Consider the following 56,036-nt stretch of genomic DNA (forward strand, 5'->3'; position numbering starts at 1 on the left):
CAGTCAAGCTAGACATGCACATATTCCTTTTGATTCATCGGTCGCTGGATTGACCGTTCATACAACATAACGCTTATTAAAAGTAGTAAACCGTGCGCGCCGACTTAGTGTCCTGCGCGCTTGTCCATATTGCGTAACATCAAGCGCGAGATACTCAGCACCACGAAAGTAATCATAAATAGAATCAAGCCAAGGTGTAGCAGTGACGCCAAGTGCAGTGGGTCAGAGGCTTCGGCAAATTCGTTGGCCAGCGCCGAGGTAATCGACACGCCAGAGGCGAACATACTTGGGTTGATGTTAAAGGTATTACCAATCAAGAAGGTCACCGCCATGGTCTCGCCAAGCGCCCGGCCAAGACCTAAGATTACGCCACCAACCACCCCTGTTTTGGTATAAGGCAAGATGATTTTAAACATCACTTCCCATGTGGTCGCGCCCATACCGTAGGCTGATTCTTTGAGCAAATTGGGCACCACTGAGAACACATCACGCATGGTCGCGGCGATAAAGGGAATAATCATAATCGCCAAAACAAGCGCGGCGGTAAACAGACCAATACCCATCGGCGCACCGACGAACAGCTTGCCAATCACAGGCAAATCGCCCAAATGCTCGGTCAGCCACGGCTGGATGTTATTACCAAAAAACGGCGCAAATACGAACAGACCCCACATGCCATAGATGATAGAGGGAATACCCGCGAGCAGCTCAATAGCGATGCCCAAAGGCTTCTTTAAAAAGGTTGGGCACAGCTCAGTCAAAAAGATGGCAATACCAAAGCTGATAGGCACTGCAATCACAATCGCCATAATCGAGGTCATCACCGTACCGTAAATCGGTGCCAGCGCCCCGTACTCGCCTGCGACAGGATCCCAGTTGTTGCTGGTATAAAAGTCAAAGCCAAAGGTTTGCATACTTGGCCATGCACCAACAATCAAAGAGACCAAAATTGCCCCTAAGCTCAGCAGCACAAACACCGCCGCTGCTTTGGTGGTATTTACAAAGACAGCATCCCAGCGCTTTTGTTTTGCCAATTGTGTTTGCAGATTGTGCCCTACCATAGTCACCTCAACGTTACTCTCATTACTCGAATAGATGCGCTAAATACAAGCGATGCAACGACGCCTGCGATCCGCCCCTCGGCTTGGTTACAGACGTCATGCGTTAACGGTTCTTACTGTGGGGTATAGACAGGGTTGCCATCTTTATCAACCACTTGTTTCCAGCTGTCTTTAAACAGTGCCACAGCAGTATCTGAGAATGGCACGTAGTCCAAATCTGTAGCTGCCGCGTCGCCTTGGTCGTACGCCCAGTTAAAGAAGTTCAGCACGCCTGCCACTTGTTTTGGATCTTGTGGCTGCTTGTGAACCAAGATAAAGGTCGCCGCAGCGATTGGCCATGCTTGGTCAGTTTCTGAGTTGGTAATGACTTTATAGAAGCCTTCTTGCTGAGACCAATCGATGTCGCCTGCAGCAGCAAAGCTGTCGATTGACGGCTGTACAAAGTTACCCGCTGCGTTTTTCAAGGTCGCGTGTGACATGTTGTTTTGCTTCGCGTACGCGTATTCCACATAGCCGATAGAGTTTTGCATACGGTTCACGTAGCTTGCCACACCTTCATTGCCTTTACCTGCCGCGCCGCGGTCAGAGGTTGGCCACTTAACGGTTTTGTCCACACCGACACTGCTTTGCCACTCTGGTGATACTTTTGCCAAGTAGTCCGTGAAGTTAAAGGTCGTGCCTGAGCCGTCTGAACGGAATACAGTAGTGATTGGGCTGTCTGGTAGCGTCAAGTCTGGGTTTAGCGCTTTGATTGCCGCGTCATTCCACTTGCTGATGTTGCCAAGATAGATGTCTGCCAATACTTTACCGTCAAGCTTTAGTGCGCCAGGCTCGATGCCTTCGATGTTCACGACAGGAACCACGCCACCGATAACGGTTGGGAACTGAATCAAGCCTTCTTTTTCTAGCTCTTCTGGCGTCATTGGCGCATCCGATGCCCCAAAATCAACCGTACCTGCAGTGATTTGCTTGATGCCGCCTGATGAGCCGATAGACTGATAGTTCACTTGGCCTTTGGTCGCTGCATTGTAGTCCGCTGACCACTTAGCGTAGATAGGCTGCGGAAAAGAAGCACCTGCGCCGGTGATATTCATCGACACGTTTTCAGCTGATGCGGTATTAGCGCTCTGAGTAGAGGCCGCGCTCGATTGGGCTGAAGCAGTTGATTCAGTGCTTGAGTTACTATCGGCAGATCTATTGCAAGCGGTTAAACTTAGAGTGCTTATGATGGCGACAGCCATAAATGAATAACGCATTGTTTCTCCTAAAGTTCACTATTTGTCATTATTGAGCAGTTATAATTAGCACTTCCGCTACTGCGGTATTGCTACTTGTGTTTTTCGACAACCTGTCTTGGCGGTTGATGAGCACATTGTGCCGAGCAAATATGACAGTTTGATGACATAGAGTGTTTTTTATAAATTAAGATCGCCTCAAAAAAATACGTCACGCTTCATTCTTATGAGGTTGGCAGGGATAGATTTATTTAAGAGCGGTTTGGCGATAGGATTACTGTCATTAAACTGTCATAATTATTGTGTTTAATGGACAGACGCTAATCAGTACTTATCGACTTTTCATTTCCTATTAGTATGTTAAAAAACAAGGCTGTAGTATGCACAACGAGCAAATTTTGATTGTTGATGATGAACCTGCAATTCGTGAGATGGTGATGATGACGCTAGAGATGGCAGGCTTTGAGAGTTTGCAGGCGGCCGATATCTCAGAGGCTCATCAGCAAGTCGTTGATCACAGGCCTGCGCTAATTTTGCTAGATTGGATGTTGCCAGGAGATAAGAGCGGCGTTGATTTTTGCCGTATGCTAAAAAATGATGAGATGCTCGCTGAGATACCCGTCATTATGCTGACTGCCAAAAGCGAAGAGGATAGCAAAGTACACGGGCTCGATGCTGGCGCTGATGACTATATGACCAAACCTTTCTCCACCCGAGAATTGATCTCTAGGATCAAGGCGGTACTACGTCGTAGTAGTGCACTCAGTAGTGATAGACCTATCGAAATAGGTGCACTGAGCCTAAACCCCAAAAGCCAGCGAGTGACAGCGAATGATCAGGTTATCGATTTAGGTCCTACAGAGTATCGTTTATTGGCGTTTTTTATGAGCCATCCGGAGCGTGCCTACACGCGCCCGCAGCTGTTAGATCAGGTCTGGGGCGGCAATGTCTATATTGAGGATCGAACGATTGATGTGCACATTCGCCGGCTACGTAAGTTACTAAAGCCCTTTGGCTGCCATACGTTTATTCAAACGGTGCGCGGTACAGGGTATCGGTTTTCTGGTCTGATTGAATAACGAGAGTACTATTTAAAACCGTATCGATTGTAATGTAGCCAATATTAAGGATAGTCAATAAACATGCTAACGCCGAAGGTCAGTGTAGAGACAAAACCTATGCAAAAAGACAATGTGCAAAAAAACAGTCAGGAGCAAGTATCTACTCAGAACAGTACCAAGCAACTCAAAAAGATCAGTAGCGCCTTGGGAGCTCTGCGAGATGCAGTGATTTTGCTCAATGACGATGATGGGTTGGAGTGGTGGAATCAGGCGGCGCAGGATCTATTACTATTGCAGTCAGTAGATCAAGGCAAAAGCATTTTTGACTTTATTGACGTTCCTGAGTTCCGGCAATATTATCAGACTATGACGATACCCAATGATGGTGTCCATATAGCGTCATGGCGCGATCCCAATCGATATTTGAAATGTGAGCTTACGCCTTTTGGCGACGAGAAGTTACTTATCATTTATGATGTAACTCGTTTACACCACTTAGAACAAATGCGCCGCGACTTCGTGGCTAATGTCTCTCATGAGCTGCGAACGCCATTAACCGTATTGATGGGCTATCTAGAAAACTTCTCAGATCAACCTGATATGCCGCCGCAATGGCGACGCGGTTTTGAGCTTATGACGCAGCAGACTGCGCGGATGAATAGAGTCGTTAACGATCTATTATTGCTGTCTCGGATTGAGATTGAAGAGACCCATGAGCTACATTATATCGATATGACTAAGCTGCTCACCCACGTCTACGACGACGCGCAAGCATATAACCAAGAGTATGGTCATACGCTGCATTTGCAGATAGACACCTATGATGGTCTTTATGGCTCAGAGATGTATTTAAACAGCGCCTTATCCAATCTCGTTATTAATGCTATCAAATATACCCCAAAAGCTGGCAACATCGTCATCAGTTGGACTAAGACATCAGATGGCTGCCAGTTTGCAGTCACCGATGATGGGCTTGGTATTGCTCCAGAGCATGTCGCCCGATTGACTGAGCGCTTCTATCGAGTGGATAGCGGGCGCAGTCGCGCTACGGGCGGCACGGGATTGGGACTGGCGATTGTCAAGCACGTGCTCTATCAGTACGACACCACTTTGCAGATTGAGTCGGTAGAAGGGCAGGGCTCAACCTTTAGCGCCAACTTCCCAGCTGATCATGTCAGGGCGGCTCCTGTTGCTAGATAGTAGCAGTCCAATGAACTCCTTTTACCTTTTGTACCTGATAGTCCGTAGCGTTAACGCTGGCTCAGTGCTTGACACTGTTATACTGAGTAGCCATAAGTTAGCAGCCGTAAGCTAGTTGCCCTGTTGTACTTGGGCGCCGAGTACAAGCTGAGGTGATGGGTTTACGTGCTTTTGCTCAGCGTGATGTAGATAGTATAGCGGTGCATGCATCAGCTGAGGATATGGCAACCTCTATAGAAAGTTTGCGAAATAATGCACTTGCTCATTAAGCTGTGCTATTTATCTGTAATATTAAGGAAAAAATATGCGTATCACTGCCAATTTTGATGCCGGTAACATCGAGGTTATAAGTTTAGAGAACAAACAAGATATCCAACTGTCCATACGACCGGACGCTGGTCGCGAGTTTTTTCAGTGGTTTAACTTTCGCCTGTCAGGTGAGATTGGCGACCATTATGTTCTTAATATCATGAATGCAGGAGAGGCGTCTTATGTTAAGGGCTGGGAGAATTACCAAGCGGTCGCTTCCTACGATCGCGAAGATTGGTTTCGTCTGCCCACTACCTACAAAGACGGCAAGTTGAGCATAACTGTGGATATGGCTTATGACAATATACAAATTGCTTATTTTGCGCCATACAGCTATGAGCGCCATCAAGATTTATTAGCGACGGTACAAATGCACCCGTTAGCAACTTTAGAGCATTTGGGTGAAACGCTTGATAAGCGCGACTTGACCTTAGTAAAAATAGGTAATGGCGATAGCAGTAGTGATGTAAATAAACGCAGCATTTGGATCATTGCGCGCCAGCATCCGGGCGAAACGATGGCCGAATGGCTAATTGAAGGACTGCTGTACAGCCTACTCGATGAGGACAATGCCACGGCTAAACAGCTGTTAGAAAAAGCGAATGTCTATATCGTGCCAAATATGAACCCAGATGGCAGTGTGCGCGGACATCTACGTACTAACGCTGCAGGGGCTAATCTAAACCGTGAGTGGTCAAATCCAAGTCTGGAGAGAAGCCCTGAGGTCTTTCACGTCATCAACAAAATGGAGGCCACAGGTGTAGATTTGTTTTATGATGTGCATGGTGATGAAGCGCTACCTTATGTGTTTTTGGCAGGCTCTCAAGGGGCACCAAGTTATAGTGAGCGCCTCGCACATTTGCGTGATAGATTCACCGAGGTATTGAAACTCGCTAGCGCTGACTTTCAGTCGGAATATGGTTATGAGATTGATGCACCGGGCACAGCGAACATGACAGTTGCCACTAATTGGGTAGCGGAGCATTTTGACTGTCTGGCCAATACTTTAGAGATGCCGTTTAAAGATAATGATAATGTGCCTGATGCCGATACAGGTTGGTCGCCTGAGCGTTCTATGAAACTGGGAGAAGCCTCATTACTTGCTATGTTAGCGGTCGTTGATGATTTACGGTAGCTTGATGGCTAATGTCTAAAACCTTTTTCAATGCTTAAAAGGATGTGGTTTTACGGCACTGGATGATAAAAAATCGTTAAGTAGATACGGGTAATACTATCTCAACCACGAGCCCTGTGACACCATCTTCACGATTGCGCGCGCTAATCTGTCCTTTATGCGCGGCAATAATCGCCTGGGCAATAGCCAGTCCAAGCCCGTAACCGTCTTCTTTTTTACGGGTTTTATTAGCAATGCTGTTAGCAGTAGGGCTTGTTGGGCGTTGTCTGGACGCATCTAGGCGTACAAAAGGCTGAAATATACGCTCTAGGTTATCATTATCTATGCCTGCTCCTTGATCTATAATGCTTATTTTTATTGTCGATGTTTGATGTGTAAGCTTAATAGTTTCAATCTTAGATGAGACGATAGAATGTGAGTTTGAATGGATAAAGGCATTACGAATCACATTTTCAAAAGCGCTATGCAGTTGCTCTCGATTACCGATTATAAGGTATGAAAGCTCATCATCACTACTATTGTCCTTATTTCTCAAACATTGCCATTCAACGTGCTTGTCATAAAACTCAAAACTCACGTCCTGACCAATCTCATCAAGGAGCATTGCTATATCTATCGACTCGCAGTCCTCAGGGCGCGCCACATAGCGCTGCATTTGCAGTGATTGAATATGAATAATTTGCCCAATCAGCTCATTCATTCGAGTGGACTCTTTTTGAATACGGTCAAGATAATGCGTCGCATTGGGTGCATAATCCCGAGTCAGCTCAGTCGCCACTTCAAGACGCGCTAGTGGCGAGCGTAACTCATGAGAGATGTCGCTGAGCATCTGCTTACGAGACATCTCGCTATCAGCCAGTCTATTAGACAAACCTGCAACATCTTTTGCGAGTATGCCAAGCTCATCATCCCCTAACTGTGATAAGTCATCCCCAACTAGATAATCTCCTTCGCTCATACGGTGTACTTTAAGTTGAACGAGGCGAATCCGTTTGGACAAAGTGCGACTAAACCAATAACACGCCAAAACACTAAAGAGTAAAATAATGCTGATGCGCATAGGTAGGTGTGTTCTTTGTAACGCGACAAGCTCATGTAAAGGCAGACGAGGTTGTAGCTGTACTTTATAAGTATAATTATCTGGAGTCACAACAGAGATATCCTGTAACTCAGGGTAGTAACTGGTATCTGGTATGACGTGTTGAATCATGCGCTCAGTTGGAGAGGCTTGTTGATTGGCAGTCTTGGGCTCCCTATTATTTTCTGAAAACTCTTTAACCCAATCAGGTTTGAATCGATAATGAAAGGGTAGTCCCTGTTCATCAATAATAAGCAGCTGGTTTGTAAGACCACGTGTACTACGATAAATCTGTCGCACCTTTTTATAATCGCCTGATTCCAAGGCTTGGACAACCTCCTGTCTAACCGTCACTAAGTGCGCAACTTGCAACGCCATTCGTGATTCTAATGCTTGCGCATTTATCCACCTCTCTATACCAATAGATATAGTAGACATCACCAATAGCATCAGTAATAAACTTATGAATAGTCGCCAAAACAAAGAAGGGGCTAGATTTAGTAAGCGCATATATGACTTAAAATTATTCATCAAAGTACCAATTGATAACCCTTGCCACGTATGGCTTTGATAGGATCGTCATGAAAAGGCCGAAGTTTTTTTCTAAGGCGAGACACATGAACATCAAGGCTACGATCAAAAGGTTGTAGCTCACGCTGAAGGACAGTTTGTGACAGCCATTCTTTACTGACCACTTCACCTTGCTGCTTTAATAAGGCGACTAATAAGTCAAACTCAGTACCTGTTACTTGCAGCTCAAGTCCATCTATTTTACAAATGCGGTGGCCTTGATCCAGTAGCAATCGATCATGATTGAGCGGTGCTATATCGGTTGATATTAGGGTCGAGCGCTTAATAACGGCGTTAATACGAGCCAATAGCTCTCTTGGATTGCAGGGTTTAGCAATATAATCATCAGCGCCAAGCTCAAGCCCAATAATACGATCAATCTCATCGCCTTTTGCTGTTAGCATAATCACTGGAATTTGACTGGTCGTAGGAAGCTGACGCAGGACGCTCAGACCATCGATTTTTGGCATCATAATATCCAGCACTAACAGATCGTATTGATACCCCGGATCCTGTAGTCGCTTCAGTACTTGCTCGCCATCGTATACACAATCGCAGCTGACGTCATGATTATGCAGATACTCTTGTAGTAATTGGGTCAGCTCGTCGTCGTCAGCAAGCAAAATATGAGTCATAAAAAATCCTAAATTTAAAAAAAAATCGATGATATTGGTTTCAATGATATCTATAAAATCCAGATATAAGTTAATGCTTTATGAGTCATAGTTGTTTAGCCGCTCAGCTAATGCAGTGCATAAGTTTACAAGAGACAAAGGCCTAGTAGTGACAATCTTTACCTTTCTTAAAGTTTTATAAATCTATGCAACATCACAATCGCTTATGATTTGTCTTGTCAACAGAACACTGTTTTCTCAAAGGGTTCATAACGATTTGCAAGACTGTAAATTGAAAAAACCCTAGTATTTCTAATATTCATTCCAAAAGGAAAACATAATGAAAAACCTAACCCTCGCAACCTTAGTATCAGCGTCAACTTTATTGGGAATGGCTGGCATTGCCAGTGCCGCTCCAGACAATCAACCTCAGCGCGCAACCCAGATGCAACATCACAAAAGCGGTATGTCTACAGATAGGGGGCCATTATCTCAGCTTAATTTGACAGCCACGCAGCAAGCTCAAATCAAAGCTATCAAAGAAGCCGACAGAACGGAGCGCAACACTACTCGCGAACAAAACAAAGCTCAACGCGAACAAATGCGTGAACAGCTTCGAGCCTTAACTAATGCCAGTACGCTTGATACGACAACCTTGAATCGCTTAGCGAATCAACATGCCGCACAATCAAAACAGCGGTTCATCGATAACGTTCAAAGCCAACACGCGATCGCTAAAGTTTTAACTGCTGAGCAGCGTGCTCAGCTGCAACAAATGAAGGCAGAACGCGGTGAGCAAGGTGATCGTAGAGGTAGATGGTAGAACGCGTAACCGTAGCGTTTCTGAGTAGGGCTCGCTTGTAAGACGCTTACGCCATTTGATGATGCGCGAGCGGGCTTAAACCCTAATACCTACTGTCATTATACTAAGGATTACTATTATGAAATCTAGTTTTAATCGTAGCGTCTTTTTAGCACGTTTATATGGTTTAGGATTGATGTTGGCGATTGTTCCAGCCACCTCCACATTGGCTATTTTGCCAATGTTGGCAGAGATGTATCAGTATAACTCTCAAATAGAGACACCTGTTAATGAAAAACAATGGAATACTGATGTTGATGACTTAGGTTTTAACGACTTAGATTTCGATGACTTAGATTTCAAGGACTTAGATTTTGATGAGGGTAAGGTCATTGTTAGGAGTAATCGAGGCGTAGCCAAAAGCTATCGAATAAAGATTTTGGAATATGATATGCGGCATCTCCCTAGCACTCAGGTTCAAGAACGAACGGTTATTAGCCCCTCTTATCAGTAATAATGGGTAGTTTAAACACCCTGTCAGCATAGCTGACAGGGTGTTTAGGTGTTATATCATCCGATTGATGTAGATAAGGGCTGATAGGCTAAGCAATCATAATAAAACTTAACTAGACTATAGTAGTGAAGCAAGATAAAATTGAGTAATCACTCAAACCATGCGATTTGACTTCTTCAGCGACTTAGTAGTCAGCGCATGAACTACCCCCTACTTAAAGAGATAGGGGGTTTTTGTACTGAAATTTTAAAAACTGGAAGATTTGATGTCACGTACTACACTATATAATCGTCAAGAGGCACTAGATCGCGCTGTAAAGCTGTTTTGGCATAAAGGCTTTCATGCGACTTCCTTAAAAGATATTGAACAGGCTCTTGATATGCGCCCGGGTAGCATTTACGCCGCCTTTGGTAATAAAGATGGCCTGTTTCAAGAGGCGCTAGATCATTATGCTAAGGCTTCATTAACTGAGCTTGAGCGAATACTGGCTCATCATCAATCGCCTTTATCAGGACTGGCCGCTTTTATACGTCAGCTTGGTGGCATCCGCGATAAAGATTTGCCCAGTCGCGCTTGTATGTTGGTCAAAAGCTTGCTTGAGCTTGGCGCTCGCGAGCAGGCGGCATTACAGAAAGTCGAGAAACTATTGGCTGGCATGGAGTCGCGTTTTGCTGAATGTTTTGTAGAGGCACAGCGTTTAAGGGAGCTTGATGCTGAGCTTGATCCGCTAAGGTTAGCACGTCGATTGCAGGCAGAAGTCATGGGTTTGCGAGCCTTCGCGCAGCGTGATGTTGATAGTGCCGCGGTACGTGCACTGGCTGAAGATATGGCTTTCTCAATAGAGGGGCTACGTAACGATAAGTCTGCAGGCTAGTTCACTATCGTTCGTTCAGTAATAAGGTCGACTCAAAGCTTATATTTTGAGTCGACCTTCTATTGTACTTATTAGCATTCACGATTTAGCTTCTAAACGTTTGAGAGTATGGTAACCGCCGTAGATACGAGTCACGATAGTGATAGCACAGGCTGCAGCAAAGATACTGGCTAAGAGCACAAAGTGCTGTGGCCAAATACAAAAGGCAATAAATAAAGCTATGGTTTCAGTACCTTCGGTGAGTCCATTTAAATAATAAAAGCTCTTGTATTTAAACTGCGGCTTGTCGAGTTCAAACTTCTCAGCGGCTATGGCAAAGGCCAAAAAGCTAGAGCCAGTACCGATAAAGGCAGCAAGCAATAGCGCTCCGGCAATAGCGTTTTGTTCAGGATCAGCGAAGATCAAGCCAAGCGGAATAGCGGCATAAAATAAAAAGTCGAGGGTAATATCTAAGTAGCCACCAGCGCTTGTGCTTTGGTTGGCATAACGAGCAAGAGCGCCATCTAAGCCATCAAAAACACGGTTGAGTATAATCGCAACCAGTGCGGCAAACCATAGCTGATAAGCCAGTAGTGGTAGCGCTACTATGCCAATAAGAAACCCAGCTAGCGTCAATTGGTCAGCCGTGATGCCGCGCTTATGTAAGGTGGCGGCTATCGGCGTTAGTATTGGTTTTATGATAGGCGTTAGGTATTTATCTTCAACGACGTCTGCCGCCCACTGAATATAAGCATTTACCTGCGGATCACCGCCCCAAGCATGAAAATAAACGTCTTGGTTTTTGCCGCGCTCGTACAGTTGCTCCCAAGACGACTGTACGTTACGACCTGCTGCGCTGCTAGTCGTCGAGACGCTACTAGCAGAGATACCTAGACAAAAGCTAAGCGCGATAGCGTAACTGCTATAGCGACTATATTGACGGAGTGTCTTAAAGGTCGGTGAAGCTAGCAAAGCGTTCATTACGTGCATTTGAGGTTCCGTTATCGTTTTATATTTTTAGCGGGTCTATATTTTTAGCGGGGCTATATTTTTAGCGGGGCTGCTCATATAAATCACTAACCTCGGCGCCACGTATGGTACTTCTCAAGTAAGTTTAATACTTTTTCGGGCGCATGATTGCGTTTCCATTCACCTGCGGCATATTTATTAGCTTCCGCCCAAGTAGGGTACATATGAATGGTGCCAAGTATTTTATTTAACCCTAAACCATGCTTCATAGCCAGTATAAACTCAGGCATGATGTCTCCGGCATGTTCAGCCACAATAGTGACGCCTAATATCTTATCTTTGCCTGCTGGGGTGATAACTTTGATAAAGCCTTGGTTCGCGCTTTCTGTTAGCGCACGATCTAAGTCTGCAAAGTCATAGCGAGTCACTTCAAAGTCGATACCTTTATCGATTGCCTCTTGCTCGTTTAGACCGACTCGCGCCACTTCTGGATCAATAAAGGTCGTCCAAGGAATAACGCGGTAATCTACTTTAAATCTCTTAAACTTTCCAAACAAGCCATTGACTGCTGCATACCACGCTTGATGAGAGGCAACATGGGTGAATTGATAAGGGCCTGCGACATCGCCTGCCGCATAGATGTTAGGGTAGAGGGTTTCTAGGTAGTCGTCAGTGCTTATGGTGCGTTCGCTCTCGATACCCAAAGCTTCAAGTCCATAACCCTCTAAGCGGGCGCTACGACCTACAGCGCAGATTAATTGGTCATATTCAATAGCGGTTTCTTGCTGATCTGTATGATCACCATGAGGCTCAACGATGATATATTTTTTACCATTACGTATCTCACAGCGTGTCGCTTGCCTTGAAGTTAAGACCGTGACACCACTGTTAATGAGCGCTTGCTGGGCAAATTCTGAAACTTCACTATCTTCTTTTTTCATCAGGCGTTCGCCTCGCTCTATCTGCGTCACATTAGAGCCTAAGCGCGCAAAGGCTTGTGCCAGCTCTGAGCCAATAGGGCCGCCGCCAAGGACGACCAACTTTTTGGGAGTTTCCTCAAGCTCAGAAAATGTATTCCAAAGCGTGTCGCTCGTCACATAACCCGTTTCCTCTAAACCTGGTAAGTCTGGTATAAAGGGGCGAGCGCCAGTTGCGATAACAATGGAGCGTGCGGTGAGTCTTTGAGTGCCACCCTCATTCAGCGTAATCTCCACCGTCCATGGATCGATGAGTTTGGCATAGCCTTTGAGGACTTCGACACCCAGTTCAGTATAACGCTCGACACTATCGTTTGGGGCGATATCTGCGATGATCTTATGCACACGGCTCATGACATTATTGAATGAGAAGGTTGGCTGGGTATTATCGAGGCCGTAGCGCTCACCATTGCGCATTTGCTCGGCAACTTTGGCACTTTTGATTAAAGCTTTACTGGGTACACAGCCATAGTTCAGGCAGTCGCCGCCCATCTCACCTGCTTCGATGAGGGTGACTTTGGCCTTAACTGTGGCCGCAATATAGCTGGTCACGAGTCCACTAGCCCCAGCGCCAATCACAATCATATTACGATCGAACGTTCTGGGCTTAGTATAGTTTTTATAGACGCGGCGTTTTTTTAGTAGATTGAGTATGCCCTTAGCGATCAATGGAAAAAACCCAAGTAGCGCAAATGAGGCTATTAAGTTGAACGATAAAATGCCAGATAAGCTCGTAATTTGCGCCAATTGGGTACCGGCATTTACGAATACAAAGGTCCCTGCGAGCATACCGAGTTGACTGACCCAATAAAAAGTTCGAGCCTTGATCGCAGTGACACCCATTAACAGATTGATCAAGAAGAAGGGGAATATCGGCACTAAGCGTAGAGTAAATAAATAAAATCCCCCTTCTTTTTCCACACCAGCATCAATAGCGGCCAAGCGTTCGGGAAAGCGCTGTTTGATAGAGTCTCGTAATAAATAACGCGAGGTCAAAAAAGCCAATGTCGCCCCGATACTGGAGGCAAAAGAGGCAATAAGCAGACCTTGCATCAACCCAAATAATGCACCAGCCGCCAAAGTCATAATCGCCGCGCCAGGTAAGGATAAGGCGGTAACAACGATATAAGCTAAAAAAAAGCCACCAATGACCAACCAAGGCGTCTGTGCTTGGTATTGATTGAACTGAGCCATTGAGCCCTTTAGACCTTCAAGCGTCAACAACTCATTGAGGTCAAAGTAAAAAAAGCCGAGGGCTAACACCAATACGGCTACTATTAAAACTATCTTTTTGATCATGGGTTATCCAGCTAAATAATAAGGCAAAAGGGGTCTGTAAGTAACAGTGCAAATAGCAGGTTCTGTTCTTTTATTTATGGTTATCGGTTACCGCTTCAATATGAGCGGGCAAGCCTTTTTTATCTAAACTAAAAGTATCCCAATCGCTGAGTAAGAAAGTGAACGCTCAAATATAGCTATATTTACTTTTTGGGAGCGCCACTTTTTTTCCAGAATGGTGAATACTTCAAAGTGTTTAATAAAGACTGCCGCTTAGTCATGATAGGGGGGTCGGAGGGTTTTAGGTAATGCGAGGTTGGCTCTAAATACAGTGATTGGTGCGCCCACAGGGACTCGAACCCCGATCGATCGCTTAGGAGGCAACTGCTCTATCCTGTTGAGCTATAGGCGCATTTCAAAGCATTATTGTAAAAAAGTGGCGTGATAAAATCAATCTTAACCTTCTAGTGAATAGAAAGAGAGATTTATTAAAAACAGCGACTGGTCATTAGCTATTGGTTATAGAATCAGTGACGATCTCAGTGTCTTCTACTGCCGTTTTACCATTTGAAGTCGGGTTGAATAAGTCGTCTACACTATTTTGATAGCCATCAATATTGTCGAATTCATGCTGTCTTAGAATGTCTTGCCCAGTGCTTGAAATAAGGAAGTTGCGGAAGTTGATAGCGAGTGGTTTATCACTGAGTATGACGCCTTCTACGGTTTGCGACTCTCTCATTGCATAACCGAACGGGTTGAGCGTTCGGGCCTCCTTGTTCTCGGTTGTTGTTTGAGACTCTGGGTTTTTGACATCAGTCACTGAGCTGTTTTTTGTTGATGATGGTGCATTAACGATGTTATTTTTTACCTTACTATTAAGCTCATCTTCTAATAACGCTAATAACGAATCAGATAACTTATCATCGGCAATGACTAAGTCAGTAGGATGAGTATTGTCCAAAATTAACAGGTCAGTAGCTGGCACGTAATTGGTTAACACTTGCATATGCGGATAACGCGCCTCGAAGCTAACGATTACATCGTCTAAAGGTACTTGCAGAGGCTGCTGCGCTTGAATATATAGCGTATTGGCAGCGGCATCGTTTTTGACAGCGTCGCTATCTTCTTCTGATTCGCCCTGTAATGATTTGACGTCTTCACGGCTCAAAATCGGTAAGGGATCGATATTTTTACTATTGTTCAGCCATAACCATGATATAACCCCGACAATAATAAGAAGCAATAACAGTATTATCCCTGCAAGTAGTAGCTTGTAGTCTCTCATAAAATATGGCTCTTATAATAAGGTGTTTTATCGCACTTACGACACTAGTTGTCGCAAGCTATGTTGGATTTGACTCATTTTGAAATACTATACTGGTAAATCAGAGATATCAGTGGCACACTTAAGCGTTACCTCACTCATAAGACAACTATTAAGGTAACAAGGTCGCCACCTAAAGCGGCTGTGCGCCATATCTTAACAGAAATAAAAAGCGGCCACGACTACAATACTTATCTTTTATCTCGCTATTACCTCATCTTGTCTTTTACTCGGATCAGATCGCTATCTATGTTTAAAATTATTCAATCGCACCGCACTGAGCATTTAGTTGCAGAGCTACTCACCGATTATCAATCGAAAAACCAGCCAGTCTTTGCTGAGTTTATCGTTATCGTGCCTTCAATGGTATTAGGCGACTGGCTCGATAAATCTATTGCTAGCCAAGCGGGTATTAGTACGTTAGTGACGACGACCTTTTGGGGCCAGTATCAGTGGACTTTGATGCAAAAGGTGTTAGCGCGTCATAATGAGTATCTGCTCGCGCATAATCCTGAAGCGTCAACCTTGAATGTGCCTGAAGTGGCGGTATTGTCGCCCACAGTAATGCAGTGGCGTCTGTTTGGGTATTTGACGTACTATCAAGAGCTGATTGTCAAAGATGACAAGCATCCAGTGCACTCGCTGCTAGCACCGCTAATCGAGAAGCCGCAAGACGGCAGCATCCCTGATAAAGCGCAGCAAGACGTGCGTATTTGGCAGCTGGCAAGTGATTTGGCGCGAGTGTTTAATCGCTACTTAACCCACCGTGAGGACTGGCTAGCGCTTTGGTCCCAGAACAAGCTATTAGATGTCGATAAGCTGATAGCTGACAAAGATGCTTTGTCGCTGCGTTTTGATCAGTATGCTCGCGCCACCCCTGATTGGCTAGTAGCACATTATGTTGAGTTAGAAGTCGCTCAGCGTTTTTTATGGTTACACTTGTTTGCTGATGTGCACCAGCACCGCGTTGAGATTGAAAATACCTTTTGGTCAGCTCTTGAGCATAATAAGGCGAATGAGCGTGAACAGTTACCTGCTGTGCTACGCATATTTACCATTCAGCAACTGCCGCAGACGGAGCTTGACTTCTTGCAACGCTTGTCGAAATACATGGATATCACCCTGCTGCACTACAATCCATCAAAGCTATTTTGGGCGGATATCGTCGATAAGTCTTGGCTGCAGCGCCAGCAGATTATTAACCCCGAAAGTGTGTTCTTACGCGATTATGGTCATAGTTTGCTGTCGCGTTTGGGTAAGCAGTCGCGTGATACTTTCGCTATGCTGGCGAATTTATCAGGCAATGAGCAATATGAAGAAGACTTAGTAGAATGGCACGATAATTTCGATACGAGCGCTGAGGGTCTCATGGATCATGCTTATAGCAGTGAGGAATGGACTGTTGAAGCAGATAGTGCACAAAATAATTCGAGTTTACTCAGGCGTTTGCAAAATGATGTATTGATGCTCGATGAGCAAGCGACCCAGCAAGCAACCGCTGTGCAAGTCTCGCAAGCAGTCAATGAGCAAATAGAGCTAAGTTTTGAGCAAGAAGTGCAGTGGTTTGATGATGAGGCATTAGAGAACAAGCGCTTTGACAAACAGCGATACTGGGAGATGTCGGCTCAAGATAATAGCCTAAGCATTCATTCTTGCCATAATTTGCAGCGCCAGTTAGAAGTGCTACGTATTATGATTGGGCGCTGGCTTAACGAGCCGATCAGAGCGGGCGAAAAAAAACGCCATATCTCAGAGATTGTCGTGCTGATGCCTGATGTTGAGCGCCATCATGAACTGATCAGCTCTATTTTTGTCAGTGGCAAAGGGCAAGATGGTTTGACTTTGCCAGCCAAAGTGACTGGCGTGGTCGATACCGATATTCGCCAACTGTGGGAAGCTATTATCGGTTTTTATAAGCTCCTTGGTAGTCATAGCGCGCGTTTTGAGGCCGCTGAGGTTCTTGATTGGTTCATGTTACCACCTTTGTATGAGAGTTTTGGACTGACGCATGAGCAGATGAGCCGCGGCTGTGATTTATTAGTAGAGGCGGGGTTTATCCGCGGCTTTGATGAGCAGCACCTCAAGCAGACTCTAGACACCAACGACTATGACTACCGCTTCAGCTTCGCTCAAGCATTAGATAGATTGGCTCTTGGCTTAATTATGCCTGAGGCAAGCGCGAGTGATTGTTTGTATCCTCTTGCAGAGGCAGACTGGCCGAGTACAGCTATGCCTGAGATGAGCCTGCCATTACCGCAGATGAGTTTGGATGATGGCATGATCGTTGAGGCACTTTGCCGTATCTATGCAGGCTTGACTGAGCGCCGTCATGACCATACTCAAAAGAAAAAAGCTGAAGAGTGGCTGTCCCAAATCGAGACGCAAGTGATCCATCGCTACTTTGGTGAGGTCGATCAGACGCGTACGATGCGCGCGATCTACAACGCGATGAATGGCTTTAAATCCAGCCTTCGTGCCAATCGTCATTACCGGCAGTACGCGAGTGACGATACTGACAATCACGAGGTAGAACAACGGCTTGCGGGCGTTGAGCAATTACCGCTTAAGCTAAGCTTTATGCTTGATAGTATCGAAGCTGAACTTGAGAGTCAGCAAGTCAGTGCCGAGCCGACGGGAGTGATTACCTTTGGTCGCTTTGGCGCTCTTAGAAACGTACCGTTTGAGCTGGTTGTCATGCTCAATATGAATCTCTCCGAGTTCCCGGACCGCGATCGTAACAACCGCTATGACTTGATGAAAACTACTATGGCTCGCCGCGGAGATAGAGTCAGCGAGGATGACGATAATGGTGCGTTTTTAGATGCGCTATTATGTGCGCGAAGTGCCTGCTGGATATTTTATAACGGTCAAAGTCTCACCGATACTCATGAGCATCTACCCGCCAATCCTGTCAGTGAGTTGTTACAGTTTTTGCAAGGTGAAGTACAATGGCAAGTCAGCTCGCTTGAAGCATTAGAGGCATTGCCTGAGAGTGTTGACGCGACTACTGAGCAGCTAAAGCGCTATCTGCCTAAGCTCATCAAGCAGTGGCTAGTCACTGAGCATCCAGCTCTACCTTTCCACGAGAGTCTGTTTGAATCTATGATTGAAGAAGACGGGGCTCTTAATACAACAAACAGTGTTGATGCTCATAATCAAAGCGAAGTGGCGGATACTGCCAACCTTGACGCCCATGCGTCCACTGACGCTAGCGATGAGTTAGATGCACTCTTAGATCAAGCTATGCAAAAAACTAAGCTGGCACAAAAAAAGCAATTTCCACCTGCACCGATTTGGCAAGCTGTTTTTGATACCCTAAAGAGCCGCGTGCCAAGCAAACGCTTACAATTCGTTGGTTTGCCCACAAAATCGCAATATGAAGCGATCGCTCAAGTACTTGGACGCAGTTTAGGTGAGCTTGGACAAGTCGATCATAAAGATTTGCAAGCATTGATCGAACTGCTGGCGCTCGATATAAAAACCAATACACACGACACAAATAATGCAGACTTAACGACTATGCTCAGTCAAACCCTATTTGATATTCATGAGATAGACGTAGAAGGCGTGCTGGCCTATCAAGTCCGTCATCCTGCCAAGGCCTTTTTGCGCGCTCAAGAGGTGTATGTCATGCAAGGTGAGCAAGCAAGGGTGCAGCAAGAGCCACTATTTTTGGACGGCTTAACCAATTATCAGATTACAGATCATCTCATTAATGAGCTCGCTACTAGTACCGTTTATACCAATCCAGATAGCTATTCTGCTAACTCTGAACACAACTCTGCTAACTTTGAACTTGATGTTCAAGCGAGTTATTCAACTTTAATGTACCAAAAGATCATGCCGGCAGGTATCGCACGGCAAACCACCTTAGTAAATGAGCGGCAAAAGCTCCAACAGCAGTGTCTAGAGTTTCAAGAGCAGCTGATGGCCAACGGTTTTGCTAACACAGATGTGTTACTAGCAAGAGTAGAGGGCAAGTCTAGTGTCTTACGACTGATAACCCCAACCACTGAGCATCCTGTGCGGGTAGAGTTAGCAACCATTTTTAATAGCGATCTAAATAACGCTGACAAAGAGCCCGGCAGTCAGCATGAGTCCCTACTGCGATTATTACCTAAAGTTATTAAATTAAAAGGGCAGGTACCGATAGCGGCTCATGGCGAGGATATTCATTTGCACTCCAATACTGCTTATAGCGAGCAATCGCCTAAGCAGTGGCTCAATGTATTGCCTAATGCGGCTAGTCCCAAACATTTACTCAAGTTCTGGTTATCGCATTTATACTGGCAAGTCGCAAGGCGTACCACGGCCGCGCAAGTCACCTTGAATGATGGTGTGAGCATATGGCGCTTTAACAAGTCTAGATCAGGGGTGAAGAAGTTTGAGAAGTCAGTTGCCTTTAAGATCGCTCCTATCGTCTATGAAGACGCCATACTAGAGCTGATAAAGTGGGCAATCTTTGCCCAGCTCGTTGGTCAAGTGCCTGTTACGATACTGCCAGAGTATGCGCTCAGTTATCTAGAAAAACAGCAAAAATCGCAGGACAGTGATAGTGGCAACTATTGGCCAAAACGCGCAGATTTCTCAGACTGGCTAAGGCCGAGTTATCAGGCAGATATGATTTATGATACTTGTTCGCAGCATGCTATATGGCAATACGTCTTGCGCGATCAAGATACTTTTAGGGCTTTAGCTACAGCATTGACGACTATCGCACAGCCTTTATATGAGCCAATGTTTGACGCTTTGGAAGGGTTAGACGGTTAGTCCTTTATACCGCTTAAGACAGCTAATTTTGTAATCCAAATTAAATTGATAATAGGGCGTGTTGAACATTCGACCGCGGCACTGACAGAGACTATTTTTTAGACGATTTGCAGATAAAAATTGTAAGTATAGTCATTCTATACGTCAGTTTTTATCAATAAAGCGGCAAAAAAGAGTCCTGTCCCTGTTGTTAGAGTGAGGGCTGATGCTAAAATCGCCCTAGTCGTTGTAAAAATTTAGCTAAGGCATCTGCATTACCTGCAATTTTCCCTTAGACTAGAACGATTTTAGCAATCAGCAGTGCCTTCTTGTGAATGTTCAACACGCCCTAATTTATAGTGTACGCCAATATGACAGAGTTTACCGATACGCCTGATTTTGCGGAGAGCTCGCAACAGCTGCCTTTCGCTGATGAGCATTTATACGAGTCGCAAAGCGCCGTGAGAAGTGCTGATATGCCAAATAATAATAAAGCAGACAAAGCATCTGAAAAATTATCTGTAAAATCATCCGAAAAGGTACCGGCGGTTGAGGTTGAGCTCAGCGGTCAACACCTGATTGAAGCCTCAGCGGGTACCGGTAAGACATGGACGCTAACGGGCATCGTCCTGCGTTTGTTGATTGAGGCAAGACGGGCCCCTGAACAAATCATCGCCACTACGTTCACTCGTGCCGCAGCCGCCGAGATGCGTCAGCGTATCCACGAGCGTTTAGTTGAGTTTTATCAGTTATTACAATGGGTAAATAGCCTAAGCAATGATATTAATAATAAAGATATGCTCTATCCAAAATCCTTACAGGTAAACCCTGAACAAATCAATTCAAAAAGTCAGTCCAAAGAGAACCCCAGTCAGAAGAGCGAGGAGCTAAACCAAGATCTTGACTATGAACAACAAAACAGTCAAACCACTACTCGCGAAAACCGCGCTAAAGCCAAAGAGGAGCGCGATACTTGGCTCATACAGCAAGCCAGTTATGCGCGCTTAGATAGCCTAATGCAAGATCCAATCAACTTACATTTAATCAGCTATCTACTCGATCATGTCTATAGCTACCCGATGACCGAGGCTATTCGGCGCACGGCATTGGTGCTCACGACGCTTGATAATCTATTTGTGGGTACGCTTGATAGTTTAGCGCAGAAGTGGCTGACGGAATACAGTAGCGAGACCGGTCATCAGCAGGGCATGGGTATCATCGAAGACAGCAGTATCGAGCAAGTCACTGATAGCATCATTCATGATGAGCTACGCCAATTTCAAAGTCGCCTCTATCATGAGCAGCCGAAACTCTATACGTTACTAGAGCAGCAAGGCAAACTTACTGATACCGGAGATCATAAGGGTTTTGTCACGCGCTCGCTGAATTTTATCTCAGCGCCTATTGATGAGGTGAAACTAGATCAAGACTTTGACTTTAGTGCGTACGAGAAGATGCTTTATGAATTTGCTCAATTAGATTTAGCAGATATTCAGCCATATTTAAATTCTGACTATAGGAAGTCACAAGGGTTTCGTGGTAACTCTAATTTAATCAATCATTTTGACGCCTTAGTTGATGTACATCATAAAATAGCAGAACATCAGCTAGCCTTTACTAGCTATTTAGACGAGCGTGAAAACAAAATTCTGACTTCGTTACAGGACTCTAGATATCCCAATGAAGAAGGCAAGATTAAAAATTTCAATAAAGACAGAGAAAAGGAACATCAGGCTCTTTTTGGGTTAGATACAATAGTCAAGTTAATGGCCATTTTAGATATGGTCGAAAAATTAGACCAACATATTATTTCATTGTTGGCCAACCTAAACCGTCATATTGTTCTCGCGGTTCGGGATAGGCTGCCAGTGATCTTAGAGGAGCGCGGTGAGACGACTTTTGGTCTACAGATGGTGCGTCTAAATCAGGCACTAACAGGCAAACAAGGGCCCAAGCTGGCGCGTTATATTCGCCATCATTATCCCATTGCGCTTATTGATGAGTCGCAAGATATCAATGGCGAGCAAGCATTGATGATTAAAAGTATTTATTTAGCCAATAAAAAGACCGCAGCTTCGGCCAACGATAAGCAATCTAGCGCGAAAAAAACCAGTCATGAGTTTTTGTTATTAGTTGGCGATCCAAAGCAAGCGATTTATGGCTTTCGCGGTGGCGATGTGGCCAACTATAACGACATGAAATCTCAGTTTGATAAGCAAAGCTTTTGGACGCTAGATGTCAATCGCCGCTCAAATGCAGGCGTCATCCATGCGCTCAATTGCTGGTTTGGTATGGCAACGCCTAGCACGGGTGATAATAAGCTGTCGCAGTTAGGTGCAGGGATTTATTATCAGCATATCAAAGCGGCAAAACCAGATAGCCAGTTGTCTTGGTCTAATATGGCAGCTTCTGAAACCCATGATTTAGTGACTGATTTAGTGACGGAGGTGCTCTCAGCTCAGCCAGTGAGCTTATTACACTTACCATATGACAACGAGCTTGAGTACGATGAGTATGAGATTACCGCGCGTCATATTGCGACCTTATTAAGCAGCAATCAGACCTTAAAAGGCGTGCCTATTCAACCAAGTGATATCGGTGTGCTGGCACGTACCAAAAAAGACTTAAAGCAGGTTGAAGATGAGCTGGTGAAGCTAAAAGTGCCTACGCTGACGACTAGTGATGTCAGTATCTTTGAGACCATCATGGCAGAGGATGTGGCCGCGCTACTGAGCGCTATGCTCTATCCCTATCGTCATGACATGATCAATCGCGTGTTAACCAGTCATCTGTATGGTCTAAATATCAAGACCGTTAGAGCAATGATGACAGATCATGAGTCAGGCGCTGTTAACCGTAGTGATAGCGCTCACAAACAAAGCTACCAAGACTTTATTGCTTATATAAAAGAAGGCGCGCAGCGTTGGCAGCATTTTGGGATTTTGTCAGCGCTACATTATTTGTTAGATAAGAGCCCGGTCCAGTCGCAAGGCGTTTGGCAGGCACTTGCGAATCATCCAGAAGGCGATCGTCATATTATGGACTTGCGTCATGTGCTAGATGTTATGGCGCAGTACGGCAGCGGCATGGGCGAGCATGAGCTTTTGGCGTGGTTTCGGCAAAACATTGACGCTGCTCCTAACAGCGATTGGGCGAAGCAATATCCGCTCCCGACGGAGTCAGGAGTGCAGCTGATGACCATTCATAAGTCTAAAGGGCTTGAGTTCCCGATTGTCTATGTACTGGGTATGGGCGATGCCAGTAGAAGATCCGGTAATAAAGAGCAGTATGGTTTATATCTATATGATGACCAATCGAACCGTAACTCACAACAACCAAATACAATTAGCAATCAGCGCCGTTTCTCACCCGTGCAAGGCTCAGCCACTAAAGTAGACTATTACACTGAGTTTGAAACCCAAGAAGGTTTTGATGAGCTACGTCGCCTGGGCTACGTCGCCTTTACTCGTGCTAGTGAGCAGCTTTATGTGGTCTTAAAAGATGCTCATAGTAATACGAACGCGTGCTTGAGACCAGTCTGCTATTGGTTAGACGTACCGGCTAAGAATATTGAGTTGCCAGATAGGCTCAAAGGCACGATAGGGATGATTAGAGCTCATAAAATTAATGAGTATCATGAAAAGGGCCAAGCGAATAACGCCAACACGGCAAATGGTTTGACTACTGTCACAACGAAACTAGCGACACAGAAGATTGAATACGCACCGTTCTTGGAAGTTATGCGCAGTCGTTACTTCTTTGGCTGGGCGAAGACCAGTTTTACCGCTTTGGCGCGCCAGTTAGATGAATCAACACAGATTATGGCGGTTGTCGATGAGCGCATTGATGATGCCATAGATATAGAAACGAAAGAGCCAGTAGGAGTCATAGATAGCAATGAAGGTTTCGAGCTGGGCTGCGACTTGGAGCTTAAGCGAGAGGATGATATCCGCTTTACTTTTGTCAAAGGCGCGAATGCCGGTACATTTTTGCATGAAATATTTGAAAAAATTGACTTTAATAATCAATCTCAGTGGTCTCAAGTCATCGACCGCGCGGTGAGTAGCTATCAGCTGCCACTGATTTATAGTAGCGCAGAGCAGCAGCAGCGTGTATTACAGGCAAATAAAAAACAGAATAGTCAGTCTGTCGATACAAATACGATAGTAGCGAGCCAACATGAAGCGTTAATGGGTTGGATCAAAGAGGTGCTACAGACGCCGCTATTAGCTTCTAACCAGCCGCTAGAGTCAATTGATACTACGCAGCGCTTTGCTGAGCTGGAGTTCAACATGGGCTTGTCAGAGCACTTTAGAGCAGAGGATATCACTACTCTGTTTGCAGAGCACTTACCAAACGAACCGGACAAGCACGTGACTTTAGTGGCGCAAAAAAAAGCGCACTTGTATCGCTATCTACGCGGCGAGATTGACTTAGTTTATGAACACGCAGGCAAATATTATGTGGTGGACTACAAAAGTAACTATTTAGGAAATAGCCTAAGCAGCTATGATGAAAAGACGCTTAAACAAGCCATGTCAAAGGCTGGGTATTGGCTACAAGCCGCCATTTATCAGGTTGCATTGCATCGTTTCTTAAGTATGCGAGTCAGCGATTATGACGGTAATGAAGATAAATATCTTGGTCCTGTCGAGTATGTGTTTTTACGCGGGGTCTATCATGCAGATGCGTCGACATCAGATAGTGCTTTAGATAGTGCTTTAGATAGTGCCAGGCAAAATAAAAAAAATACGGCCGATTGTAATGTAGTTACTAATAAGCGCTTTGGGTTAGTCATCTGGGACATACCCATCGACTTCATCAAAGCTTTAGATACCTTGCTTGGTTTGCCAGACTAATGAGTTAGGGCTCAGAATAGATAACCTATTTACCAAAAATAAAGCAACAGCGATTTATTAGATAGCCATAAAGACAGACATAAGAGACAACATATTATGAATAACAGTAATAGTAGGGCAGCCATTAGCCTACACGAAAGTTGGGCTAGCAATCTTAGTGATTATCTGTTGCTGCGTCGTCAGCAAACGCAATCAGCATATCACGTGTCTAATGTTGAGACGAATATAGAGACCGAACAAGTAGATGGGGTGCAAGATAAAGCCTTATTTAGCGCTGTATTTGTCATGTTGACGACGCATTTAGAACAAGGGCATACAGTATTAACGCTGGAAGAGGCTAAGGATGAAAGGCCTGTGCAGGGGGATATCGGGGGCGAATCAGTGACTCTGTATGCTTGGCAATTGAAGCTGCTAGAGATGCTAGCCACGCCACTTCTGGTATTGGCAGAGAGACAAATCGACCAGTTGATAGCAGATGAAGTGGCTACAGAGCCCTCACTTTTTAGTTTACTAAGCATTATAGTTGCTCAAAGACATCAACTATGGTCACAGTCAGTGCTAACTAATTATGAAAGAGAGCTTCTGACGAAGCGCTTAGATGCCATCACTGCGTTATATCAGCGGCTAAGAAATACAGATCTAGATGCTTTTATTCACTCAATCGGTCAGTATGACTTGTTCAGTAATGTTAAACATCTTAATAAGGATGATAGAAATAGCCTAAGCAAAAATAACAAACCAATCATTTATCAAATTCAAAAAGAAAAAAATCAAAATACATCAGCCACCCTTTGGCTACACCGCACCTGGCAAGCAGAATTTAGCTTAGCTACGCGTATCAATTCAATTATAAATCAGCAGATAACCCCTCTTTCAATTGCTATACCAGATAATCTGGAGAAACGACAGATAGCAGCGATTAATGTGGCTAATCACAACGCTTTTAGTATCATCACGGGTGGACCTGGGACAGGTAAGACTTATACTGTGGCGCAGCTCGTTATTGCTCTGCAACAAGCAGCACAGAGTAGGGAAGATGACGCACCTATCAAGTTTAGCACCGATAGCGCAAGCTTAGCGTTGGCTGCGCCGACTGGTAAGGCTGCACAGCGTATGCAGGAATCTTTGCAAGCGGCTTTAGATGCGGCAAATGTTGATATGCAACTAGAAGAAGCAAAAACCATCCATCGTTTACTAGGCATTGGGCGAACGGGTAGACCGCGCTACGATGCAGACAATCCACTTGGCGAAGATATCATCATCGTTGATGAGGCCTCTATGCTCGGAGTAGAGCTGGCAAATTATCTGGTTAGTGCAGTAAAAAAAGGCGCGAGACTTATATTACTGGGTGATGCCAATCAGCTTGCGGCAGTAGATGCAGGTGCCGTCTTATCCGACCTATGCCGCATACCAAGCCTGCAACCCGTACACGTAGAGCTTACTGAGAGTCGCAGATTTAGTAAAGACTCTGGTATTGGTAAGTTGGCTCAGCAAATCAATAATATAGATACAGACACGCAAGGCATTTGGCAGTTATTAAAGCAAGATCAGGCGCTGAGTTTTTCGAATATAAATACGCAATCTGCGCAAACAAATCCAAATAACCAGATAAAAAATAGCCTAAGCAATATAAAAAATCTTAAAAAAATAATTCTAAACTACCAAAAATACATAAAAAAAATCAATGTACTGTTAGAAAATCCAATGGAAAAATCCGTGCCAACAGTTGTTAAAGAGACAATTACCTCTCTAGTACAAGCTTTCAATCAATTTAGAATACTTACGGCTGGACATAATGGAGAGTGGGGCGATCATTATATTAATAACTACCTAACACAGTGGCATCTGGCTGAGTTAAAACTGCCGCTAGGTCAAAATACTTGGTTTCATGGTCGGCCTGTTATGATGCTACAAAACAACTATGAGCTTGGATTGTTCAACGGGGATATTGGTTTTTGCTTGCAGACGGGGACAGATGGCGCGCCACTAGAAGTCTTCTTTGAAAATAAAACTCAGGGCATCGCCGTTAGTCTATTAAATGATGAGCTCGTATCTACTGCCTACGCTATGACTATTCATAAGTCGCAAGGATCTGAGTTTGATCATGTTGCGATTACTTTTGATACTAGTCATAGTAGGCTACTCAGTAAAGAGCTTATCTATACGGCAGTGACTCGCGCCAAAAAACAGGTCAGTATATATAGCACCAAGTCTGCCTTTGAGAAAGCAGTGCAGACCCCAACTGAGCGCTATACAGGGTTAGCACTACAGTTTGAAGCTCTATAAACGCAAAAAAGCATCCATAACGGATGCTTTTTATTGTGTAGAATGAAATACTACACTTTGTCTTCTTTAATCGCATAAATACCTGGCAGGTGACGCAAGTAACCATGAAAGTCCATACCGCAGCCATAGACATAACGGTCATCAACATCGATACCGACAAAATCCACATCGAAATTAGCAACTTTGCGATCATGCATTTTATTTAAAAGGACGCAAGAATCGATTGAAGCGGGCTTTTCTTTACCTAATTCTTCAACGATAGCTTTGAGCGTGATACCTTCATCAAAAATATCATCGATGAGTAGTACATGCTCGCCTTCGATACTGACATCGGGTTTAAATTTCCAATCAAGATCGCTGGTCCCCTCATTGTCACGATAGCGCGTCGCATGAATGTAATGCATGCGATGATAAAAAGTCAGATGAGTCAGTAGCTGTCCTGCTGGGATAAGGCCACCGTTCATCACTACCATAACGATAGGGTTTAGGCCTGCATAATGCAAATTAAGCTGGGCAGCAAGACGCTCGTAAGCGGCCGCAACTTCGATACTGCTAATGAGACACTCTGAATTACGTAGAGTTTGTTCGATCTCTTGATTACTGATTTGAGTCATAGTAGGGTGCGCCTTTGATAAAAGTGCCACATATTTTAGCAAGTTTTAGCGAATTTACCTAATCGCAAACCGCCATTACCCTAATATTAATTAATCCGCCTTTTCCACAATAAAAGGACGATAATAATTGGCCAAACGGTTCAATGAGCTCATAGGTAAGTCAGGTAGCATTTTATTCAATGCCATGCTCATACCTTTATCGATAGCGGCTTTGGTAACGGGCACTGATTTGCGTTTAATCATGCCAAGTTTAAGGGTCTCGGCATAACGAGTGATAAAATGAGTGAGCGTATCTTCGTTCATCGTCTCTAATGCTAACTTAAATTTACTCATATCGACATCATCAGGAGTTACTGAAGCAAAGCCTTCTGTGATTTTTTGAGCACTATCCTCGGAGAGCTTAAAACCGACCCGACTGACCCCTTCATTATCAATAAAAGTGGCTCGGTCGCGCAGGAAGTGAAAGCTTGGCAAGACATCTTCATTATTCTCTTTATTTAATAAGATGTTAAGTAGCGTATCAGCTGAGCGCTCAATGGTGCCAACGATTTTGCGCATGGAGGCTTGACGCTCAGGGTTAGGGATAATCTCTACTAAGCCTACCAGTAGATTATCGATCAAATCTCTAGCAGTTTGGTGAGTTAGTGCGTCGCGATGTTTGTAGTAATCAACATGCTCATCCGATGCTTCCGCTTGCGCCGCTTCTTCTATTAATTGTTTGAGTTTCTCTGACGGTGGAAATCCGAAATAGTGTGCCATATCTTTTCCTTGAATCTTATTAAATGAGTATTCTAAATCAAATAGAACAGTATACGTAAAAAACTAGTGACGTTGCATTCGTTTATCAGCTGCAGTCACTATCTATAACATCAATATCTGAGATAATAATTCTTTATTTAACCGCAGTTTTAGTAGATATCGTTTAAGTGCGATCAATTTTGCAGATTATAATTGACCACTGCGATGATATAGGGTGATACTACGGCAATTGTAGACTATAAATTAAAATGACTAATGAAGTGTTAGCGTTTTTATAACATCTATAAGTGATAAAGGCAGCCTTTTTGGCTGATGTAAGCAAAGTAAGTATGCAAGGAGGAATGATATGAATAGTGCAATTGTACTGCTTATCAGCATCGGTATGATGCTATGCGGTTATCTTTTTTATTCAAAATTTATAGCGAGTAAAATATTAGGGTTAGACAATAGTCTGCCCACGCCAGCCCACACTATGAAAGATGGTGTGGACTATGTTCCCACTAACAAATATGTATTATGGGGTCACCATTTTACTTCAGTGGCAGGAGCGGCACCGATTATTGGTCCTGCTATTGCCGTAATTTGGGGCTGGGTACCCGCTGTGCTTTGGGTAGTTTTTGGGACGATATTTATGGCAGGTGTCCATGATATGTCTGCCATTTGGGCAAGTATGCGTAACCGTGGTCAATCTATTGGTTCAATTGCCGGTACGGTAATGGGCTCGCGTGTGCGTAGCTTGATGATGGTAGTGATTTTCTTGTTACTACTGATGGTCAATGCTGTGTTCGGTGTGGCTATCGCTAATATGCTTATCAAAACGCCATCCGCAGTACTGCCGGTGTGGGGCGCATTAGTGGTCGCTTTTATCATTGGGCAGTGTATCTATCGCTACAATATGAGCCTTATTTGGGTCTCTATTATTGGAGTAACGGCCTTATACGGACTGATCTATCTAGGGCCTATGTTTCCAGTAGTGCTGCCTGAGACCTTTATGGGCTTACCTGATAACGCCGTTTGGATTATTATCCTATTTTCTTATGCCGCCGTCGCGTCATTATTGCCGGTATGGATGTTATTGCAGCCTCGTGATTATATCAACGGCTTACAGCTTTTCGTTGGCTTAATATTATTATATGCTGCTATTTTCATCTCAACGCCTAACATTGTTGCGCCTGCCATCAACAGCGACTTGCCGATGAGCGCGCCCTCAATTGTGCCTTTACTATTTGTAACTATTGCTTGCGGGGCGATATCGGGCTTTCATGGTTTAGTCGCTACAGGTACGACATCTAAACAGGTCGATAAAGAAGAGGATGCACGGTTCGTTGGTTATTTTGGTGCGCTAGGCGAGGGGATGCTGGCGCTTGGGGCTATCTTAGCGGCAACTGCAGGTTTTGCAACTTTAGGCGATTGGCAGGCGGTTTATCAAAACTTTGGTGATGGCTCCATCGGTGCTTTTATTGATGGTGGCGCTACTATTTTAAGTAATGGTGTCGGTATCGATGTAGTGCTATCGCAAACGATGCTCACCGTGATGGCAGCACTGTTTGCAGGAACGACTATGGATACTGGTGTACGCCTGCAGCGTTATATCTTCCAAGAGTTTGGCGAGTTTTATAACCTGCCGGCACTGAGCAAGGGCTGGATAGCGACCTTATTGGCCGTAGGGACTTGCTTGCTATTAGCATTCGGTGCCGGTGGTATCGATGGTGCTGGTGGTATGATTATCTGGCCTCTATTTGGTACGACCAACCAGCTCATGGCCGCCTTAACGCTGATGATTGTAACCGTTATTTTACTGCGTAAAGGCAAGACCGTCTGGTACACCTTAGCGCCGCTGTGTTTCTTATTAGTGATGACGCTATTTGCCTTATTGATTCAGCTCAAAACCTTCTATGATGATGGCAACTGGCTACTGATTGCGATGGATTTGATTATCTTAACCGCGTCGGTGTTAGTGACTTTTGAGAGTTTTTCAGTATTGCGCCGAGAATGGGGCGAACATAAAGCTAAGAAGAATATCTAACCTATCGTTTATCAGTAAATTAGATACTAAGTTAAATAAAGCGCTGGCGATTGCTGGCGTTTTTTATCACCAAACGCTGTAAAACCATGTCCTTCTAGGATATGGATGTAAAGCGTCATCCGTTGTCACCTAAAATCAAATTCACCTTGTCAACACTGCTCATTGAGATCATACTAAACCCATGAAAACGCTTAAACTCCGTATCAAAGACAAACATGCTGCTCAGCTCAATATCTTAGCTGGGTCGACCGTCTTTAGTAGAAATCCCCTCACTTTAGAGAGGGGAGGAAGTCCATGAACAAACATAAGGTATAGTAAGGAATAAAGATATAAGTTAACTCTCAGCAAATGTAAATATACTCAATACTATAAGAGCACAACTAGGATAAGATATGAAGGACAATGAGCAGCAAAATCCACAATCTAACGCCTCTTGGTGGCAGCGGTTTTCTGCTGGATTAAGCGAGTTCTATCATGCGCCTTATAGACAAACGATGGCCCGCGCTGCTCGTGATGAAGAGGATTTTTTTATGCTAATGATGTTTGCTGAGAGCTTAGGCATTGATAACCCGGCAAGCTTTTACACCTTAGAGCTACAGCCACTATTTTTAGAGAATTTCCATGAATGGCATACCCGTATGGGTATGGATAAATGCCCGTTCGATCATGTCGGCTGCTGTTAGCTCAACAGATTTATTCTAAGTATACATTTATCATAAGTATAAATAGCGGCAAAATGAGTCAATCAGACAATAGATAGTCATTGAATATAGAGAAAAGCATGGCGACGCAGTCTATAGAGCACACCTCGTTAAAAACATTAGTCACTCAATTGTCACAGCAGCCGATTATATTTGTAGGCGGAAAAGGCGGAGTGGGAAAAACCACTACAGCGGCAGCACTTGCCAGCCAGTTGGCAAGCCAGCAGAAAAAGACGCTTATCATCTCAACAGACCCTGCGCATAGCTTGGGCGATGTATTGAGCACCAAACTTAATAATAAAAAAACAGCGATCAGCCCATATCTTGACGCCATTGAGCTCAATCCCGATGTCATTGTAGATGCCCATTTTGCGCAAGTGGAGCGCACTATCACGGCCTATGCCAATCCGGATATGATGCCAAAAATTCGCGAGCATTTGCGCCTATCAAAGTCGGCGCCCGGAGCACAGGAGGCAGCTATGCTTGAGTCTATGTGCCAGCATTTAGTCTCTGCCGCCGAGGAGGGTTATGAGCATATTATCTTTGATACTGCGCCGACGGGACATACGCTACGTCTACTGGTATTGCCTGAGATGATGGGGGCTTGGACAGATGGTCTATTGGCGCAGCAACGACGCCAAGCCAAACTGCGCTCAGTCGCAACACGTTTAGACAAAAATGATGATAAAAACAATCGCCTAAAAGACAAAGACGTTGCCAATCCTTTTGAGAAACAAAAGCCTGATCGCTGGGAGCAAGCGGTAGCAGTATTGGAGCGGCGCAAGGCATTATTTCGTCAAGCGGCACAGCTTCTACATGACCACAAAAAAACCGCTATCGTCTTAGTGATGACCGCTGATATTTTGCCGTTAGTTGAAACCAAACGCGCTATTGAGCAGTTAGAAAGCGCTAATCTTAAACCTGCAGCCATCGTTGTCAATCAGTTGATTCATCCCAAGCAACAAGACACGTTTTGGCAGCAGCGCGCTAATAGGCAGCAACAGATTATGGATGATATCGCGACTACCTTTAAGCGCTATCCGTTATCTGCAATATACTTGCAGCAGACTGATATACGAGGGTTTGAAGCTTTGAGTGAGCTATTAAGATAATAAACCTAAAAGTTAAACTTATAAGCAATGCACCCTATAGCTTACTCGCCAGAGACCACGCTGTATCCATGCGCAGGCTCTGCGCTTGTTCTGATTTACCGCTACTCAAAGATGACCACTGCGGTTTGCCGCGTGCTTTTTTAAGCTCACTTGGTAGTTTATAAGGGGGCCAAAGAGTGATCGCATTATCCTCTTCTTCTAGACCATCGTCTTGGCTGCTTGTAGATATCTCCCCATCATTAATACTCTCATTTTGATAGAGCAATTGTGTGGCATCTGTTGCCGCATGCCCGCGATGGCGCAGCGCGGTCAATAAGTCAGTGGCACGAGTGGCAAGCAGCGTCAAAGTCGCCGGATCGATATATAAACGTTTCACCCCAGTGATCTTATCGGCGATACTGCTGGTGTTAGATAATAGGCCACCGCCTATTGCTCCTAGTGCAGCACCCAATCCTAAAGTCGTTCCAAGTGCTGCCGCATCAATCCCTAATCCTAATAACGCGCCTGCTGCCGCGCCAGAAGTGGTACGAATACCATAGCTTTTGAGCAGTTCTGGATCAAAGGGATCTTGTTGATAAGCCTGTAACTCAAGTGGCGTTGCGGCCACCGCATTATCATAAAACTTATAGAGATTAAGTAGCTGATGCTGCATCGTACGTTCTGTTTGCCTAACGGCTTCTTGCATATCTTGCAGTACTGGCATAGGATCATCATCTTCACTAATCTCACGCACAAAAGCGGCCACATTTAACAAGAAATCTGCAATGATAATTTTTGCCTCATCATATAGCTGCGCCCAATCCTCGGTACGGCGCTGCATCAGCTGCTCAAGCATCTCTGAGTGCGTCAGCATGGTAGCCAAGTTTTGCCAAAGTCGCATCTCATCATCAAATTCAAACGCGACCGAATCAAAGCGCGTCGAGATATGCAGATTACGCCGTGCCAGCATCGTCTGCCACTCATCGATGTTAGCTTCTTGACTATCAGTGAAATTAAACACCGGCATCACAGGTATCGCCGCCCAAGACAAAATCGCCAGCTCATCTTTGTACTTACCGAGCACAGGCTCTCGCGCATCGACGACATAAACCGCCATATCACTTGCCAGTAGTTGGCGTATCACTTTAGCTTCTTGGCTATAGTCCTCGGCACCTTGAGCGCTAGTGGCGATATCCGCTGCCAAAAACTGCTGCAAGCGCTCGATACCATCACGGCGACTGGCTGTATTGTCCTCAAGCCAATCCATCAAGCCTGAAGCATCCTCAAGTCCTGGCGTATCATAAAGAGCAACTAAAACCTCACCTGTCTGGCTATCGGTCAATTGCGCACGCTCCACATGACGCGTGGTTGCGGCTTCGTTTTTGACTTCGCCGAAATAAACATCACGCAGTAAGGTACGCAAAATCGACGTCTTACCGGTATTGGTATGACCAACCACGGCAAGCTTTAACGGCTCACCAGTAGCAAGTGTCTTTTTGAGGTTAGACGGAAGTTTGGAAGGGTTAGGAGCATTGACATCATCATTATCGGGGGTTTGATCCGCTTTATCTGTCTCAGTGAAGTTCGTATTAGTGAGCTTCGTAGTCGCATACTCTTCACTAGCAGTGGACTCAGGCACCACCGCAGGAGCCGGATCATCTTTTAATGCTTTATCAGCAAACAGTCCGACTGGCTTTTCATTATTTTCGTTGTCAGTATTATTATTCATAATGTGTCTTATTTACAAGTTATCAAAATAGTGCTTTTTAATTCAATAATGAATGATGAACGCTTAATGACTAGCGACCAAACCGATTTGTCGCTCAGCCAGCGCCGTTTGCCACTGCTGGTAGCGCACATTATCGTTTTTATAAGTTTCGGTAGTAAGCTCAGTATCAGCATCTATATCCGAATCATCATCTAGTAATTGTACAATTAAACCATGCTTGGCATGAGTGGCAATTTGATCCAACTTACGCAGAGTGCCGCGATCAGGTAGGGCTTTACTATGAATGCCTAACAACACTTGCACAGGATGACCATCTAAGTAATCCTTTAGGCGTGCCATATCATCACGATCATCAAGGATACCGAAATTCTCAACCGCTTCGTTAGATTCGATTGCTGTGCCTGCCCGCCACCACTGCTGATGCGCGCTAGGATATTCGAGTAGGGCGACGAGCTTTTTGGCTTGGCTTATCTCAGCTTTTGGTGCAATAGGAGCGGGCGCTTCTTTGAAGTCATCGGCATCAATGACTTTGCGCTGCCAGAAGCTAATGATTTTTTGGTAATAAGGCAGCTTGATATCAAGGCGCATTTTTTTGCGGCGGAACATCAGCGCACAAAACACCCAAGCAATTGCCCGCGGCACAATGCCATACATCAATAAACTACCCACGAGCAAACTTGCCCATTGCCTCGCCACCGATAAAGGCAGCGCATCAGTCACTAAGCGGCTTTGGATAATAGCCGCACTATCAGGAACGTTAAACCCTACTAAACTCGGCAGCCAGCCTAGCGTTTGAGTCAAACCAATCAAGGCATTATCCGATAACAGCGTGGATTCCCAACTAAAGCTGTACTGACGCACGACTAGTAAGAATATGATCGCAAGCAGCATACCTGTCAAAGTAGCAAGCCATAACTGATGGCTGAATTTGCCGAGATACCAGCGCATACCGCTATGCTCAAGCTGCTGCTCATAGAGACTAACCGCCGCTTGAGTGACATCGTCTTTACCGCGAATTAAGTAGCTTGGACTGACCAGGCTTGCAAACCAATTGGCCGATTGCTTGCCGCGATTGATAAAAGTAAGGAGCAGCCAGCCAACAAGCATAAGGGTATGAAAGCCGAGTAAGCAGACAAGCACATAAAAGAAATTGACAACGTTGGCCTGCAATAGAGTGAATAAGCCTAGGAATCCTGAAACACACCAGACCACACTCATCATGACCATGATGCTCTTGATACGAGCATCAATTTTACCTAAGACTTTTGCAAGATTCCCATTACTATCGATTCGTTTGGCGCGCCGATGTAGCTTTTGTTTTGGCGAGCCATCTTCATTTTGCAGCTTTTCGGTCACCAATAGCGGATCGGTGGCAAACACATGATTGTTGCTCTCAAGGTTTCGTACCAGCTCAGTCAGCTGATCTTGCGGGGATAGCATAAGTAATAAGATCCAAGTAAAAAGAGAAGATAAATGAGTAAAATGACATCTGCAGATTATTGTAGCGTAAATCTAATCTCGATAACGGTTATTATTGAACGATATTCATTAAATAATGTGAGCTCACGAACCTCAAAACCATACCAAATGCAATACCAAATACAATGCCAAACAATGCTAACTTATATGCATAGTGATAACAGTGATAACGAAACGGTAATGACGCAACTGTGATAACAAACTAGGAGCCAGTTATGAATAAAAAAACGTATCTTATCATCGGTGGTACAGGCGGCATCGGTAAAGCTATGGTCGAGCAGCTAATCCAGATGACCCATAAAATACAGACGGGCATAGCGGTGTTTGCGACTTATCATAATAGCGTACCTGAGATTGAAGCTGATAATTTGCATTGGCTAAAGATGAATATCTCTGATGAGGACAGTATCAAGCAGAGTATTGACGCTATAAAAACTCATAGCAACCATATCGACTGGGTAATCAATTGTGTGGGTCTGCTGCATACCGAGCATAACAAGCCTGAAAAAGCGCTGCGGCAGATGCAGACTGAGTTTTTTCTACAGAATATGCAGGTCAATGCACTTGCCAGCATGCTCATTGCCAAACACATCAAGCCGCTGCTCAAAAACGCTGAGCGTAGTACCGATAATCCGGCGATATTTGCGACGATATCAGCTAGAGTCGGTAGTATCAGCGATAATGAGCTTGGCGGCTGGTACAGCTACCGTATGAGCAAAGCGGCGCTCAATATGGGGATGAAAAACTTAAGTATCGAATGGTCACGCTCCTTAAAAGACGTCTGCGTGGTTGTCATGCAGCCTGGTACCGTTAATACGCAGCTGTCTGCACCGTTTCAAGCCAACGTACGTGAAGGTCATCTGTTCTCGCCAGCTTATAGCGCTGAGGCCTTATTAGAGGTGCTCGCAGATATGAGTAGCGATCAGACCGGTAGCTTCGTTGATTGGGCAGGGGAGTCGATACCTTGGTAACACTTAACACAAAAACACAGTGACAAGAAGCAGAAAAAGCAAAAGGGTTTGTCGTTACTCAATCAACGACAAACCCTTTTGTTTGGTACAGATTTAGCTCATAAAAAAGCGATTAAACAATATTAATTTGTCATAAACAAATCCATAAACTCATGCACGGGCGTTTGCTCTAGTTTTGCTTGATTGTCGCATAGCTCAATAATCTGCTCACAGCGACTCTCAATAAAACGAGTGGCTAGATTGGCGCGGAATTTTGCTTCTAGAATAGGAATACCCTCAGCGCGGCGGCGTTTATGACCGATAGGATACTCAATAACCACCTTATCCGTACGAGTACCGTCTTTGAAAAAAACCTGAATCGCATTGGCAATCGAGCGCTTGCTAGGATCGTGATAGTCTTTGGTGTAACTGACATCTTCTTCCACCACCATCTTTCGGCGTAGTCCGTCGATTAAGATATGATGCTGCTCATGGTAATCATCCTCATAATTCTCCGCCATCAAATCGCCTGTCAATAAAGGCACCGCTACCATGTACTGCAAGCAGTGGTCGCGGTCAGCAGGATTGGCGAGTGTACCTTCCTTGGAGATAATACGAATAGCAGACTCATGGGTGGTGAGGACGATCTTCTCAATCTCATCAATTCTATCATCGATACGCGGATGCAAGATAACCGCTGCCTCACAAGCGGTCTGCGCATGGAATTCGGCAGGGAAGCTTAATTTAAACAAGATATTTTCCATCACGTAACTGCCAAACTCACGCTGGAATTTAAAGTTGCGATCTTCTTCAGGTTTGGTCGCTAAGTCTTTATTGGTATGGCTAAAGAGCACATCATAAAAACCCCACTGCGGCGCGGACAAAGCCCCTGGAATGCCCATCTCACCGCGGCGAGTAATATCGACCAGCCGAACCGCGCGGCTAGTGGCATCACCTGCGGCCCATGACTTACGGCTGCCGGCATTGGGTGCATGTCGATACGTGCGTAGAGCCTGCCCATCGACAAGGGCTTGTGATATCGCCGCCATGATGCGCTCGCGTGGTAAGTTATAGAGCTTAGCGACGACTGCGGTTGAGGCTAATTTAACTAAGAATACATGGTCAAGACCCACACGGTTAAATGAATTCTCCAGCGCCATTACGCCTTGAATCTCATGTGCCATAATCATCGCCTCAAGCACATCCCGCATGGTCAAAGGCTTAAGGTTGCGGCTAATGTTTTGCTGACTGATATAATCGGCTACCGCAAGGATACCGCCTAAATTGTCCGACGGATGTCCCCATTCAGCGGCGAGCCAAGTATCATTATAGTCGAGCCAGCGCACCATACAGCCAATATCAAAAGCAGCTTTGATCGGATCAAGTCGATGGGTGGTACCAGGCACTCGTGCGCCATTAGGCGTCAGCTGACCTTCGCAATCAGGACCTAGGTGTTTGGTGCATTCAGGAAAACGTAGTGCAAGCAGCCCGCAGCCAAGGGTATCCATCAGACAATGGCGCGCGGTAGTCCAAGCCTCTTCACTATTTTCAGAATCGTTATCTACCGAGTAACCCAGCACATAATCGGCGATTTTTTGGATTTCTCTATCGTACTCGGGACGAACGTTACTCTCTACCGTCGTGTTTTGATTATCAGATTGGGTGTTTGACATGATCGTCTCCTCTTCCTTGAGTGAGTTATTATTTAACTAGTCGACTTATCTTATTTTTGTCAATCAAAGCGTCCACAGAAGCACTTAAAAATAAGTCATATCTCAAAGTAGCATAGGCAAAAGCCAACAACCAAACTGAATTATGTTAAAAATTAAAACCTTATCTGCTTAATATATAAAGTCTATTAAATAAATCCTGTTTCATTTTAAATCATCAAATAAAGTAACCCGAGAATAAATAGCGCCACCAATATAAAGAGTAGAGCGCTCAAAATCTTTGAGGACTTACTACCATTTGCAGCACTGACCTTTTTAACTTTGCTCTTTTTGGCCACCCGCAGCACCATCTTTACATGCTCGATATTATCCTCAAGGTAGTAATCTCCTTCAGGAACAAACCCTAAGGACTCATAAAAGCTGAGCAAATAAGTCTGTGCGGAGATAATAATAGGACGCTTTTTGCCATATTTTTTGCGGCAATGAGCGATAGCTTGAATCATCATCTGCCTTGCTATGCCTTGACCGCGATGCTCTGATAATACCAGTACGCGACCAATAGCTGACATAGCGGTATTAAGCGAATCGGTATCGGCGGCGCTCAAGTTAGATCTGAGCCTGTTGTACTCAGGTGGAATAATACGGCAATAGCCAACGAGCGCTTCGTTTTGATGCGCGACGAGATGCAGACAATCAAAGTCTAGCTCATCCATATCTTGATAAGCGCAGTTTTGCTCCACCACAAACACCTGCGAGCGCGCTCTTAGAATATGGTAGATATCGACGGAGGTTAACTCATCAAAGGTTTTTATAGAAAATTGGGTGGTCATAATATTTTGGCTTTTGCAAATGAGATGATAATAATGCGTTTGAATGAAAGCGCATTTTTAATGCTTTTGGGTTTATGGTGCTAGGCTAAAAGCACCAGCCTACGACGTCGCTTAGATTAGGGCGTGTTGAACATTCACAAATAGGCACTGCTGATCGCTAAAATTGTTTCAGACAAGGCGCAAAGCGACGATAATGCAGATGCCTTAGCTAGATTTGCAACGCAGTATGGAACAATTTTAGCATCAGCCGTAGGGACAGGACTCTTTTTTGTCGCTTCATTGGTAAAAAATAGACGCTTAGAGCGACTAAACTTACTATTTTTACCTTCGAATCGTCTAAAAAACAGTCTCTGTCAGTGCCATGGTTGAATGTTCAACACGCCCTATTATTAAAACGTACTTTTTGCAATAATCTATAAGACATTAACCCTGAATCGTCTGACTGATCTTATCTAGATTTAAACTATCGGACATGGCACTAAAGATCTCGTAATACTTACCGCCTTTATCATAGAGCATTTCATGGGTACCCGTCTCAACCACTTGACCATTTTCTATTACTACCAAATCATCAGCGTCAATGATCTGCGCGATGTTATGCGAGACCATAATTACCGTTCTATCTTTTTTGATAAGATCTAAGCTTTTTTTGACCTGTTGACTGGCGATGGCATCGAGGCTCGCCGTTGGCTCATCCAAAAATACAATTGGTGGATCTTTTAAGAACATACGTGCTAGCGCAATACGCTGCTGCTGACCGCCCGATAGCGATTTGGCCGTACTCTCGTAACCGTCTGCTAATTGCATCACTTGCTCATGAATCGAAGCCTTTTTTGCTGCGACTATAATGTCATCCATAGTCGCATTCATATTGCCATAACGGATGTTTTCACTAATAGTGCCTGAGAAGATATGATTGCTTTGTAATACCAGACCGATATTCTGACGTAAGTCATGAGTATCGCAGTCTTTTAAATTATGACCATCTAAGCAAATCATACCAGCATCTGGCTCATAAAATTTGACCAATAGATTGATAATGGTGCTCTTGCCCGCGCCGCTAAGCCCAACAAGCGCGGTGATACGGTTAGGGCGAATCTCAAAGCTGACATCTTTTAGCGCTTGGGTACCGTTGGGATAAGTAAAGTCGACGTTTTTTAACTCGATATGGCCCTTTAGATCTTTGCTACTGATGCCACCTATATTTTCAACTTGGCTTTCATCTTCTAAGATATCAAAAAAGCCTTCAGCATAAGTCAAAGCATTATTAATCTGATCATAGATACGGTGCAGCTGGCGAATAGGGGCGGCGACGTTTTGAAATAGCATAACGTGAAATAAAATCATGCCAATGGTCATTTGACCCTGCAACACAAAATAAGACGTCAGTAAAATAATGACCACCACGCCGATTTGTTCAATAAAGGTTTTCACCGCGTCATAGATAAAGCCAATACTGCGAATACGCAGCTGATTATCGGTCATCTCTTTTTGAATCTTTAGATGCTTTTGCGCTTCAATAGGCTCGCGGACAAAGGATTTGACCACACTAATTGAGTTGATAAGCGAGATAACCAGTCCGCTTTTGGCTTCGCGAAAGCCGCGCATTTGCCGACGAAACCCTTGCAGACGTCTTGCTTGTTTTTGACTAATAAAAAAGTAAATCGGAATAATAAACAGCCCAACCAGACCAATCCAAAAGTTGGTCGAGAACATAATAATAAGCGAGACAATGGCACTGGCAAACAGCGGTAGCATATCGATAAAGAAGTTTTGCACCAAACTTGTTAGGCTACTAACCCCATAATCAATACGAGTTTGTAGTTTACCGCTATCGTTTTCACTACTGGTATAAAACGCCATGCGATAAGTCAAAATACGCTCGATAATCTTTTGTGATAAATCCCGCGAGAGATTGATGCGAATCTTCTCGCCAAAAAAACGCTGACCGAAAGAGATAAATATCGACAGTATCTCTTTGGTCAGTAGTACCGCACTGATAATGCCAAGCATACGCAGACCTGCCTGCCATGGCTCGGCAAGCGTGGCAATCTCAGTCAAAGTATCGACAGCATAACGCAACACAAAAGCATTGACCTGCGCGGTAAAGGAACCAAGTACGGTCAAGATCAGCGTGGCAATGATTAAAAGCTTATAAGGCGCGGCAAACACCGCCAGCTTTTTGAGGATATTCCACAATAAAGCGCGCCGCTCAGTCTTTTTGACTGGCGGCTTTTTGTCTAACATCACGCGGCGAAACTGGGGAGAGGTTGGCATATAGGTGTCGCTCTATGCTTTATTTAACAGTAGTCTGTAGCCTATCAAAACGCATCCGCTGGCACAAAAACCTCACCAACGATGATACGCCTTGCTGAACGACTCATCGACACTTTTTTGGCTTGCCAGCGCCCATCAACCAGTTCGGTTTTTCCACCGACGAGCAATGTCCCTGATGGATGACCAAAACGCACCTCGGACAGCTCGCTACCGCCAGCCGCCTCATTGACCAATGTCCCTTGCGTGGTGGCCGCTGCCGCAATGGCTACCGCTGCGGTACCCATCATCGCATGATGCAGCTGCCCCATACTCATCGCGCGTACCACTAAATCGATATCATTTGCCTTAACTTCTTTGCCACTAGACGCGGTATAACTTTGCGCAGGAGCGACCCACGCAATTTTGGGAATATGTTGGCTCGCTTGTGCCTCACTCTCATCTTTAAACAATCCCATCGCCACGCCGCCACGCGCACGTATTTTTTCCAACTTGGCTAATAGTGCTTCATTACTATTAATATCGCCTTGTAATTCTGTACCGCTAAAGCCTAGGTCTTCTGCCTTCATAAAGATAGTTGGGATGCCGGCGCTGATAAAGGTCGCTTTGACGCTGTCCTTATCGAGGCCACAACCAGAGACATCAAAGTCATCGACGAGGTTGTTGGTCGGGAACATATCACTGGATGAGTCAACCGGATCGATAAATTCAATTTTGACCTCAGCGGCAGGGAAGGTCACGCCATCAAGCTCAAAGTCGCCGGTTTCTTGTACTTGCACCTTGCCATCTGCGTCTTTGTATATAGGCACATGAGCAATGATGGTCTTGCCAATATTTTCTTGCCAAATACGCACTTCACAAATCCCGCTTTCAGCATTGTCATCGATACTATTAGCAATTTTGTCGGCATCAACTAGACCCATATTAATGGCACAGGCACCGACAGCTGCAGTTAAGTTACCGCAGTTACCTGCCCAATCAATCATGGGCTTTGCGATATTAACTTGTCCAAATAGATAATTAACGTCATGATCAGCTTGTTTTGCTTCAGACAAAATCACCGTTTTTGACGTACTAGAGCTACCATTACCTAAGCCGTCGATTTGCTTGCCATAAGGATCTGGGCTGCCGATAACACGTAGTAAGAAATTATCACGCGGCGAGCCTGCAACTTGGCAACGCTCAGGTAAGTCGGATAATTTAAAAAACGTGCCTTTTGAAGTGCCGCCGCGCATATAGGTGGCAGGGACGGAGATTTGCGGGGCGAATTTTGGTTTGGTCATTTTTGAGAGTCCTTTATATATTTATGACTTGTTTATAGTTTTAGGTAGTATAGAGTGATCAAGACTAATTGAAATAGAGGTTGTTATGAATTTAGGAAAAGAACAAAGTGATAATTCGGCAAAAATTAATCAGATAATGCAAGATAACCCTGATTTGTCTTATGAGTTCATACGTCAATTATTAATCGCTCAAACAGAGATTGAAATAGGTCAGGTTACACCTTTTAAGTTTGGATAGATTTAAAAAGTTAATAATGATAGCGACAAGAAATAATAGTCAGATAGTTATCATCAACTGCGTATACTAGACGGTTAGAATCATCGATACGCCTAGACCAAAATCCTGATAGATTTTCTTTTAAAGGTTCGGGCTTGCCGATGCCCTCAAATGGATTGCGTTTACACTCTGTGATTAACTTATTGATGCGTTTAAGGGTTTTTTTATCTTGCGTTTGCCAATATAGATAATCTTTCCAAGCGGCATCCGTCCATGCTAGCTGTTCATTCATAGCTTTTACTCGCAGTAGTATTAAGCATCTTCAGCATCGGTTTCATCGCTTGAATAACTATCAGCGTCCTCCACATCTTCATTATCTATTAAATCACGCACTGCCGTCTTGCCAGCTTGATACTGCGCAATTGATTTTGCTAAGTGAGCTGCATTAGCAGGAGATTTCAATAAATAGACGGTTTCCATCAAGCTGTTGTAGTAATCAAGGGACATGACCACAGCATCATCTGCATCACGGCGAGTCACTATAGTGGCATTGGCATCGTCATTAACGGTGTCTAAAACCGACTTTAAATGCTTTCTCGCTTCTGAAAAACTAATTACTCTCATGATAAACTCCAATAGTTGTACTATTTATTGTACATGTTACGCTATTTATAAAAGTATATCAATAATTACAAAAAAACCGATGCCATATAGACACTCTATACAACATCGGTTATTTATAACTTACAAGCTAAACCTTAAACGCTCAAAACGCTTAGGCCACTTCACCCGCTAAGAACTCTTTGGCAAAGCGCTGCAGCATACCGCCAGAGTTATACATTTTCACTTCATCAGCGGTATCTAAACGGCAGATAACGGGCGCTTTATCGACTGTGCCGTCTTTGCGATGAATCACCAGTGTCATCTCGCCGCCCGCCGATACTTCACCTTCGAGATCAAACACTTCGCTGCCATCGATATTTAGCGTCTCACGGTTGGTGCCTTGTTTGAACTGTACAGGAAGAGCGCCCATACCGACGAGGTTTTGACGATGAATACGCTCAAAATCTTCGGCGACGACGACTTCCACACCAGCAAGACGCACGCCCTTGGCAGCCCAGTCACGGCTTGAGCCTTGACCATAGCCATCACCTGCGATGATGATCAGCGGTTGGTCACGATTCATATACGTCTCGATCGCCTCCCACATACGCATGACTTGACCTTCTGGCTCTACGCGAGCGAGTGACCCTTGAATGACGTTGCCGTCTTCGTCACGTACCATCTCATTGAGCAGTTTTGGATTGGCAAAAGTGGCACGCTGCGCGGTTAAGTGATCGCCGCGGTGCGTGGCGTATGAGTTATAGTCTTCCGCTGGCAGACCCATAGTATCGAGATACTCGCCAGCCGCAGAGTCGCCCATAATCGCATTAGATGGTGACATATGGTCGGTGGTGATGTTGTCACCAAGTACCGCTAGTGGACGTAAGCCTTTAAGACGGTTCATCGCCGCCATCTTGCCTTCCCAATAAGGCGGACGGCGGATATAAGTGCTCATCTCACGCCAGTCGTACTGAGGATCGATGACCGATGCTTCATTACGACCTGCCTGTGCTTTGGCTTCATCAAACATTGGGATATAGACGGCATTATACTGCTCAGGTTTGACAGCTTTAGCCACGATAGCATCGACTTCGCTATCCTCAAACCAGATGTCTTTTAGATATACATCGTTGCCATCTTGGTCTTTGCCGAGTGAGTCTTTTTCGATATCAAAACGGATATTACCAGCGATAGCATACGCCACAACCAAAGGCGGCGAGGCGAGGAACGCTTGCTTGGCATACGGATGGATACGACCATCAAAGTTACGGTTACCTGATAATACGGCGGTACTAAACAAATCGCGCTCGATGATCTCTTGCTCGATCTCTGGGTCGAGCGCACCGCTCATACCATTACAAGTGGTACAAGCAAAGGCAACCACATCAAAACCCAGTTTTTGTAGCTCGGGCAATAGGTTGGCTTCTTCTAAATACAGCTTAACGGCTTTTGAGCCTGGCGCGAGTGACGACTTGACCCAAGGCTTACGAATAAGGCCTTTTTCCACGGCGTTACGGGCGACGATACCAGCGGCCACCATGTTGCGCGGGTTTGAGGTGTTAGTACAGCTAGTAATAGCAGCGATAATGACTGCGCCATCTGGCATCTGGCCATCTTTTGGTTCTGGTAGTTTTTCATTTTCACCGTGGGCGATGCCTTCCTTGACAAGGTCTGTCGTTGACACACGCGCATGGGGACGTGAAGGACCAGCGATATTACGCACCACTTTTGATAAATCAAAATGCAGCACACGATCATATTCAGCATCTTTTAGGCCATCAGCCCAGAGGCCAACTTGTTTGGCATAAGCTTCAACGATTTTAATTTGCTGCTCTGAGCGTCCGGTGAGACGCAGATAATCAATGGTTTGCTCATCGATAGAGAACATCGCAGCAGTAGCGCCATATTCAGGGGTCATATTAGAGATGGAGGCGCGATCACCAACCGTTAGGTTTCGTGCACCTTCACCAAAGAACTCTAAATAAGATGACACCACGCCCTCAGTGCGTAAAAACTCGGTCATCGCCAGTACTAAATCGGTACCAGTGATGCCTTCTTGTAGTTTACCTGTCAGCTCGACACCGATGATATCTGGCAAGCGCATGTATGAGGGATTGCCCAACATCACGCTTTCGGCCTCTAGCCCGCCGACACCGATAGAGATAACGCCAAGCGCATCGACCATCGGGGTGTGACTATCGGTACCGACCAAGGTATCAGGGAATGTGATGGCATCGCCGTCTTGATCCGCGACCACTTGTACCACTGGCGACATTTTCTCTAAGTTGATTTGGTGCATGATGCCGTTACCAGGCGGTACGACGTTGACGTTATCAAAGGCGTATTGACACCAGTTGATAAAGTGAAAACGGTCTTCGTTACGGCGCTCTTCGATGGCGCGGTTTTTCTCAAAAGCGTTTTCTTCAAAGCCTGCGTGCTCAACCGCTAGCGAGTGATCGACGATCAATTGTGTCGGTACGATGGGGTTCACTTTGGCAGGATCACCGCCTTCCGCTGCGATAGCATCACGCAGTCCTGCAAGATCAACAAACGCAGTCTGCCCTAAGATGTCGTGGCAAACCACGCGGGCAGGATACCATGGGAAATCAACCTCTTGCTTACGGTAGATATGCTGTGACAGTGCTTCGGTCAAATCCTCAGGCGGGCAGCGGCGCACGAGGTTTTCGCATAATACCTTTGAGCTAAACGGCAGTTTGGCATAAGCGCCTGGCTCAATCTCATTAACTGCTTGCTCGACATCGAAATAGTGCAGGTCAGTACTGCTTCCATCCAAAGCTGGTAATGGTTTTTTATACTCATTATTCATGGTTTGCGGATTAACTTGCGTTAAAGGCTGCTTGCTATCATCGCTCATGGCGGGCTTTCCTTTATAAGTGAGATGGGTTGAGAGTAGGTATAAAAAATAATTTACTTAGCAAAAATTATTCCTGTGACAGGATTCAATTAACATAAACTTTGCTAAATAAAGGGTAGGAAAAATTGAATTGAAATAAGTTGTAGGGTGCGCTAATCAGATCGGTGGGTTACGCTTTGCTAACCCACCTTACAAACCTATTCTTTAAAATAAACGCTATACAGATTAACGAGCGTTGATATCAGGCACTGGACGCAGCTCTTCACCGGTATATTCCGCGCTTGGGCGAATAATACGGTTATTCGCGCGCTGTTCAAAGACATGAGACGCCCAGCCAGTTAGGCGCGAGCACACAAAGATCGGTGTGAATAATTTAGTTGGGATACCCATGAAGTGATAAGCAGACGCATGGAAAAAATCAGCATTACAGAATAGTTTTTTCTCGCGCCACATCACTTCTTCACAGCGTACCGATACGGGATACAATACCGTATCGCCAACATCAGCAGCTAGTTTCTCAGCCCAGCCTTTGATGACCACGTTACGCGGATCAGACTCGCTGTAGATCGCATGACCAAAGCCCATAATCTTATCTTTACGCTCGAGCATCGCCATCATCTCTTTCTCGGCTTCATCAGGTGAGCTAAAGCCCTCGATCATATCCATCGCTGCTTCATTCGCGCCGCCATGCAGATGACCACGTAGTGAGCCAATCGCGCCGGTAATACAAGAGTGAATATCAGATAGAGTTGAGGCGCAAACGCGAGCAGTAAAGGTGGACGCGTTGAACTCGTGCTCAGCATAAAGAATAAGCGAGACGTTCATCACCTTAGTATGCAGCTCGTTTGGTTTTTCACCCTTAAGCAGATGCAGGAAGTGACCGCCGATTGTATCGTCATCAGTTTCCGTTTCGATACGCTCATTGTCGTGCGTGAAACGGTACCAGTAGTTAATGATAGATGGGAACACCGCCAGCATGCGATCGGTTTTATCATTTTGCTGCTCAAAGTCGGTTTCCATCTCAAGGTTACCGAGCATCGAGCAGCCAGTACGCAGCACATCCATCGGGTGCGCGTCCTTTGGAATGCGCTCAAGCACATCTTTTAGCGGCTGCGGCAGGCCACGAAGTTTTTTGAGTTTGGCCTGATAGTCATCAAGCTCGCTTTGAGTCGGCAAATTGCCATAAAGTAGTAGATAGGCGACCTCTTCAAAGACACACTTATCTGCAAGCTCTGAGACATCATAACCGCGATACGTCAGGCCAGAACCTGACTTACCAACGGTTGAGAGCGCTGTCTTGCCTGCGACTTGACCGCGTAGACCTGCGCCTGATAATACTTTTCCAGATTGGTTTTGTGCTGCCATGATTAAATTCCTTTTGGTGGCTTTGGGGGTTGAACTTGATAACTAAATAAAAAATTATACTCATAAAATAAACGAATTTGCTTCACTAAAAACTTATAGCTCTATATCGATGTTACAACGCTTAAATTCGGCGTTAATAGGGGCGTTTATTACTTCCATGGCACTGCCAGCGCCCTCAGCATTATTGACTTCCATATACTTAACGCCTAGTGGCGACTCCATAAAGGCCTGAATCTCAGCCATCTCTTCAGGAGTAGGATCAGGCATAGGTTCAGCGACCTGTTGGCCATTCATAATTAGGAGCTGCTCATTACCGAAGTCTAGTAGCTTTTGACCGACATCTGAAGCATAAAACTCGTTTAATGACGCAAGCTCAGCATCGCTAAATTTGCTTTTATAAAAGGCATCGACCTCCGACTTACCCAAATCTTTATCTCGAGCTTCAAGACAGCTGACTTGCTCTTGGCTCAGCTCACCATTGGTAAGTAGCGGTACAAATAACATCTGATCGACGGTATCTAGCGTTATCGTCGTCATGACCAGCTCATCTGAATCAGCGCTAGCACTAGCACTAGAATTAGTATCGACATCCTCACTAGCGACGACGGCCGTATCGTTGACCGTATCGACGCCTTCCACCGTCTCAGTGGTAGCAGTATCATTACAGCCGGTCATAAATACCGCAGCAGCTAAAGCGCAGCCTAATGAGACTTTGGATAAGATTTGCTTATTAATATGAATAACAACTGACATAGAGACCCTAAAGTTTGGTGAGTATCAACAGCTATATTACTTATTATCAGCAAACAATTTATCTAGTGTTTGCTCAAACTCATGATAATTCAAAAAGTCGTATAGCTCCATGCGTGTCTGCATTGTATCGACAACCTGTTCTTGCGTGCCATCGTCCAATAGGTGCTGATAGACATTGAGCGCCGCTTTATTCATCGCTCGAAATGCCGATAAAGGATAGAGCACCATATCGACACCGACACCGTACAGCTGCTCGGTGGTATATAGATCGGTTTGACCAAACTCTGTCATATTGGCAAGGACAGGAATGTCTAATACATCGGTAAACTTACGATACATCTCGATATCGGTCAAGGCTTCGGCGAAAATCATATCCGCGCCAGCCTCAGCGAAGGCAACGGCGCGCTCTACTGCGGCGTCCAAACCTTCGACTGATAAGGCATCGGTACGCGCCATCACCACAAAGTCAGGATCGGTCTTGGCATCCATAGCGGCCTTTAGACGATCGACCATCTCTGAGATGCTGACAATCTCCTTGTTCGGGCGGTGACCGCAGCGCTTTTGCGCGACTTGATCTTCGATATGTACCGCTGCCACACCTGCTTTTTCCATCTTTTTGATGGTTTGCGAGATATTAAAGGCCCCGCCAAAACCGGTATCGATGTCTACTAAGAGCGGCGTGTCAACAGCATCAGTGATACGGCGCGCGTCTTCTAGTACATTGTCAAGGCTGGTCATGCCCAAATCGGGCAGGCCAAAAGAGGCATTCGCCACGCCAGCCCCAGAGAGATAAATAGCCTTATGACCGACTTGGGTGGCCATCATGGCAGTGTAAGCATTGATAGTACCAGCGATTTGTAAAGGCAGGTCATTGGCGTTTTGTTGTTGCATTGCACTACGAAAGCGTGCGCCAGCTGATGAGCTCATGTGAGAATCCTTGCATAAAAGAGATGATTTAACGTAAGCAGTCTGAATATTAAGGGTTAAATATAAGTGTGCGATATGATTTATTGCTTAAGAGTACACTCAATCACTGATATTGCAAAGTGAGAAATACAGTAGGTAGTTAAATTATAATGAAATAATAATTTATAATAATTAAAACTATTTATTTTTTGAATAATTATATTCATATTATTACCAATTACCTCATTATAGTATTCAAGTTACTTTGCAAGATGGATTAATCGAACGCTCCAATGTTACATTTAGTTACAATTATATCGATACTGTCAATGTGGTTTTTATACTGCGAGATAAGCTATCGCTAGTACTTTCCATAGTCAGCAAAAAAGCCCTCATAGCGAAGCTAAGAGGGCTTTAAGTAGTAGGGCTTTAGATAGTAACGTAGAATCGTAAACAATAATTAGCACTTTATCTCATAGTGAGAAGAGACTAACCGAGCAGACCAAACAGATTAGCCAAGAATAGGAGCGCAAAGCCGCCAAGGAACAGTAAACCGGCAATTGATAAAGCATTCATGCCAGCGGAGAGCTTTTGATGTTTACGCACTAAAGAGTAGTTCAGCCAACCAAAGATAGGCGCAGAGACAAACGCGGATATCATGGCAAACTTAAGCATTGCGCCAAGCTGACCCGTAAAAAAGGTAATAATCACCAAGCCGCCGCCGATAGCATAAGTGGTCCAAAAGGCGACTTGTTTTTTACTGATCTCGCTTTGACCTTTAAGCAGTCGCCAACATTCAGCATTGGCACGGCCATAGCCATCAGCGCAAGTAATCGTCGTGCCAAACATACACATGAAGGCGACAAAAGCGACTAATAAACGCGACCACTCACCAATAGTGTTGGTATACATACTGATCAGCTGACCGATATAAGCGCCGCCAACCAGCTCAATCTCTTGACCAGAGCCATATTGTACAAAGACACCTAACGATAAAAAGAATAAAGCCAAAATCGCCGAAACCGCATAGCCCACATTGAAGTCCAATAGGCCTTGACGATGGGTGGTGTGTTCCGTCTTTCTTTTCGCTGAGGTCCACATTGAGGTAATAGCGGCAAACTCTAATGGCGCTGGCATCCAGCCCATAAGCGCGACGATAAAACCTAGAGTCGCTAGATTCCAAGGCGAAGCGGCAACGAAGTCAGCAGTCATTACCGTAGGCTTACCAGCAGCGATAAGTACGGCAACGACTGTAGCTGCGGTCAGCGCAATCATAATCCACTTGGTCACGCCATCGAGCAACTTGTAATGACCAGCAATCAAAAATAACCACGAGACTGCGACGATAATGAGCGACAAGCTAATTGTTGAGAGCCCAATTGAGGCAGGCAGCATAAATCCTAAAATCACCGCGGCTATCAAAGACACCGCACCGGTACTAATGATGGCGGATAAGATTGAGAGGATAAAGTAGATCCAAAGATAGGCTTTTGAGCGCTTGGCATAGCCTGCTATCAGACTCTCGCCGGTATCGTAGACATAGTCAGTGCCGAAGCGAAAAAACGGATACTTAAAGACATTAGCTAAGACAATCATGATCGCCAACTGCCAGCCATATAGCGCGCCTGCCTGCGTCGATGAGATCAGATGCGAGCCGCCGATAGCCGCTGTCGCCATCAATATACCTGGACCAAAAATGCGCCAACTAAAACCTGCAGGCGCGTGGCCATCATTTTGGCTATTTATATCCGGGTCATTTATTCGTTGTGTGGTCATAGATACCTCAGTTTACATCAGGCGAGCTATCACTGACCTGTGATAGCTCGCCCACAAAGTTAAAATGATCATTATTAAAAATAGCGGAAGAGAATATAGCGCTCTTAATGGTGCGAAAATTTTTTGGTGACTTTAGCACACCTAGTAGGTTTGCGAATAATAACTATTAGCTTACCTTAGACAAACTGCTGACGCCGATAAGTGATACCGCGCTGCTCGTAGATCTCATAGATAGCAGTGAGTAGGTCATTTACTTTTGGGTGAATAAAGTCTTTTAGCGTATGTAAGTAAATAGGGGAGGTGACGTTTTCATGGATCAAGCGCTGATAGCTGATCTGTTTAGTGCGCATCACTTGTAGGCTTGCAGGCACTAAGGTGATACCTTCTCCTGCAGCGACAAGGCCAAGTGCCACTTGTAGATCACTCACTTTACTGGTTCTAAGCGGGGTAATTCCGTGCTGGGCAAATAAGTATAGTAAAGGCTCAGTAACTGAATCCGTAACCGAGGCTGCCTCGGGTTTGGGGGTCTGTTTTGTACGTTTATCTCGAGCGCTCGTACTCATATCAGCAGCAATAGAGTCAGTATTAATAAGGCCAGGCAGGTGAGTTTGATGATAAAGAATCAAGCGACTATTGGCCAAATCCAGTAAGCGCTGTTCTTTGACATCAGCTAGCGGATGCGCTTTTGGCAGTGCGACAAGGTAGCGCTCATGGCGCAGTAGTATTTGCTGTATCCACGGATCTTGATGAGCAAAGCGCCCAAAACCCACATCAATCTCACCAGACTTCAGTGCCTCTATCTGCTGATAAGAGCTAATGTCCTTGAGATTAACCTCAATATCAGCGTTTTGCTGCTTAAAGGTTGCAATGACCTCAGGCAATAGGCCATAAAGCACAGAAGGTACAAAGCCTATATTCAAGCCTTTACTAGGAGCAGACAGGCGCTGGGTCATATGCGTAATGGCATCAAGCTCTGTCAACAAAGCATCTATCTTGTCATAGAAAAATAAACCTGCAGTCGTTAGCTGCAGCGGTCTGTGGTAGCGATCAATTAAGTCGACATTCATATCTGTCTCTAGCTGCTTAAGTAATCGGCTAAGACTTGGTTGCGATATTCCGGTGACTTTTGCAGCCGCACTAAAGCTTCGTAACTCAGCAATGGCAATAAACGCCTTAAGCTGTTTTAAATCCATGAAAACTCCTTTAAAACTCTATATTCGTAAATACAAATGCTGCATCACAGACGGTAGTATACCGTGACAGCGCTTATTAGATTTTAATATTACAAACACCTGCTTTATTATTGCAGCAAACCCAAAACCACCCTAACGACACGACTAAAAAGGGCGTTAAGGTAAAAATTATTGCTGCTGGGGTCGTTTTAATTTTGTTGGTCGTGATTGCCGGTATTTTTAGTTTAATGACCAGCAATAGCTCATCGACTAGCGAAAATATAGCGGCCGCTGAGGATCAACCCTCTATTAAACAGAGCGTTGCCGATAACCATGCTACTGTGACACCCTCTAGCAGCTCAGACGAAGATAACCAAGTAATCCTGCCAGAGCAAAAGACTGAGCTGGCTAGTGATGCTGATGAAAGTGAGAGCTCGAACGCTACTGCTGTCCAAAACGCTACTGCTAGTATTGATAGTGAAGAGGACAAAGGTCCGTCAGTCACTAAGCCGCCATTAACACCCAAACAAGAGGTAGCTGAAGGGCAAGTTTTGCAGAATGAGGAGTCCGCTAGCGTCAGCTATGAAGACTTTACCAAGGAAGCACAAACTACCTTGTATCGGGAGAGTGATTACTAATAGAGCTCGTTTAGATAGATTAGTGGTATAATGCCTCAATGAACTTAGCGGCGACTTTTAGCCCTGAGCTATCAGATTTGACCATCTACGTCATTGACGTGGCAGAGATCATTGAGTTTATTATAGAGCGTGGCATGTTGGCAGATTGTCGTCAAGGGCGACAGATACCGTCTAAGCCATCATATTTTTAATAGTTTGTGTTGATATAAAAAAAGACTACAGCTTAGCGTTGTGGTCTTTTTTTTATATGTCATAGTGCTGACTCAATTTAAAACTGATACTGTGTGGTTAGAATGCATATTAATAGCTTAAAGCCTGCCTAATTCATAGAGCCTTATCTTGAAAGGGATAACAATGACAACCAACGATCGCATAGATAACAGTAATATAGATAATAACCAAGCAAAGATAGAGATCTACCAAGCAGCTGATGGACAATCTGCAATAGAGATTCGTTTAGAGAATGATACTTTATGGCTTTCACAAGCTCAATTAGCAGCGTTGTTTGGAAAAGATACGGATACTATCAGTCTGCACCTAAAAAACATCTATAACGAAGGCGAGCTTAACCAAGAAGCAACTACCGAGGAATCCTCGGTAGTTCGACAAGAAGGTAAGCGTCAAGTACGTCGAAAAATTCGCTTTTATAATCTAGATGCGATTATCTCTGTAGGTTATCGTGTTAACTCGAAAAAAGGCACTCAGTTTCGTATTTGGGCCACTCAGCGTCTGCGTGAATATTTAGTGCAAGGTTACACGCTAAACAAACAAAGGTTTGATAAAAACTCTAGTGAATTACAACAAGCATTGGCTTTAATTAAAAAAACCGCCCAAAGTCCTGAATTAAAGACGGATGAAGGGCGCGGACTGATCGAAATCATCAGCCGTTATACTCAGACCTTTTTATGGCTACAGCGCTATGATGAGGGCTTATTAGACGATCCAGCAGGGCAGGCGGGTGGCGTCTTGCCAACCACTCACGAGGCCATGACAGCATTAAATGATCTAAAGGCTCAGCTGATATCTCGTGGTGAAGCCACTGAATTATTTGCTAGACCTCGTGGTGACGGTTTAGATAGTGTGCTAGCTAACTTGCAGCAAACGGTATTTAGCGAACCTGCGTATCCAACGATTGAAAGCAAAGCGGCGCACTTATTGTATTTTATGGTCAAAAACCATCCTTTTACCGATGGTAATAAGCGCAGCGGCGCTTTTTTGTTCGTTGATTTTTTGCATCGTAATGGTAGGTTGCTCAACGATGAAGGCGATATGGTCATCAATAATACCGGGCTTGCGGCTTTAACCTTGCTAGTAGCAGAGTCGAATCCCGATCAAAAAGAGACACTGATAAAGCTGATTATGAACATGTTATCGCTTGAGGGCTAAAAAATCGACTAAGCCTAGAGCAAAATAAGCACTGCCTTAAATACTAAAGTAGCATGATTTAATTGAGCGGTGACGCTGCTGTGAAAACGTCACAAAGTTATTTTTACGAATCTATCCAAATTATTTATTCATCAAGGGTAGAGTCATATTATTTAGTGATGATAGGAACTATGGTAGATTGATGAGCTTTAAGAGCTATTCAAGAATAATAAGTTAAATACTAGACTGAGCCGCGCTCTAATACAGTTTATTTAACTTATGTTTACCTAGAGTTCAGTTCACTAATAGTAATATAAAAAATATGTACTTAAATCAATAACTTAAATATATTTTTTTAAATATAAAAAAAGTAAGTTCATGAACTAATGGTTTTATATTGTTTTTGAACCTATTTTCACATGAATCTTGAAACATAGTTCATGAACCTGGTAAGTAAGTCTTATATTAAAAGGCAAGGTACTTTAATATAAGCATCCGTTTGCCCTATATTAATTTGATATCAACGTAATGCGTCGATTAAAAGTCTAAACAGTAGCGAAGACTCTCGTCGAGCAGGATAATACATATAGTAACCTGAATAACTTATATCCCAGTCCTCTAGTATTGTCACAAGCTCACCATTGATCAACTCTGATTCAACCATTGCTTTGGGTAACCAAGTAATACCCAACCCGTCTAAAGCAGCCTTGACTTTGAGTCTGGCATGACTCACAACCATGACAAATTCAGGTTTGAGATTCATCACCTCATTGTTTTTTTCTAAATTTTTAAATTCCCACGCCATGATCTGACCCCTGCCGTCAAATCCGTACACATAAACTTGGGAGATTTTAATTACGCAGCCTGACGATAATAATCAAACCACACCTGTCTTGGCGATTGATAGCCCAAACCCTTTTGAATCCTCGTCTGATTGTAGTACAGCTCGATATAACTGATAATATCATTGATGGCTGTGAACCTTGTTTTATAGTCTTGATGATATACCAGCTCATTCTTTAATGTGCCCCAGAAGCTTTCTATCGGAGCGTTATCGAAACAGTTGCCTTTGCCGCTCATTGAGCCTATAAATTGATGCTGCTTAATGGTCTTGTGGTAGGCGTGACTGCAATACTGACTGCCTCTGTCTGAATGAACGATTAGCCCTTTGTTTGGACGTTTATTCCTGATGGCCATGTTCAATGCGCGACAGACCAAATCTGCGGTCATGCGTTTGTTGATCGCATAGCCGACCAGCTCTTTGGTATATAAGTCTTTGACTCCCGCTAAATACAACCAGCCCTCATGTGTCCAGATATAGGTAATATCGCTTACCCATGCTTGGTTAGGGCGACTGGTGTCAAACTTCTGATCGAGCACGTTTGGATAGACCAGCTTGTTGTGATTGGAGTCGGTGGTGACTTTAAAGCGCTTATGACTACGACATTTAATGCCGTGTTGCTCTTTGATGCTTCTTACCATATACAGGCTAATGTTATGGCCTTGCTCGCTTAGATGAGCATGCAGTCGATCTGCGCCATAACGTTCTTTCGTTTCATTGTGAGCCGCTTTAACCAGTAATTCAGACTGGTTGCGATGTATCTGTTGGTCGCTGAGATCACGACTTAGCCAGTCGTAATAGCTTGATGGCTTAACCCTTAACACACGGCACATAGTGGTGATGCGAAAGAGGAACTGGTTGTCTTTGATAAAGGCGTACCTGACTAACTGTTTCTCGCGAAGTACGCCGTCGCCTTTTTTAAGATCTCGCGCTCCTCTTCGGCAACTTTAAGCTGTCGCTTTAGGCGTTTTACCTCTTCAAGCGCACTCATAAGTTCAGGGTCATACTGCTTTGTTCCTACAAGCTTGCCTTGATTAGCTTTGTTCTGCCAGTTGGATAGCGTTTGCATGGCGATGCCAAGTTGCTTTGCGGTCGCTGAAATATTGCCGTTGTTATCCGCTATCTTCTTGACGGCTTCAGCTTTAAATTCGTCACTGTAGGTTCTTACTTTCTTGGTCATGGTAAACTCCGATTAATACGCTTAGTTTACCAAGTTTACCTCTACGGTTTCTTCAGCATAGCTCA

Annotated in this window: 41 protein-coding genes, 1 tRNA gene and 2 pseudogenes; 18 read left to right on the forward strand and 26 right to left on the reverse strand. The window is 44.6% G+C overall.

Going from position 1 to position 56,036, the window contains the following annotated elements; genetic code table 11:
* Window positions 1-104: 104 nt before the first annotated feature.
* Both pstC and pstS read right to left on the reverse strand, forming a co-directional pair.
* On the reverse strand, window positions 105-1,061 hold the full coding sequence (gene pstC / locus W234_RS0111370; protein WP_025646968.1) for a phosphate ABC transporter permease subunit PstC: 957 nt from the start codon (window positions 1,059-1,061) through the stop codon (window positions 105-107).
* Window positions 1,062-1,174: 113 nt separating this feature from the next.
* Window positions 1,175-2,317 (reverse strand): phosphate ABC transporter substrate-binding protein PstS, encoded by a 1,143-nt coding sequence (gene pstS, locus W234_RS0111375; protein WP_025646969.1) that lies wholly within the window; start codon window positions 2,315-2,317, stop codon window positions 1,175-1,177.
* Window positions 2,318-2,676: 359 nt separating this feature from the next.
* On the opposite strand from pstS, the gene phoB reads away from it, so the two are divergent.
* The 3 genes from phoB to W234_RS0111395 all read left to right on the forward strand — a co-directional run bounded on the left by phoB (window position 2,677) and on the right by W234_RS0111395 (window position 6,001).
* Complete coding sequence (gene phoB, locus W234_RS0111380; protein WP_025646970.1) at window positions 2,677-3,375, forward strand: phosphate regulon transcriptional regulator PhoB; 699 nt, start codon at window positions 2,677-2,679, stop codon at window positions 3,373-3,375.
* Between the two features lie 63 nt (window positions 3,376-3,438).
* Complete coding sequence (phoR, locus tag W234_RS0111385; RefSeq protein WP_025646971.1) at window positions 3,439-4,557, forward strand: phosphate regulon sensor histidine kinase PhoR; 1,119 nt, start codon at window positions 3,439-3,441, stop codon at window positions 4,555-4,557.
* A 304-nt stretch (window positions 4,558-4,861) separates the two neighbouring features.
* Window positions 4,862-6,001 carry a M14-type cytosolic carboxypeptidase gene (locus tag W234_RS0111395; RefSeq protein WP_025646972.1) on the forward strand — a complete coding sequence of 380 codons (1,140 nt, stop codon included), beginning with the start codon at window positions 4,862-4,864 and terminating at the stop codon, window positions 5,999-6,001.
* Between the two features lie 76 nt (window positions 6,002-6,077).
* Here W234_RS0111395 and W234_RS0111400 read toward each other — a convergent pair whose 3' ends face one another.
* Together W234_RS0111400 and W234_RS0111405 are read right to left on the reverse strand one after the other, a co-directional pair.
* Window positions 6,078-7,517 carry a sensor histidine kinase gene (locus tag W234_RS0111400; protein ID WP_227501961.1) on the reverse strand — a complete coding sequence of 480 codons (1,440 nt, stop codon included), beginning with the start codon at window positions 7,515-7,517 and terminating at the stop codon, window positions 6,078-6,080.
* 92 nt (window positions 7,518-7,609) lie between these two features.
* The gene (locus tag W234_RS0111405; protein WP_025646974.1) at window positions 7,610-8,284 is read right to left on the reverse strand and encodes a response regulator transcription factor; all 675 of its coding nucleotides are present in this window, start codon (window positions 8,282-8,284) and stop codon (window positions 7,610-7,612) included.
* Window positions 8,285-8,603: 319 nt separating this feature from the next.
* On the opposite strand from W234_RS0111405, the gene W234_RS0111410 reads away from it, so the two are divergent.
* The 3 genes from W234_RS0111410 to W234_RS0111420 all read left to right on the forward strand — a co-directional run bounded on the left by W234_RS0111410 (window position 8,604) and on the right by W234_RS0111420 (window position 10,453).
* Window positions 8,604-9,086, forward strand: a complete 483-nt coding sequence (locus tag W234_RS0111410) for a Spy/CpxP family protein refolding chaperone (RefSeq protein ID WP_025646975.1) — start codon at window positions 8,604-8,606, stop codon at window positions 9,084-9,086.
* A 118-nt stretch (window positions 9,087-9,204) separates the two neighbouring features.
* Window positions 9,205-9,579, forward strand: a complete 375-nt coding sequence (locus W234_RS0111415) for a hypothetical protein (RefSeq protein ID WP_025646976.1) — start codon at window positions 9,205-9,207, stop codon at window positions 9,577-9,579.
* A 265-nt stretch (window positions 9,580-9,844) separates the two neighbouring features.
* Window positions 9,845-10,453, forward strand: a complete 609-nt coding sequence (locus W234_RS0111420; protein ID WP_025646977.1) for a TetR/AcrR family transcriptional regulator — start codon at window positions 9,845-9,847, stop codon at window positions 10,451-10,453.
* A 78-nt stretch (window positions 10,454-10,531) separates the two neighbouring features.
* Here W234_RS0111420 and W234_RS14005 read toward each other — a convergent pair whose 3' ends face one another.
* The 4 genes from W234_RS14005 to W234_RS0111440 form a co-directional block, all read right to left on the reverse strand.
* Complete coding sequence (locus W234_RS14005; protein WP_264673196.1) at window positions 10,532-11,422, reverse strand: CDP-alcohol phosphatidyltransferase family protein; 891 nt, start codon at window positions 11,420-11,422, stop codon at window positions 10,532-10,534.
* A gap of 86 nt (window positions 11,423-11,508) precedes the next feature.
* Window positions 11,509-13,677 (reverse strand): FAD-dependent oxidoreductase, encoded by a 2,169-nt coding sequence (locus tag W234_RS0111430; protein ID WP_025646978.1) that lies wholly within the window; start codon window positions 13,675-13,677, stop codon window positions 11,509-11,511.
* Window positions 13,678-13,992: 315 nt separating this feature from the next.
* Window positions 13,993-14,068: transfer RNA gene (locus tag W234_RS0111435), tRNA-Arg, on the reverse strand.
* A gap of 96 nt (window positions 14,069-14,164) precedes the next feature.
* On the reverse strand, window positions 14,165-14,941 hold the full coding sequence (locus W234_RS0111440; protein WP_025646979.1) for a hypothetical protein: 777 nt from the start codon (window positions 14,939-14,941) through the stop codon (window positions 14,165-14,167).
* 288 nt (window positions 14,942-15,229) lie between these two features.
* Between W234_RS0111440 and W234_RS0111445 the strand changes: the two genes are divergently transcribed.
* The 3 genes from W234_RS0111445 to recD all read left to right on the forward strand — a co-directional run bounded on the left by W234_RS0111445 (window position 15,230) and on the right by recD (window position 26,874).
* Window positions 15,230-19,750 (forward strand): exodeoxyribonuclease V subunit gamma, encoded by a 4,521-nt coding sequence (locus W234_RS0111445; protein ID WP_025646980.1) that lies wholly within the window; start codon window positions 15,230-15,232, stop codon window positions 19,748-19,750.
* Between the two features lie 350 nt (window positions 19,751-20,100).
* Window positions 20,101-24,588, forward strand: coding sequence for a UvrD-helicase domain-containing protein (locus W234_RS0111450; protein WP_025646981.1), 4,488 nt, complete (start codon window positions 20,101-20,103; stop codon window positions 24,586-24,588).
* Window positions 24,589-24,684: 96 nt separating this feature from the next.
* Entirely contained in the window at window positions 24,685-26,874 is a 2,190-nt protein-coding gene (gene recD, locus W234_RS0111455; RefSeq protein WP_227501962.1) for an exodeoxyribonuclease V subunit alpha, read from the forward strand.
* A gap of 50 nt (window positions 26,875-26,924) precedes the next feature.
* Here the strand turns inward: recD and W234_RS0111460 are convergent, their stop codons facing one another.
* Together W234_RS0111460 and W234_RS0111465 are read right to left on the reverse strand one after the other, a co-directional pair.
* Window positions 26,925-27,488: a hypoxanthine-guanine phosphoribosyltransferase gene (locus tag W234_RS0111460; RefSeq protein ID WP_025646983.1), complete on the reverse strand. Its 564-nt coding sequence runs from the start codon at window positions 27,486-27,488 to the stop codon at window positions 26,925-26,927.
* A 90-nt stretch (window positions 27,489-27,578) separates the two neighbouring features.
* Window positions 27,579-28,247 (reverse strand): hypothetical protein, encoded by a 669-nt coding sequence (locus tag W234_RS0111465; protein WP_025646984.1) that lies wholly within the window; start codon window positions 28,245-28,247, stop codon window positions 27,579-27,581.
* 346 nt (window positions 28,248-28,593) lie between these two features.
* Between W234_RS0111465 and W234_RS0111470 the strand changes: the two genes are divergently transcribed.
* The 4 genes and pseudogenes from W234_RS0111470 (at window position 28,594) to W234_RS0111480 (ending at window position 32,086) form a co-directional block, all read left to right on the forward strand.
* Window positions 28,594-30,273: a carbon starvation protein A gene (locus W234_RS0111470; RefSeq protein WP_025646985.1), complete on the forward strand. Its 1,680-nt coding sequence runs from the start codon at window positions 28,594-28,596 to the stop codon at window positions 30,271-30,273.
* A gap of 181 nt (window positions 30,274-30,454) precedes the next feature.
* Window positions 30,455-30,538 (forward strand): annotated as a pseudogene (locus W234_RS14955) (transposase); the annotation flags it as partial.
* Between the two features lie 127 nt (window positions 30,539-30,665).
* Window positions 30,666-30,956 carry a cory-CC-star protein gene (locus tag W234_RS0111475; protein WP_025646986.1) on the forward strand — a complete coding sequence of 97 codons (291 nt, stop codon included), beginning with the start codon at window positions 30,666-30,668 and terminating at the stop codon, window positions 30,954-30,956.
* 98 nt (window positions 30,957-31,054) lie between these two features.
* Window positions 31,055-32,086 (forward strand): ArsA family ATPase, encoded by a 1,032-nt coding sequence (locus tag W234_RS0111480; RefSeq protein WP_025646987.1) that lies wholly within the window; start codon window positions 31,055-31,057, stop codon window positions 32,084-32,086.
* 34 nt (window positions 32,087-32,120) lie between these two features.
* Here W234_RS0111480 and W234_RS14010 read toward each other — a convergent pair whose 3' ends face one another.
* Together W234_RS14010 and W234_RS0111490 are read right to left on the reverse strand one after the other, a co-directional pair.
* Window positions 32,121-33,794, reverse strand: coding sequence for a DUF3482 domain-containing protein (locus W234_RS14010; protein ID WP_037059745.1), 1,674 nt, complete (start codon window positions 33,792-33,794; stop codon window positions 32,121-32,123).
* Window positions 33,795-33,857: 63 nt separating this feature from the next.
* The gene (locus W234_RS0111490; protein WP_025646988.1) at window positions 33,858-35,234 is read right to left on the reverse strand and encodes a DUF2868 domain-containing protein; all 1,377 of its coding nucleotides are present in this window, start codon (window positions 35,232-35,234) and stop codon (window positions 33,858-33,860) included.
* Between the two features lie 254 nt (window positions 35,235-35,488).
* Here W234_RS0111490 and W234_RS0111495 point away from each other — a divergent pair, with 254 nt between their 5' ends.
* Entirely contained in the window at window positions 35,489-36,244 is a 756-nt protein-coding gene (locus W234_RS0111495) for an SDR family oxidoreductase (RefSeq protein ID WP_025646989.1), read from the forward strand.
* A 122-nt stretch (window positions 36,245-36,366) separates the two neighbouring features.
* Here the strand turns inward: W234_RS0111495 and W234_RS0111500 are convergent, their stop codons facing one another.
* From W234_RS0111500 to prpF, 4 genes are all read right to left on the reverse strand, one after another.
* Window positions 36,367-37,896 carry a bifunctional 2-methylcitrate dehydratase/aconitate hydratase gene (locus tag W234_RS0111500; RefSeq protein ID WP_025646990.1) on the reverse strand — a complete coding sequence of 510 codons (1,530 nt, stop codon included), beginning with the start codon at window positions 37,894-37,896 and terminating at the stop codon, window positions 36,367-36,369.
* 206 nt (window positions 37,897-38,102) lie between these two features.
* Window positions 38,103-38,723, reverse strand: a complete 621-nt coding sequence (locus W234_RS0111505; protein ID WP_025646991.1) for a GNAT family N-acetyltransferase — start codon at window positions 38,721-38,723, stop codon at window positions 38,103-38,105.
* A gap of 423 nt (window positions 38,724-39,146) precedes the next feature.
* Window positions 39,147-40,970 carry an ABC transporter ATP-binding protein gene (locus tag W234_RS0111510; protein ID WP_198013377.1) on the reverse strand — a complete coding sequence of 608 codons (1,824 nt, stop codon included), beginning with the start codon at window positions 40,968-40,970 and terminating at the stop codon, window positions 39,147-39,149.
* 74 nt (window positions 40,971-41,044) lie between these two features.
* The gene (gene prpF / locus W234_RS0111515) at window positions 41,045-42,280 is read right to left on the reverse strand and encodes a 2-methylaconitate cis-trans isomerase PrpF (protein ID WP_025646993.1); all 1,236 of its coding nucleotides are present in this window, start codon (window positions 42,278-42,280) and stop codon (window positions 41,045-41,047) included.
* An 85-nt stretch (window positions 42,281-42,365) separates the two neighbouring features.
* On the opposite strand from prpF, the gene W234_RS14580 reads away from it, so the two are divergent.
* Window positions 42,366-42,518 carry a hypothetical protein gene (locus W234_RS14580; RefSeq protein WP_156923994.1) on the forward strand — a complete coding sequence of 51 codons (153 nt, stop codon included), beginning with the start codon at window positions 42,366-42,368 and terminating at the stop codon, window positions 42,516-42,518.
* A 10-nt stretch (window positions 42,519-42,528) separates the two neighbouring features.
* Here W234_RS14580 and W234_RS0111525 read toward each other — a convergent pair whose 3' ends face one another.
* The 8 genes from W234_RS0111525 to W234_RS0111565 all read right to left on the reverse strand — a co-directional run bounded on the left by W234_RS0111525 (window position 42,529) and on the right by W234_RS0111565 (window position 51,968).
* A complete protein-coding gene (locus W234_RS0111525) occupies window positions 42,529-42,789 on the reverse strand; it encodes a Txe/YoeB family addiction module toxin (RefSeq protein ID WP_025646994.1) in 261 nt (86 codons plus the stop codon).
* A gap of 20 nt (window positions 42,790-42,809) precedes the next feature.
* Window positions 42,810-43,121: a type II toxin-antitoxin system Phd/YefM family antitoxin gene (locus tag W234_RS0111530; RefSeq protein WP_025646995.1), complete on the reverse strand. Its 312-nt coding sequence runs from the start codon at window positions 43,119-43,121 to the stop codon at window positions 42,810-42,812.
* Window positions 43,122-43,272: 151 nt separating this feature from the next.
* The gene (acnD, locus tag W234_RS0111535; protein ID WP_025646996.1) at window positions 43,273-45,927 is read right to left on the reverse strand and encodes a Fe/S-dependent 2-methylisocitrate dehydratase AcnD; all 2,655 of its coding nucleotides are present in this window, start codon (window positions 45,925-45,927) and stop codon (window positions 43,273-43,275) included.
* Between the two features lie 273 nt (window positions 45,928-46,200).
* Window positions 46,201-47,340 (reverse strand): 2-methylcitrate synthase, encoded by a 1,140-nt coding sequence (gene prpC, locus W234_RS0111540; protein WP_025646997.1) that lies wholly within the window; start codon window positions 47,338-47,340, stop codon window positions 46,201-46,203.
* A 93-nt stretch (window positions 47,341-47,433) separates the two neighbouring features.
* A complete protein-coding gene (locus W234_RS0111545; RefSeq protein ID WP_025646998.1) occupies window positions 47,434-48,093 on the reverse strand; it encodes a DUF2059 domain-containing protein in 660 nt (219 codons plus the stop codon).
* A gap of 36 nt (window positions 48,094-48,129) precedes the next feature.
* Window positions 48,130-49,020: a methylisocitrate lyase gene (prpB, locus tag W234_RS0111550; RefSeq protein WP_025646999.1), complete on the reverse strand. Its 891-nt coding sequence runs from the start codon at window positions 49,018-49,020 to the stop codon at window positions 48,130-48,132.
* A gap of 468 nt (window positions 49,021-49,488) precedes the next feature.
* A complete protein-coding gene (locus tag W234_RS0111555) occupies window positions 49,489-50,775 on the reverse strand; it encodes an NRAMP family divalent metal transporter (protein ID WP_025647000.1) in 1,287 nt (428 codons plus the stop codon).
* A gap of 176 nt (window positions 50,776-50,951) precedes the next feature.
* The gene (locus tag W234_RS0111565; RefSeq protein ID WP_025647001.1) at window positions 50,952-51,968 is read right to left on the reverse strand and encodes a LysR family transcriptional regulator; all 1,017 of its coding nucleotides are present in this window, start codon (window positions 51,966-51,968) and stop codon (window positions 50,952-50,954) included.
* Window positions 51,969-52,078: 110 nt separating this feature from the next.
* Here W234_RS0111565 and W234_RS0111570 point away from each other — a divergent pair, with 110 nt between their 5' ends.
* The 3 genes and pseudogenes from W234_RS0111570 to rhuM all read left to right on the forward strand — a co-directional run bounded on the left by W234_RS0111570 (window position 52,079) and on the right by rhuM (window position 53,971).
* Window positions 52,079-52,585: a hypothetical protein gene (locus W234_RS0111570; protein ID WP_025647002.1), complete on the forward strand. Its 507-nt coding sequence runs from the start codon at window positions 52,079-52,081 to the stop codon at window positions 52,583-52,585.
* Between the two features lie 41 nt (window positions 52,586-52,626).
* Window positions 52,627-52,689, forward strand: a pseudogene (locus tag W234_RS14960) (urease accessory protein UreG); the annotation flags it as partial.
* A 250-nt stretch (window positions 52,690-52,939) separates the two neighbouring features.
* A complete protein-coding gene (gene rhuM / locus W234_RS0111580) occupies window positions 52,940-53,971 on the forward strand; it encodes a RhuM family protein (RefSeq protein ID WP_051397509.1) in 1,032 nt (343 codons plus the stop codon).
* A 499-nt stretch (window positions 53,972-54,470) separates the two neighbouring features.
* Here rhuM and W234_RS0111585 read toward each other — a convergent pair whose 3' ends face one another.
* Both W234_RS0111585 and W234_RS0111590 read right to left on the reverse strand, forming a co-directional pair.
* Window positions 54,471-54,755 (reverse strand): LysR substrate-binding domain-containing protein, encoded by a 285-nt coding sequence (locus tag W234_RS0111585; RefSeq protein WP_025647004.1) that lies wholly within the window; start codon window positions 54,753-54,755, stop codon window positions 54,471-54,473.
* 50 nt (window positions 54,756-54,805) lie between these two features.
* A protein-coding gene (locus W234_RS0111590; RefSeq protein ID WP_156923945.1) for an IS3 family transposase occupies window positions 54,806-55,971 on the reverse strand; the annotation gives its coding sequence in 2 pieces (ribosomal slippage) (window positions 54,806-55,716 and window positions 55,716-55,971; 1,167 coding nt in all).
* Window positions 55,972-56,036 lie beyond the last annotated feature (65 nt).

The organism is Psychrobacter sp. TB15 (assembly GCF_000511655.1).
GTDB lineage: Bacteria > Pseudomonadota > Gammaproteobacteria > Pseudomonadales > Moraxellaceae > Psychrobacter > Psychrobacter submarinus.

Coding starts and splice junctions, on each gene's coding strand:
- W234_RS0111420 (WP_025646977.1), top strand. CDS start 9,845: ATGTCACGTACTACACTATATAATCGTCAAGAGGCACTAGATCGCGCT.
- W234_RS0111525 (WP_025646994.1), bottom strand. CDS start 42,789: ATGAATGAACAGCTAGCATGGACGGATGCCGCTTGGAAAGATTATCTA.
- W234_RS0111410 (WP_025646975.1), top strand. CDS start 8,604: ATGAAAAACCTAACCCTCGCAACCTTAGTATCAGCGTCAACTTTATTG.
- W234_RS0111450 (WP_025646981.1), top strand. CDS start 20,101: ATGACAGAGTTTACCGATACGCCTGATTTTGCGGAGAGCTCGCAACAG.
- W234_RS14005 (WP_264673196.1), bottom strand. CDS start 11,422: ATGCACGTAATGAACGCTTTGCTAGCTTCACCGACCTTTAAGACACTC.
- W234_RS0111505 (WP_025646991.1), bottom strand. CDS start 38,723: ATGACCACCCAATTTTCTATAAAAACCTTTGATGAGTTAACCTCCGTC.
- W234_RS0111460 (WP_025646983.1), bottom strand. CDS start 27,488: ATGACTCAAATCAGTAATCAAGAGATCGAACAAACTCTACGTAATTCA.
- W234_RS0111430 (WP_025646978.1), bottom strand. CDS start 13,677: ATGATCAAAAAGATAGTTTTAATAGTAGCCGTATTGGTGTTAGCCCTC.
- W234_RS14580 (WP_156923994.1), top strand. CDS start 42,366: ATGAATTTAGGAAAAGAACAAAGTGATAATTCGGCAAAAATTAATCAG.
- W234_RS0111495 (WP_025646989.1), top strand. CDS start 35,489: ATGAATAAAAAAACGTATCTTATCATCGGTGGTACAGGCGGCATCGGT.
- W234_RS0111480 (WP_025646987.1), top strand. CDS start 31,055: ATGGCGACGCAGTCTATAGAGCACACCTCGTTAAAAACATTAGTCACT.
- rhuM (WP_051397509.1), top strand. CDS start 52,940: ATGACAACCAACGATCGCATAGATAACAGTAATATAGATAATAACCAA.
- prpC (WP_025646997.1), bottom strand. CDS start 47,340: ATGGCAGCACAAAACCAATCTGGAAAAGTATTATCAGGCGCAGGTCTA.
- pstC (WP_025646968.1), bottom strand. CDS start 1,061: ATGGTAGGGCACAATCTGCAAACACAATTGGCAAAACAAAAGCGCTGG.
- W234_RS0111475 (WP_025646986.1), top strand. CDS start 30,666: ATGAAGGACAATGAGCAGCAAAATCCACAATCTAACGCCTCTTGGTGG.
- W234_RS0111500 (WP_025646990.1), bottom strand. CDS start 37,896: ATGTCAAACACCCAATCTGATAATCAAAACACGACGGTAGAGAGTAAC.
- W234_RS0111405 (WP_025646974.1), bottom strand. CDS start 8,284: ATGACTCATATTTTGCTTGCTGACGACGACGAGCTGACCCAATTACTA.
- W234_RS0111395 (WP_025646972.1), top strand. CDS start 4,862: ATGCGTATCACTGCCAATTTTGATGCCGGTAACATCGAGGTTATAAGT.
- phoB (WP_025646970.1), top strand. CDS start 2,677: ATGCACAACGAGCAAATTTTGATTGTTGATGATGAACCTGCAATTCGT.
- W234_RS0111585 (WP_025647004.1), bottom strand. CDS start 54,755: ATGGCGTGGGAATTTAAAAATTTAGAAAAAAACAATGAGGTGATGAAT.
- pstS (WP_025646969.1), bottom strand. CDS start 2,317: ATGCGTTATTCATTTATGGCTGTCGCCATCATAAGCACTCTAAGTTTA.
- W234_RS0111415 (WP_025646976.1), top strand. CDS start 9,205: ATGAAATCTAGTTTTAATCGTAGCGTCTTTTTAGCACGTTTATATGGT.
- W234_RS0111400 (WP_227501961.1), bottom strand. CDS start 7,517: ATGTCTACTATATCTATTGGTATAGAGAGGTGGATAAATGCGCAAGCA.
- W234_RS0111465 (WP_025646984.1), bottom strand. CDS start 28,247: ATGGCACACTATTTCGGATTTCCACCGTCAGAGAAACTCAAACAATTA.
- W234_RS0111530 (WP_025646995.1), bottom strand. CDS start 43,121: ATGAGAGTAATTAGTTTTTCAGAAGCGAGAAAGCATTTAAAGTCGGTT.
- W234_RS0111565 (WP_025647001.1), bottom strand. CDS start 51,968: ATGGATTTAAAACAGCTTAAGGCGTTTATTGCCATTGCTGAGTTACGA.
- W234_RS0111440 (WP_025646979.1), bottom strand. CDS start 14,941: ATGAGAGACTACAAGCTACTACTTGCAGGGATAATACTGTTATTGCTT.
- W234_RS0111445 (WP_025646980.1), top strand. CDS start 15,230: ATGTTTAAAATTATTCAATCGCACCGCACTGAGCATTTAGTTGCAGAG.
- acnD (WP_025646996.1), bottom strand. CDS start 45,927: ATGAATAATGAGTATAAAAAACCATTACCAGCTTTGGATGGAAGCAGT.
- W234_RS0111510 (WP_198013377.1), bottom strand. CDS start 40,970: ATGTTAGACAAAAAGCCGCCAGTCAAAAAGACTGAGCGGCGCGCTTTA.
- prpB (WP_025646999.1), bottom strand. CDS start 49,020: ATGAGCTCATCAGCTGGCGCACGCTTTCGTAGTGCAATGCAACAACAA.
- W234_RS0111555 (WP_025647000.1), bottom strand. CDS start 50,775: ATGACCACACAACGAATAAATGACCCGGATATAAATAGCCAAAATGAT.
- prpF (WP_025646993.1), bottom strand. CDS start 42,280: ATGACCAAACCAAAATTCGCCCCGCAAATCTCCGTCCCTGCCACCTAT.
- W234_RS14010 (WP_037059745.1), bottom strand. CDS start 33,794: ATGAATAATAATACTGACAACGAAAATAATGAAAAGCCAGTCGGACTG.
- W234_RS0111490 (WP_025646988.1), bottom strand. CDS start 35,234: ATGCTATCCCCGCAAGATCAGCTGACTGAGCTGGTACGAAACCTTGAG.
- W234_RS0111545 (WP_025646998.1), bottom strand. CDS start 48,093: ATGTCAGTTGTTATTCATATTAATAAGCAAATCTTATCCAAAGTCTCA.
- phoR (WP_025646971.1), top strand. CDS start 3,439: ATGCTAACGCCGAAGGTCAGTGTAGAGACAAAACCTATGCAAAAAGAC.
- W234_RS0111470 (WP_025646985.1), top strand. CDS start 28,594: ATGAATAGTGCAATTGTACTGCTTATCAGCATCGGTATGATGCTATGC.
- recD (WP_227501962.1), top strand. CDS start 24,685: ATGAATAACAGTAATAGTAGGGCAGCCATTAGCCTACACGAAAGTTGG.